Source organism: Variovorax sp. Soil_C_26, from assembly GCF_057657075.1.
Map to the genome: position 1 here is coordinate 1 of NZ_JBDGJC010000014.1, position 54,561 is coordinate 54,561.

The window sequence follows — 54,561 nt, forward strand, 5'->3', positions numbered from 1 at the left end:
GCCGTGGTCGACGTGACCGATCGTGCCCACGTTCACGTGCGGCTTGGTGCGGGTGAATTTACCTTTTGCCATTTTTCAATCCTTGAAAGAGCATTCCCGTGTATTGGTTTTATGTCTGCATCCGATTGCTGGTTCGCCCCGCACGGGAACAGGGCGGCACCGGATCGCAGACAAGTTGGGGACAGAGCAAATTTGCTGCGCAAATCTTCTGTCCCGCAAAGACATTACTTAGCGCGGGCAGCCACGATGGCTTCGGCCACGTTGCGCGGAGCTTCAGCGTAGTGCTTGAACTCCATCGTGTACGTGGCGCGGCCTTGCGACATCGAGCGCAGCGTGGTCGAGTAGCCGAACATTTCCGACAGCGGCACTTCGGCCTTGATGGACTTGCCGCCACCGATCATGTCGTCCATGCCCTGCACCATGCCGCGGCGGGACGACAGGTCGCCCATCACGTTGCCAGCGTAGTCTTCAGGCGTTTCGACTTCCACGGCCATCATTGGCTCCAGGATCACGGGGCTGGCCTTGCGGGCGCCTTCCTTGAAACCGAAGATCGCGGCCATCTTGAACGCCATTTCGTTCGAGTCCACATCGTGGTACGAACCGAAGTGCAGCGTGACCTTGACGTCGACGACGGGGTAGCCCGCCAGCACGCCTTGCGTCAGCGCTTCGACAACGCCCTTTTCCACCGCGGGGATGTATTCGCGAGGAACGACACCACCCTTGATGGCATCGACGAACTCGAAGCCCTTGCCGGCTTCCTGGGGCTCGAGCTTGAGCACCACGTGGCCGTACTGGCCCTTGCCGCCCGACTGGCGAACGAACTTGCCTTCGGCTTCTTCGACGGTCTTGCGGATCGTTTCGCGGTAGGCAACCTGGGGCTTGCCCACGTTGGCGTCCACGCCGAATTCGCGCTTCATGCGGTCCACGATGATTTCAAGGTGGAGTTCGCCCATGCCGGCGATGATGGTCTGGCCCGATTCTTCGTCGGTCTTGACGCGGAACGAAGGATCTTCCTGGGCGAGACGCTGCAGGGCGATGCCCATCTTTTCCTGGTCGGCCTTGGTCTTGGGCTCGACGGCCTGCGAGATCACCGATTCCGGGAACACCATGCGCTCGAGCGTCACGATGGCCGTCGGGTCGCACAGGGTTTCGCCCGTCGTGACTTCCTTCAGGCCCACGCAGGCGGCAATGTCGCCGGCGCGGATTTCGCTGACTTCTTCGCGGTTGTTGGCATGCATCTGCACGATACGGCCGATACGTTCCTTCTTGCCGCGCACCGGGTTGTAGACGCTGTCGCCCTTGCTCAGCACGCCCGAGTAGACGCGCACGAAGGTCAGCTGACCCACGAACGGGTCGGTCATCAGCTTGAATGCGAGGGCCGAGAACTTCTCGCCGTCGTCAGCCTTGCGGACCACGGGGGCTTCGTCTTCGTCCAGGCCGTTGACCGGGGGAATGTCGGTCGGCGCGGGCATGTATTCGACGACGGCGTCGAGCATGGCCTGCACGCCCTTGTTCTTGAAGGCCGAGCCGCACAGCATCGGCTGGATTTCGCCGGCGATGGTGCGCTTGCGAATGGCAGCCTTGATTTCTTCCTCGGTCAGCTCATTGCCTTCGAGGTACTTGTTCATCAGCTCTTCGCTGGCTTCGGCAGCCGCTTCGACGAGCTTTTCGCGGTATTCGTTGCAGACGGCGGTCAGGTTCGCCGGGATCTCGCCGTAGGTGAACGTGATGCCCTTGTCTTCGTCCCAGATGATCGCCTTCATCTTCACGAGGTCGACGATGCCCTGGAAGTGCTCTTCGGCACCGATCGGGATCTGGATCACGACGGGGTTGGCCTTCAGGCGGTCCACCATCATCTGGCGCACGCGCAGAAAGTCGGCGCCGGTGCGGTCCATCTTGTTGACGAACGCGAGGCGCGGAACCTTGTACTTGTTGGCTTGGCGCCAGACGGTTTCCGACTGGGGCTGCACGCCGCCGACGGCGTCGTACACCATCACGGCGCCGTCCAGCACGCGCATCGAGCGCTCGACTTCAATGGTGAAGTCCACGTGGCCGGGGGTGTCGATGATGTTGATGCGGTGTTCTTCGAACTTGCCAGCCATGCCCTTCCAGAAGCAGGTGGTGGCAGCGGACGTGATCGTGATGCCGCGCTCTTGCTCTTGCTCCATCCAGTCCATCGTGGCGGCGCCGTCGTGCACTTCACCGATCTTGTGGTTCACACCGGTGTAGAACAGGATGCGTTCGGTCGTCGTGGTCTTGCCAGCGTCGATGTGCGCGGAGATGCCGATGTTGCGGTAGCGCTCGATGGGGGTCTTGCGGGACATGATTTACTTTCGGGTTGAAATGCGTTGAGCGCTGGGCCCCGAGCTCGGGCACAACGCCCGACACTCGACACCCAACGCCCAAGCGAAGTTTGATTTTTAGAAGCGGAAGTGGCTGAACGCCCGATTGGCTTCTGCCATGCGGTGCACTTCGTCGCGCTTCTTCATGGCACCGCCACGGCCTTCCGTGGCTTCCATCAGCTCGTTGGCCAGGCGCAAGGCCATCGACTTTTCACCACGCTTGCGGGCGGCTTCCTTGATCCAGCGCATCGACAGCGCCAGGCGACGCACCGGGCGCACTTCGACCGGCACCTGGTAGTTGGCACCGCCGACGCGGCGCGACTTCACTTCGACCATCGGCTTCACGTTGTTGATGGCAACGGTGAACGCCTCGACCGGGTCCTTGTCGGGGTTCTTCTTCTCGATGAAGTCGAGTGCACCGTAGATGATGCGCTCGGCAACAGCCTTCTTGCCGCCTTCCATGATCACGTTCATGAATTTGGACAGCTCGACATTGCCGTACTTGGGATCCGGCAGGATTTCACGTTTGGGGACTTCGCGACGACGTGGCATTTTTCTAACCTCTTTGCTTCAGTTGGCATCGTTTCCGACACCGCGAGAGCCATTCCGGACTCTCACTTACTCGACCCGATCCTGGGTCACTACGTCCGATTGGCCCGCCAAGGCCACCGAACACCGCTTGATTGTTTCTGACGACAGGAAGGCTTAGGCCTTCTTGGGACGCTTCGCGCCGTACTTGGAACGCGACTGCTTGCGGTCTTTCACGCCTTGCAGGTCGAGCGAGCCGCGCACGATGTGGTAGCGAACACCGGGCAGGTCCTTGACACGACCGCCGCGGACCAGCACGACGCTGTGTTCCTGGAGGTTGTGGCCTTCGCCGCCGATGTAGGAAATGACTTCGAAGCCATTGGTCAGGCGGACCTTGGCGACCTTGCGGAGTGCCGAGTTCGGCTTCTTTGGCGTCGTGGTGTAGACGCGGGTGCAGACACCGCGGCGTTGCGGCGAGTTCTGCATGGCAGGGCTCTTCGAATTGATCTTCTCGACCGTTCGACCCTGACGCACCAGTTGATTGATGGTTGGCATGAATGAATTAGTCCCAAAACAACCCGGCTCTGGCTCTGAAACCGCCCTGCGCTTGTCGTGACGCAAGACAGGGAAGCCGGGAATAACGAAAACGTGAAACCCTTCGGAAAATTCCGAAAAGCCCACGAGTATAGCAGGCAGGCCTGAAACGGCAAAGTCAACGCCCGAAGGCCCGGGCAGCGGCTCGCGCTGCCCGGCGGACCGGTGCCGCCTTCCTACTTGATCCAGAGCCGCACGGCGTCCCAGGCACGGCCGAACACGCCCGCCTGCTCGACGCCTTCGAGCACCACCAGCGGCACTTCCGCGACCGGCTGGTCGCCCAGCGTCACCTTGAGCGTGCCGACCGGCTGGTATTTGGTGAACGGCGCCACGAGCGGATCGGGGCGCGCCACCTGCGTCTTGATCTTGCTCGCGGTACCCGCCGGCACCGCCACCACGATCGGCTCCGGCCGGCCGAGTTTGAGGGTGTTCGCCTTGCCCTTCCAGACGGCCGGCGTGGCGGCCGGCTGGCCGGCCTCGACCAGGCGGACGGCGTCGTAGGCCGTGTAGCCCCAGTTCAGCAGCTTCTGCGATTCGTTCGCGCGCACGGTTTCACCCGATGTGCCCAGCACGATGGACAGGAGCCTGCGCCCGCCTGTCAGGTTGGGAAAGTCGCGCTTGGCGGTGGCGATCATGCAGTAGCCCGCCGCACTGGTGTAGCCGGTCTTCAAGCCGTCGACCGTCGGATCGCGGAACAGAAGCAGGTTGCGATTGGTGTCGTTGGTCGAGGGCGTGCCCGGATAGCGGTACTTCTTGATCGCGTAGTACTTGGCTTCTTCGGGGAAGTCGCGGACCAGCCGGGTGGCCAGGATGCTGAGGTCGCGCGCCGTGGTGGTATGGCCGGGCTCGGTCAGGCCCTCGGGGTTCTTGTAGGCGGTGTTCTTCATGCCGAGCGCCTTGGCTTGGGCATTCATCATCTCGACGAAGTGCTCCACGGTTCCGCCGACGCCCTCGGCCAGCGCGACGGTGGCGTCGTTGCCCGACTGCACGATGACACCCTTGATCAGGTCCTCGACCGGCACCTGCATCTTCGGATCGATGAACATGCGCGAGCCCGGCATCTTCCAGGCCCGCTCGCTGACCGGAAGGGTCTGGGTCAGCGTGATCTTCTTGGCGCGCAGCGCATCGAACACGACGTACGCGGTCATCAACTTGGTGAGCGAAGCCGGCTCGACCGGGCTGTCGATGTCCTTCTGCGCGAGGATCTGGTTGGCGGTGACGTCGAGCAGCAGGTAGCTGCGCGCGGCAATTTCGGGCGGTGCCGGCACCTGGGCGGCAGCGGCCATGCCGACCGATGCGGCAGCGACGAAGAAGAGCGCACGGAACGCGTCAAGAAAACGATTCATGGAAGAGAAATTGGGAAGAAGACGAAGACAAGCCCGCGGGGCTTTCAGGCGGCGCCCGCACGGAGATGGCGGACGACGAGGCTTTTGAGCAACGGCAATTGTCCGTGAAAGAAATGGCCGCCCCCGGGGACAACCGTGACGGGAAGTGACTGCGGCCGCGCCCAGTCCATGACGGCCGCGAGCGGCACCGTGTCGTCGGCTTCGCCATGGATCACCAGCGTGCGCTCGTGCGCCTCGGCCGGCAGCGTCGCCACCGCGAAGCGCGCCGCGGCCGTGCCGACCAGCACGAGCTGGCGGATCTCGCGCGCGGACCAGAGCTTCTCGGCCGCGCGGCTCGCGACGAAGGCGCCGAACGAGAAGCCGGCGATGGCCAGCGGCCCCTCGGGTGCCAGCTGCGCGATGACCTGCTGCATGTCCTCGCACTCGCCGCGGCCTTCGTCGTGCACGCCCTCGCTCGCACCGACGCCGCGGAAGTTGAAGCGCAAGGCCGTCCAGCCGCAGGCAACGAATGCGCGCGCCAGCGTCTGCACCACCTTGTTGTCCATGGTGCCGCCGAACAGCGGATGCGGATGGGCAATCACCGCGATGCCGCGCGTGGCGCCATCGGGCGGCACGTCGCGCTGCACCTCGATGACGCCGGCGGCGCCTTGAAGGCGGAGTTTTTCGGTCTGTGAATTCATGGTGCAGGAAATGTGGCTGCCGGGCGGCGACCGCCTCGGTGCCCGGTACGAGCGCGAGACCTCGACAAAGTTCAGCGCCCGACGTCCGGCGGCAGCACGAGCCGCTCGACCACCTTGCCGTTCTTCAGGTGCGAATCGACGATCTCGTCGATGTCTTCGGCGTCGACGAAGGTGTACCAGACCGCCTCGGGGTACACCACCGCCACGGGCCCGCCCGCGCAGCGGTCGAGGCAGCCGGCCTTGTTGACACGCACCTTGCCCACCCCGGCAAGCCCCGCTTCCTTGACCTTGGCCTTGCAGCGGTCGAAGCCCGACTGCGCGTTGTGCAGCGCGCAGCTGTCCTCGCCGTTCTTGCGTTCGTTGAGGCAGAAGAAGATGTGGCGCTCGTAGTAGCCCCGCGGCGCGTCGGGAGTGGAACTGGGCATCGGTGGATTTTAGTGACGCATCGTCAGGCGGCCGGTTTCGACCTGCGCGACAGGGTCGCCACCACGTAGGCCAGCACCGCGAACGGCCACAGCCAGCCCAGCCATTGCGCAAGCCCATGGAAGCGGATGAAGCGCCCCTGCTCCCAGGTGGCGAGCGTCTGCGCGAAGTACGCACTCTCGGGCGCCTGGTTGAGCAGGCTCAGCTGCACGACCAGGCTCACGAGCAGCAGCGCTGCGCAGAGCCGGCGGGGCGCTGCGAGCAGCAGCACGCCGGCCACCAGCGCCGCCGCGATGCCGACCTGTACCGGCAGGCCGAGCCAGGCCCATGCATGCGCAGGGCCGTAGCTCAGGGCCGCCGACAGCGCCGAAGCGCCGATGCCCGCGAGCAGCGTCAGCGGCAGCAGCACGGCACGCCGCGCCACCGAGCGCGCGACCAGGAAGGCCAAGAGGCACGGCACCAGCGCGCCAAGCATCACGCAGAGCAACTCGACGGCGGGCACCAGCGGCTCGAGTTCGAACTGGCGCAGCGGCATCCAGTCGATGAACGGCGTGTCGAGCAGCCACTCTGCGATCGCGACCTCGACCCGCTCGAACACCTGGCCCAGCCCGAAGGTCACCGAGGCCGGAAACAGCAGCGCTGGCGGCCACAGCGCGAGCAACACCAGCGCGCCGCGGGCCTCGTCGACGAACCACTGCGAACGCGTCCGGCTCCAGTGCGCCACCCCGCCGACGCGCTCCAGCGCCGCGGCCAACAGCGCCCCCGCCAGTGCGCCCGCGGTGTTGAGGCCCAGGTCCACATTCGACGGGATCCGCGCCGGCAGATAGCTCTGCAACATTTCCATCGCGAACGAGACCACCGCCCCGGCCAGCGCCGCCAGCAGAACCGCACGCCAGACGCTCGCCGCGGGCCGTGTGCGCAGCACCGCGAGCGCCCACAGGAAGCCGAAAGGCACGTAGCCGACCACATTGACCGCGAAGTCGAAGCCGGTCCAGTACTTGGGCCACGGCGCCCACAGGTACTCCCAGGGCGCAATACCCTGATCGCGCCAGTCGGCGAACGGGTACAGGCTCGCGTACGCGATCAGCGCCGCATAGGCCAGCGCCAGCGGCAGCGCAGCGGACTTGTGCGGCTTCTCCACCCTGGCGACCGGCTCAGAAGGGCTTGACCACCACCAGCACCACGATCCCGAGCAGCAGCAGCACCGGCAGTTCGTTGAACCAGCGGTACCACCGGTCGCTGCGCCGGTCGCCACCGGCCACGAAGCGCCGCAGCAGCACGCCGCAGCCGTGGTGATAGCCGATCACCGCGAGCACCAGCGCGAGCTTGGCATGCATCCAGCCGTTGCCGGGCCCGCGTCCGATGCCGTAGCCGAGCCAAAGCCAGAGGCCGAAAACGACGGCCGGCACGGCCAGAAAGGTGGTGAAGCGGAACAGCTTGCGCGCCATCAGGAGCAAGCGCTCACGTTCTGCAACCGACTCGGGCGGGACCATGGCCAGGTTGACGAAGATCCGCGGGAGGTAGAACAACCCCGCGAACCAACTGGCAATGAAGACGATGTGAAGCGATTTAACCCAGAGCATCCGGCCAGTTTAGTGGGATGACACGCGTTTTTCCGCGCGGCCACGGTTGACAAAATGACGGGCAAAAAAAAGCCCGACGTCTTCACGCCGGGCTGGGAAGCCCTTTTGCTGTCACACATCAAGGCACCCGCTCAGGGAGGAAAAGCGGGGAGCGGCAAGCCGCCCGCTCAGAATTTAACAAAGACACAACAAGGTTTCAAGCAATCGGTTGATTTCTTTCACATTTGAGAGCGAAAAATGAGAGCTTTTTAGCTAATCACGATCAAGGTTGTCCGACAACAGATCGCAGTCCACGCCGCCAGAACATGCATCAGGCACAATTTTCCGCCTATGACGTCATCCACCCCCTCCTTTGCCATGTACCCCGCCGGCCGGCCGCGCCGGCTGCGCCGCGACACCTTCACCCGGAACTTGGTGAGAGAGCACGCGTTGACGGCACATGACCTCATTTACCCGGTGTTCGTGCAGGAAGGTGAGAAGAAGCGCGATGCCGTGCCTTCCATGCCGGGCGTCGAACGCCTGAGCCTCGACCTGTTGCTGCCCGTGGCCGAGCAATGCGTCGCGGCTGGCATTCCGGCGATGGCGCTCTTTCCGGTGATCGATGCAAGCCTCAAGACGCCCGACGGCACGGAAGCGTTCAACCCCGACGGGCTGATCCCGCGCGTGGTCGCGGCGCTCAAGTCGCGCTTTCCCGAACTGGGCGTGATGACCGACGTGGCACTCGACCCCTACACCAGCCATGGCCAGGACGGCCTGCTCGACGAGACCGGGTACATCCTGAACGACGCGACCGTCGAAGTGCTCGTGAAGCAGGCGCTCTGCCAGTCGCAGGCCGGCGTCGACATCGTGGCACCGAGCGACATGATGGACGGCCGCATCGGCGCGATCCGGGGCGCACTCGAAGCCCGGGGCGACATCCACACCCGCATCATGGCCTACAGCGCCAAGTACGCGAGCGCCTTCTACGGCCCGTTTCGCGATGCGGTCGGTTCGGCCGCGACGCTCGGCAAGAGCAACAAGAAGGTCTACCAGATGGACCCGGGCAACAGCGACGAAGCACTGCGCGAAGTGGGGCTCGACATCGCGGAAGGCGCCGACATGGTGATGGTGAAGCCCGGCATGCCCTACCTCGACATCGTGCGCCGCGTGAAAGACGCGTTCCGCGTGCCCACCTTCGCCTACCAGGTGAGCGGTGAATACGCGATGCTGAAGGCCGCGGCCCAGAACGGCTGGCTCGACCACGACGCGGTGGTGCTCGAGAGCCTGCTCGCCTTCAAGCGCGCCGGCGCGGATGGCGTGCTCACCTACTTCGCCCTCGACGCCGCGCGCCTGCTGCAGCAGCAGCGCTGACCGCGTCGGTCCCGATGCGCATCTTCGAAATCAACGGCTCGCAGGTCAGCGAGCACCCGGCACTGGCGCCGCTGGCGGTGCCCGGCGCATGCGCGGCGACGGGCTACCTCTGGCTATCGCTCACACGCGACGAATTCCGCGCCTCGCTGGCCGAAGTGCAGCACATTCTGCAGACCCTCTGCCACGCACAGCTGGTCGACCTGCATGTGGCCGACCTGCTCAACGACCAGTTGCCGTCGCACTACGACTACACCTCGCAATACGACGTGCTGGTGTTCCGCCGCCTTGCCACGGGGCCCGGCGCGCAGGCAGCCGCCGGCAACGGGGGCGAGGCGCCGCTTCCCACCGCGCCCTCGCGCCGCGGCCCGCCCGCGCTGCGCCGGGTCGACACCCGCCCGGTGGGCTTCGCGCTGTTCGACCGCGTGCTGCTGTCGGTGCACCCCGAGGACGGTGCCGTGCGCGATGCCTTCGCCGCGCGCCTGCTCGCGGCCGCATCGCCCGACGACCAGGGCGCCCCGGCGCTCGACGTGCGCGCCATCTCGGCACGCGTGCCGACCAGCACCGCCGACCTGATGCTGCGCGTGATCAACCAGATCGTCGACCGCTACCTCGACATGCGCCGCGAACTCACGCGGCAGCTCGACCACTGGCAGACCGAACTGATCGATCCGCGCAGCCGCTTCACCAACTGGAGTGCGCTGATGGAGGCCCGGCAGTCGCTGCACCACCTCGACGAGATCTGCGAGGACCAGCGCGCCGCGATCCAGGACTGGATCGACTCGCTCGAGACACTGCCCACGCCCAAGGGCGAGGCCGAGAAGCGCGAGCGCGAGCTGATCATGGTGCGCAGCCGCGACGTGCTCGAGCACATCCAGCGCGTGGTCCACCACGTGCGCCGGCTCGAGCAGAACGCCGAGACCGCGGTACAGATGCATTTCAGCGTGCAGGGGCACCGCGCCAACGACATCATGCGGGTGCTCACGGCACTGACGGCCGTGTTTCTGCCGCTCAACCTCATCGCCGGGATCTTCGGCATGAACTTCGACTTCATTCCGCTCGTGCACAAGGCCGACGGATTCTGGATCGCGGTGCTCTCGATGCTCGTCATCGCCGCGGTGCTGATCCTCGTGTTCTGGCGCAAGCGCTATCTCGCGCGCACGCGCTGAAGCAAGGCAAAAAAAAGGGCTGCGCCTCGGCGCAGCCCTTTTGTCCTTCAGCCGCGCGCGAGGCGCGGCTTCGCCGGCCTTACTTGGCGACGGCGCCCGAGCCTTGCTGGGCCTGGACGCGGGCGTCCATCGGGTGGGGCATGGTCGAAACGACCTTGCTGTTGACGCGCGAGCCGCCCGTCACGTTCTGGTCAGGCGCGTGGGCCGCACGGATCGCTTCGGCTTCGACGAGCGCGCGGTCCTTCGACACAGCGACCGTTTCCGGGCCGCGCGAACCGCGGGTCACGTTCTGGTTCGGGGCCGAGGCGGCACGCACGGCTTCGGCGTTGACTTCGTCGCGGCTCTTGGTGGAGATGGCGGTGTTCACGCCTTCGTAGGTTTCGGCTTGGGCGCCGGTGGCGGCCAGAACGGCGATGGCAGCGGCGGCGAGGAGGTGCGAGGTCTTCATTTTTCAGTTCCTTGTGTTCGTTGGATGGTTCGTCCACCAGGCTCGCTGGTTCGCTCACCTGTGCGGCGAGTGTCCTGCTGAAATTCGTTAGCAAAACATGCGGAACAGAGACACCGTGTTTCCTCTATTGAAACAATGACGAACCGCGGCGTGGCCCGGCGCAAGGACCGGCCGCTGGCGCATCCCGCCGCCAAAACCCTGGAAAATCGCGCCACCCCGCGGGCCGCGCGGAAAAGAACAAGGGCGCTTCGACATGGACAGTCTCGATCTGATCAAAACCTTCAGGGAGGTCGCTTCGCAGGGCAGCTTCTCGCAGGCGGCCAAGAAGCTGTCGATGTCCAAGGCCACGGTGAGCAAGTACGTGGCCGAACTCGAGACCCGCTTCGGCGTGCGCCTGCTCAACCGGTCCACGCGGTCGGTGAGCCTGACCGACGCCGGGCAGTTGCTGCTCGAGCGCAGCACGCCGGTGCTCGAGATGGTCGAGCTGACCCAGGCCGAACTGCAGGAGCGCGCGCGGCAGCCCGGCGGCCGGCTGCGGATTTCGGCGCCGCACGGCATGGGCAACGGCGAGTTCCCGAGCCTTCTGGCCGACTTCATGCGCTACTACCCCGACGTGAGCATCAGCCTGCAATTGACCAACCGCACGGTGGATCTGGCGGAGGAAGGCATCGACGTCGACATCCGCAGCGGTCCGGTGGAAGACGCCAACCTCATCGTGCGCAAGCTGTTGCAGATGGAGATGGTGGTCTGCGCCTCTCCGGCCTATTGGAAGAAGCACGGCAAGCCGGCGCATCCGGGCGAACTCGCCAATCACGACGCGCTCACGCATTCGCTGCTCGGCACGCAGCCGGTCTGGCGCTTCGACGACGGTGGCGCGCCGCTCGACGTGGCTGTGAGGAGCCGCATGGACTGCACCGAGGGCGCGCCGCTGATCCAGGTTGCGATGCGCGGCTTCGGCGTGATCTACCTGCCGTCGCTCCTGGTCCAGTCGCACATCGACGAAGGCGAGCTGGTGCCCGTGCTGCAGGACCATGCGCGCAAGGACATGTGGCTCTCGGCCGCCTACCTGCAGCGGCGCCACAACAGCGCCGCGCTGCGTGCGCTGCTCGACTTCCTGCAGACGCGCGTCGGCAAGGGCGCCGCGGCCCGCAAGAGCAAGCCTTGATCAGCCCACGTGCTGGCCGAAGAACGCCAGCGTGCGCGAACGCGCGAGCTTGGCCGATTCGGCGTCGTATGCACCGCGCTGGTCGCAGTTGAAGCCGTGGTCCGCCTCGTAGACGTGCACCTCCACGTCGGGGTGTGCCTTGCCGAACGCCTCGACGCTGTCGATCGGGATCCAGTGGTCGCGCTTGCCGAAGTGCGCGAGCACCGGCACCTTCGGCTGGCGCGCGCTTTCGTCGGGCGAGGTCATGCCGCCGCCGTAGTAAGGCACGGCCGCGGCCAGGCCCGGGATCAGGCTCGCGGCGCGCCAGGTCAGCAGGCCGCCCCAGCAGTAGCCGACGATGCCCACCTTGCCGGCCTTGGCCGCATAGGCCACGGCGGCCTCCACGTCCTGCAGCACACCGGGTGCCGGTAGCGCCTCGACCGCGGCCTTGAGCGCCGAGCCGGCTTTCATGTCGTCGGGCCCGTAGCCGATGTCGACACCGGGCTGCACGCGGTGGAAGGTCGATGGCGCCACAGCGAGGTAGCCCTCGGCCGCGTAGCCGTCGGCGACCGAGCGGATGTGCGAATTGACGCCGAAGATCTCCTGCAGCACGACGATCGCGCCGCGCGGCGTGCCCGCGGGTTCGGCCACGTAGGCCGGAAAGGCGAAGCCGTCCTTGGCGGTGAGATCGATGAATTGGCCCATGGTTGTCATGCTCCTGATGGCAAGTGGATGAAGAAGACGGCGGGCGCTGGCGCCGCGGTCACGGGCGCAGCGCGCGCTCGACGAAATCGAGCCGGTCCTGGCCCCAGAAGATCTCGCCGTCGATCACATAGCTCGGTGCGCCGAACACCTGAATGTCGATGGCTTCCTGCGTGTAGGCCTCGTAACGCTCCTGCACGGTCTGGCTCTGCGACTGTTCCGAGCGCTTGGGCGGCAGACCGCATTCCGCGATCAGCGCCTCGAGCACCTTCGGGTCGCCGATGTTGCGCTCCTGCACCCACACCGCCGCGAACACCGCTGCGCACATGCGCATGGCGGCCTCGGTGCCGTCATGCAGGTCGACCGCGATGATGACCCGTGCCGCGTCGTCGCTCGCCACCGGGAAGAACTTGGGCTTGGGGTTGAGCGGCAGCCCGAGGTGCCGCGAGAACCGCGCCAGTTCGACCAGGCGGTAGGCCTGTCGCTGCGGGGCGCGCTTGCCGAGCGGCAGCCCGCCCGAGATCGGAAAGACGCTGCCCAGGTCCACCGGCCGCACCCGCACGGTGGCGCCGGCGGCCGAAGCGATGGCGGCAAAGCGCGCGTGGCCCAGGTAGGTCCAGGGACTCTGCGGCGCAAAGTAATAGTCGACTGTACGGCTCATGCGCTCGCCCTCGGTGATGTAATCCAAGCCAACCGTTTTAACTGACGCGCAGTTTCTGTGCAGGAGGTCGGATTTGGAGCAGGTACTCTTGGTCACCGGTGGCGGCCGCGGCATCGGCGCCGCCACCGCGCTGCTCGCGGCACGGCGCGGTTATGCGGTGGCGGTCAACTACGCGCACAACTCGCTCGCCGCCGACGAAGTGGTGCGCACGGTCCGCGCGGGCGGCGGCACCGCCATCGCAGTGCAGGCCGACGTGGGCGACGAGGCCCAGGTGCTCGCGATGTTCGAGAAGATCGATGCCCGCCTCGGCCGCCTCACGGCGCTGGTCAACAACGCCGGCGTGGTCGACCTGCAGGCCCGCGTCGACGAGATGAGCGTGGCGCGCCTCGAACGCATGTTCCGCATCAACGTGATCGGCAGCTTCGTCTGCGCGCGCGAGGCGGTGCGCCGCATGAGCACGCGCCATGGCGGTGCGGGCGGCGCCATCGTCAACGTATCGAGCGGCGCGGCGCGGCTCGGCTCGCCCGGCCAGTACGTCGACTATGCGGCAAGCAAGGGCGCGATCGACACCTTCACGATCGGCCTCGCGAAGGAAGTGGCGGCCGAGGGCATCCGCGTCAACGCGGTGCGCCCCGGCCTGATCGACACCGACATCCACGCCTCGGGCGGCATGCCCGAACGCGCCGCCGAACTCGCGCCGACCGTGCCGATGCAGCGCACCGGCAGCGCCGAGGAAATTGCCAACGCCATCGTCTGGCTGCTGTCGCCCGAAGCCAGCTACACGACCATGGCGCTGCTCGACGTGACCGGAGGAAGGTAGGCATGAGCACATCGATGGACCTGATCAAGCCGCTGGTCACGCTGGTGGCCATCGTCAATCCGTTGGCCATCGTGCCCTTCTTCATCCACTACACGCAGGGCTACTCCGATGCGCAGCGCCGCCACACGGTGCGCATGTCGGCCTTCAGCGCCTTCGTGGTGATCGCGGTGAGCGCACTGCTCGGGCTGCAGCTGCTGTCGTTCTTCGGCATCTCGATTGCGAGCTTCCAGGTCGGCGGCGGCCTGCTGCTGCTCATGAGCTCGCTGTCGATGCTCAATGCGAAGCCGGCCGAGAGCAAGACCAACGTGGAGGAGTTGCGGGCCACCGAGGTCAAGGCCTCGATGGGCGCGTCGATCGCGGTCGTGCCGCTCACGATTCCGCTGCTCACCGGGCCCGCCGCGATCTCGACGGTCGTGATCTACGCCGACAAAGCGCAGCGCCTGTGGGAGCTCGCGCTGCTCGTAGGCTACGGCGTGGTGGTGGCGCTCGCGACGGCGCTGGCCTTCTCGCTCGCGCAGCCGATCGCGCGCGTGCTCGGCAAGACCGGCATCAACATCATGACCCGGCTCATGGGCCTGATCCTCGCGGCGCTCGCGGTCGAGGTGATGGCGGACGGGCTCGGCAAGCTGTTTCCCATCCTCCAGCGCGCGGCCTGATTCAGGCCAGCATCTTTTCGACGATGCGCCAGTGCGCCGGCTCCACCGGCGTGATCGACAGCCGGTTGCCCTTGCGCAGCACCACCATGTCGGCGAGTTCGGGCTTCGCGCGCAGTTCGGGCAGCGACAGCAGCCGCGTCTTGCGCACGGCCTGCACGTCGACCAGCAGCCAGCGCGGTGCGTCGGGCTTCGAGGCCGCGTCGTAGTACGGCGACTTCGGGTCGAACTGCGTGGGGTCGGGCTTCACGCCCGAGGCCACGCGCGCAAGGCCTGCGATGCCGGGCTCGGGGCAGCTCGAGTGATAGAACAGCACGCCGTCGCCGACCTGCATGCCATCGCGCATGAAGTTGCGTGCCTGGTAATTGCGCACGCCGGTCCACGCGACGGTGGCATCGGGCGCGGCGAGCGCATCGTCGATCGACACCTCGTCGGGCTCGGATTTCATCAGCCAGTAGTTGGGCATGGCGCCACCTCAGGAGCTCGGGTTGCCGGATTCGAATGCGCGTCGCAGTTCCGCGCAGCACAGCGCGACGGCGGTGTTCGCCTCGTCGAGCACCTTGCCCATGGTGATGAAGCCATGGATCTGGCGCTCGAAGCAGACGTACGCCGCGCGGTTGCCGGCCGCGGTGAGCGCCTCGGCATAGGCCATGCCTTCGTCGCGCAGCGGGTCGAAGCCGGCGGTGAGCACCAGCGCCGGCGGCAGGCGCGAGAGGTCGGGGTGCAGCAGCGGCGACGCGCGCCAGTCGGTGTCGTGCCGGGCGTCGTCGATGTAGTGGTCGTGGTAGTAGCGCATCGAATCGGTCGTGAGCAGGTAGCCCTGCCCGTTCGCCTGGTGCGACGGATGGCCGCGGCGCATGTCGGTGGCCGGGTAGACCAGCAGCTGGAATGCAAGCGGCAGGTCGCCGGCATCGCGCGCGGCGATCGCCACCACCGCCGCGAGGTTGCCGCCCGCGCTGTCGCCGCCGACCGCAAGGCGAGCGGCATCGAGGCCGAGCGAGGCCGCCTGGCCGTGCACCCAGCGCGTGGCCGCGATGGCGTCGTCCACGGCGGCCGGAAAGCGGTGCTCGGGCCCGAGGCGGTAGTCGACCGACAGCACCGCGCAGCCTGCGCCGTTCGCCAGCGAGCGGCACAGCACGTCGTGCGTGTCCAGGTCGCCGATGACCCAGCCGCCACCATGCAGGTACACCAGCGCCGGCAGCGCCGTGTCGGCAGCGGCACCGAGCGGGCGGTAGAGCCGCATCGGGATCGCGCCATGCGGCCCCTGGGCCGCGAGCGCGCGGACCTCGGCGACCGGCGGCGGTGCCGGCTGCGTGGCGGCACGGCGCTCGAGATAGACGGCCCGCGCCTCGGCGGGCGAGAGCGTGTGCGTCGGCGGAACGCCGCGCGCCGCGATCAAATCGAGCAGCGCGCGGGCCTGGGGATGCAGCATGGCAAGCTCCGATCGGGCAGCGGTTGTTGTTCAGGCCTTGCGCGGCTTCACGCGCGAGGCGGCTTCCTTGGCGTTGGCGCGTGCCGTCTGCACGTCGGCCGCGTGCGCCAGCGCCACGCCCATGCGGCGCTTCGCGAAGCTCTCGGGCTTGCCGAACAGCCGCACATCGCTGCCGGGCACCTGCAGCGCCTCGGCCACGCCGTCGAACGCGATGCCCGCGGCATCGACGCCGCCATAGATCACCGCGCTCGCGCCCGGGCTCTTGAGCGTGGTGTCCACCGGAAGTCCGAGGATCGCGCGCGCATGCAGCTCGAATTCGTTCTGCCACTGGGTGGCCATGGTGACCATGCCGGTGTCGTGCGGACGCGGGCTCACCTCGCTGAACCAGACTTCGTCGCCCTTCACGAACAGCTCGACGCCGAACAGCCCCTGGCCGCCCAGGTCGGCCGTGACGGCCTGGGCGATCTGCTGTGCCTTCCGCAGCGCGGCTGGCGCCATCGGATGCGGCTGCCAGCTCTCGACGTAGTCGCCGCTGACCTGCACATGGCCGATCGGTTCGCAGAACTGCGTCTGCACCGCGCCGGCCGCGTCCTTGGCGCGCACGGTGAGCAGCGTGATCTCGTAGTCGAAGTCGATGAAGCCCTCGACGATCACCCGGCCATGGCTGACGCGGCCGCCGGCCATGGCGTAGTCCCAGGCCTTCTTCACGTCGGCCGGGCCGTCGATCTTGCTCTGGCCCTTGCCCGAGCTGCTCATCACGGGCTTCACGATGCAGGGGTAACCGATGCCCTCGTCGATCGCCGCCTGCAGCTCGGCCAGCGAATCGCAGAACTTGTAGGGACTGGTCGGCACGCCCAGCGTCTCGGCGGCCAGGCGGCGGATGCCTTCGCGGTCCATCGTGAGGCGCGCGGCGCGCGCCGTGGGGATCACGCGCACCACACCCGCGTCCTCGAGCTGCTGCAGCATCGGCGTGGCGATGGCCTCGATCTCGGGCACCACGAGATGCGGCTTCTCGGCCTCGATCAGCGCCTTGAGCTGATCGGGGTCGCTCATCGTGATGGTGCGCGAATGGTGCGCCACCTGGTGGCCCGGCGCGTTGTCGTAGCGGTCGACCGCGATGGTCTCGACGCCGAGGCGCTGCAGGGCGATCAGCACCTCCTTGCCGAGCTCGCCCGAGCCGAGCAGCATCACGCGGGTGGCCGAGGGGGAAAGAGGGGTGCCGAGGGTGGTCATGGGCGGTTCGAAGAGGGACAAAAAAGCGAAGAAAAAGAGACGACCGCCGCACTGTAAGCCACCCGCGCCGGCCGTGTCACACGCGGCAACGGCTCCGCCGGGGTGCTGCTTCACAATGGAAGGCTTGGCGCGGCCGCAGCCGCGCACCCCCCTTTTCTCTCTGTTTTTCGTCTTTCCTGAAGGAGTTCTCTCATGGCTATCCAGACTGTCGGCATCATCGGCGCCGGAACGATGGGCAACGGCATCGCGCAGGCCTGCGCCGTGTCGGGCGTCAACGTGGTGATGGTCGACATCGCCCAGGCGGCGGTCGACAAGGGCCTGGCCACGATCTCGGGCAGCCTCGACCGGCTGATCAAGAAGGAAAAGCTCACGGCCGGGCAGAAGGCGACCGCGCTCGCGCTGGTGAAGGGCTCGACGAACTACGAAGACCTGAAGGGCGCGCAGCTCGTGATCGAGGCCGCCACCGAGAACCACGCGCTCAAGCTCAAGATCCTCCAGCAGGTCGACCAGATGCTGGCGCCAGAGGTGATCATCGCGTCGAACACCTCGTCGATCTCGATCACGCAGCTCGCGGCCGCCACCTCGCGCGCCGACCGCTTCATCGGCATGCACTTCTTCAACCCGGTGCCGATGATGGCGCTGGTGGAGCTGATCCGCGGCTACCTCACGAGCGACGCCACGCACGACACGGTCAAGGCGCTCGCCGAGCGCCTGGGCAAGTCGCCGATCACGGTGAAGAACGCGCCCGGCTTCGTGGTCAACCGCATCCTGGTGCCGATGATCAACGAGGCCTTCTTTGTGCTGTCCGAAGGCATCGCGACCGCCGAAGACATCGACGCCGGCATGAAGCTCGGCTGCAACCAGCCCATCGGGCCGCTCGCGCTGGCCGACATGATCGGCCTCGACGTCTGCCTGGCCGTGATGGAGGTCTACCTCGAACAGTTCGGCGATTCGAAATACCGCCCCTGCCCGCTGTTGAAGGAAATGGTGGCCGCGGGCCAGCTGGGCCGCAAGACCGGTCGCGGCGTCTACACGTACTGAGCGAACACGGAGGCACCGCACCATGACCATCGCTCCCACCACCCCGCCCGCCGAAGGCTGCATCGACACCCAGGTGATCGGCCACGTGCTGCTGATCGGCATCAACCGTCCCGCCAAGCGCAATGGCTGGACGCCGCCGATGTTCCGGCAGCTGGCCGAGGCCTACACCCGGCTCGACGACGACCCCGAACTGCGCGTGGGCGTGCTGCATGCGTTCGGCGACCATTTCACGGCCGGCCTCGACCTGCCGGCGGTCACCGAATACATGAAGCGCGGCGAGAAGGCGATTCCGCAGGGCCTGGTCGAGCCGCACGATTTCGGGCTCGCGGGCTACCGCCGCCGCACCAAGCCGATGGTGGTCGCGGTCAAGGGCATCTGCTTCACGGTCGGCATCGAGCTGATGCTCGGCGCCGACATCGTGGTGGCGGCCGACAACTGCCGCTTCTCGCAGATGGAAGTGCAGCGCGGCATCATGGCCACCGGCGGCGCCACGCTGCGCATGGCCGAGCGCGCGGGCCTGGGCAATGCGATGCTGCACCTGCTCACGGCCGACGAGTTCGACAGCGCCGAGGCCTATCGCCTCCACTTCGTGCAGAAGGTGGTGCCCGCGGGCCAGGAGCTCGACGCGGCGCTGGCGATCGCCGAGCGCATTGCTGCGCAGGCACCGCTCGCGGTGGTCGCGACGCGGCTCAATGCGATCAAGGCGGTCGAGCAGGGGCCCCTCGCGGCCGTGGCGGAATTCATTGAGACGCAGAAGCGCCTCTCCAACAGCGAGGATGCGGCCGAAGGCGTGCGCTCCTTCGTCGAGCGCCGGCCCGCGCGCTTCAGCGGCCGCTGAGGTCCGGGGTCGTCAGATGTTGTCGCGCTCGCGCGCGATGACCAGCAGCCCGTCCATGATGAGGCTGTCGACGAGTTCGAAATGCCCGTTCATCGCGGGCGCCATCTTCCAGCCCGCGCCACCCGTCATGTAGCAGGCGGGCTCGGCGCCGCAGTGCGAGCGCACATGCTGCACCATGCGTTCGACGGCGCCGGCGATCGCATAGGTGCCGCCACTGGTCAGCGCGTCGCTGGTGTTGGTGGGGAACTCGCGCACTTCGCCGGTCGGCACGTGCAGGCCGGCGGTGCCCGACTCGAGCGCGCGCAGCATGATGCCGTGGCCCGGCAGGATCAACCCGCCCAGGAACCTGCCGCTCGCGTCCACCGCCTCGACCGTGACCGCGGTGCCGATCAGCACCACCACCATCGGCCGGGCCGGCCCCGCGGCCAGCGTGCGGTGGCGCGCGCCGATCATCGCCACCCAGCGATCGGCGCCGAGCCGGGTCGGATGGTCGTAGCCGTTGACGATGCCGGCCTCGGCCGCGCTCGCGACCACCCAGCGCGGCACGCAGTCGAAAAAACGTTCGGTTACCTGCTCCTCGGCGCGGCGGCGCACCGCATCGCCGGCCACCACGCAGCCGAGCATCGCGCCCGGCGCGGGCAGTTCGGCCCAGGGGCCGTCGGCCAGCCGCTCGATGTGGTCGAGGAACTCAGCGCCATGTGCGAGCAGTGCAGCGCCCGGAAGCGCGGCATCGTAGAGCGCCCATTTCAGGCGGGTGTTGCCGATGTCGATCGCGAGGAAAGGGGAGGCCATGCGCGGCATTATTGCGACTTTGTTGTTAGTCCAGCTGGCCTGACAGTCCCATACGCGGCACGGGCCTACTCGCGGCTGCCACGTTTCACCGGTACATTCGCGATTCCATCCAACCAGGCCGCAAGGAGAAAATCATGGGTTTGCTGAGTTTCATCAAGGAAGCCGGGGAAAAGCTGTTCGGAGGATCGTCGGCACATGCCGCCGCACCCGAGGGCCCCGACGCCAACCAGGCCGCCGCTGCCGCCATCAAGACCTACATCGAGACGCAGAACCTCGGCCTCAGCGAACTCGCAGTGACCTACACCGCGAGCAGCGGCGTGGTCACCCTTGCAGGCAAGGCGCCTTCGCAGGAAGCCAGCGAGAAGGCCGCGCTCGCCGCGGGCAACGTGGCCAACGTCACGAGCGTCGAGAACAACCTCGCCGCGCCGCCCGCCCCGCCGGCCCAGTACCACGACGTGGTCAAGGGCGACACGCTCTCGGCCATCTCGAAGAAGTACTACGGCGATGCCAACAAGTACAACCAGATCTTCGAGGCCAACAAGCCGATGCTGAGCCATCCCGACAAGATCTATCCGGGCCAGAAGCTGCGCATTCCGCCGCTCGCCTGAGCTTCTCTCAGTTGCTTCTCCCAGGAAGGCCCGCGGCATGCCGTGGGCCTTCTTGTTTTCGCCGCGAGTTCGAGCTGCATACCCTTGGCAGCACTTGCCGATCGTCGCTTTTTAGCAACAATCGTCGCCTGATGAGCAACGATTCCTCCCTCATGGACCTTCTGTTCCCCGCAGCGCGGCAGCGCGGCAGCGCGGCAGCGCGCGCTGGCGGTGCTGCTGCTGCAGCCTGGGTCGACCTTTCATCTGCGGCAACTTGCGCGCATGACCGGCAGCCATGCGGGCACGCTCGCGCGCGAGGTGGACAAGCTGGTGCGCACCGGCCTGCTGCTGCGCAGCGAGCAGGGCAACCAGGTTCGCTACAACGCCAACACGCGCCATCCTCTGTTCGACGATCTGGCGGCGCTGTTTCGCAAGACGCACGGGGTGGTACCCGCCGTGCGCGAAGCGCTGGCGCCGCTCGATGCGCAAATCCAGTTGGCGCTGGTGTTCGGCTCGGTGGCGCGCGGCACGCCTTCGCCGGGCAGCGACGTGGACCTGCTGGTGTTGGGCAGCGTAAATTTCATGACGCTGGCCCAGGCGGTGTTTCCGCTGCACGCAGCGCTAGGCCGCGAAGTGAACACGGTGCTCTACACGCCCGAGGAGCTTGCGCAACGCGCGCGCAGTGGCGATGCATTTGCGCGCGACATACTCGCCAAGCCACAGTTGTTTGTGAAGGGAGGAGCCGATGAGCTTGCAAAACTTGCTGGTGATCGGGCGGTTGCAGGCCCACCAGCCTGACGGCGCGGGCATCGCCAGCTGCTTTAGGCGGCGCGGCGGAACCTGGCCGACGCGCATGTTGCGCAGGTCAGCACCGACAACCGATTCGATGCGGCCTACAAATGCATCATGCAATGCGCGATGCTGGGCCTGTGGGCCAACGGCTACCGCACGTCCACGAGCCAGCCGGGTCACCACCAGACGGCCATTCAGAGCCTGGGAGCAGGCCGCGCAATTGCTGGCCGGAGCCGAAGACTGGCTCCATGCCCACCGCCCCGCGCTCCTGCCTCGACCATGAGCGCTCGGTGGGCGCAGAGACAAGCCCTTCGGCCTCATCGCGCTCGCGAGTTCAGTTCTGCCGCCACGGCAGCCCGCGCATACGCCAGCCGCCCAGATGCCCGCGATGTCCGTTCTCGTCGGGATTGCCCTCGAATCCCTCGAGGATGTTGTAGGCCTCCAGCCCCAGTTCGGTAGCGCGCTTCGCAGCGGCGACCGAGCGCACGCCGCTGCGGCACAGAAGCACGAGCCACTTGCCGCCCTCGGCCGCGGCGCGCACGCCGTCGTCGAACCCCGGGTTCATCGCCATACCCGGCCATTGCTTCCAGGCCACCGGCATCGCGCCGGGGACGAAGCCGACCCATTCGCGCTCGGCGTCGCTGCGCACGTCGACCATCACGGCCTCGCCGCTCGCCATCCATTGCGCCGCCTGCGCGGGCGTGACGTCGCCCGCATAGCCCTCGGCGGGCTTCGCCGCGCGCTTTTCCCCATTCGGTTCACTCATTTCTGCATCCTTTCGTTCGGCAGGGGTTACCCGCAGCGTGGTCCCCTCAATTGCTCACCCGTTCGTGAAAACCCTGTTTGTCTCGCTTACATGTCACACAAAAGATGGGGGTCTGGATTTTCCAGAACGAATCTACATGGAGACAACCACATGACAGACAGCAAATCGCCTCGCCGCCGCAATCTTCTCAAGGGCGCGGCCGTGGCCGCGGGCGCGATGTCGGCGCCGATGGTCAGCATGGCGCAGACCACCTCGCTGCGTTTCCAGAGCACCTGGCCCGCGAAGGACATCTTCCACGAATATGCGCAGGACTTCGCCAAGAAGGTCAACGACATGGCCGGCAACCGGCTGAAGATCGAGGTCCTGCCTGCCGGCTCGGTGGTGCCCGCGTTCCAATTGCTCGACGCGGTGGCCAAGGGCACGCTCGACGGCGGCCATGGCGTGGTGGCCTACTGGTACGGCAAGAACTCGGCGCTCGCGCTCTGGGGATCGGGACCGACCTATGGCATGGACGCCAACATGATCCTGGCCTGGCACAACTACGGCGGCGGCAAGGCGCTGATCGATGAGATCTACAAGAGCCTGAACCTCGACGTGGTGTCGTACCTGTACGGCCCCATGCCAACACAGCCGCTCGGCTGGTTCAAGAAGCCAGTGGCGCGCGCCGAGGACATGAAGGGTCTGAAGTTCCGCACCGTCGGCCTGGCGGTGGATGTGTTCACCGACATGGGCACCGCCGTCAACCCGCTGCCGGGCGGTGAGATCGTGCCGGCGCTCGACCGCGGCCTGATCGATGCGGCCGAGTTCAACAACGCCTCGAGCGACCGCGTGCTGGGCTTTCCCGACGTGGCGAAGAACTGCATGCTGCAAAGCTTCCACCAGTCGGGCGAGCAGTTCGAGATCCTGTTCAACAAGGGCAAGCTCGCGGCGCTGCCGGCCGAGCTCAAGTCGATGATCGACTACGCGGTGCAGGCGGCGAGCGCCGACATGAGCTGGAAGGCCATCCAGCGCAATTCGCAGGACTACATCGAACTCAAGAAGGCCGGCGTCAAGTTCTACAAGACGCCCGATTCCATCCTGCGCGCGCAGCTCGCCTCGTGGGACAAGACCATCGCCAAGAAGGCCGAGGAGAACCCGATGTTCAAGAAGGTGCTCGACTCGCAGAAAGCCTTCGCGGAACGCGCCGGCCAGTGGCAGAACGACTACACGGTCGATTTCAAGATGGCCTACAACCACTACTTCGGCGCCAAGGCGAAAAAATCCTGAACGCGATCCGTCGTTGACCCCGAGGGCACCGCACGGTGCCCTCCCTGTTTCATGCACATCCATGCTGCGCCGGCCGCAGCCAGGAGTTCTTCTCGATGCAATCTTTCCTGTTGGCCGTCGATCGCTTCTCGACCTGGGTCGGCAAGACCTTCGCCTGGTGTGCGCTGCTGCTCACGCTCCTGATCAGCTGGGAGGTGTTCTCGCGCTACGTGCTGAACCATCCGCATGCCTGGGTGCTCGACATGCAGATCATGCTGTACGGCACCATGTTCATGACCGCGGGCGCCTACACGCTGTCGAAGAACGGCCATGTGCGCGGCGACGTGCTCTACGGCTTCTTTCGCCCCCGCACGCAGGCGCTGTTCGACCTGGTGCTCTACATCGTTTTCTTCCTGCCCGGCATCGTGGCGCTGACCTGGGCCGGCTGGATCTACGCGGGCGAGTCGCTCGCCATCCGCGAGCAGACCTTCTCGGCCGACCCGCTGCCGCTCTATCCATTCAAGTTCGTCATTCCGCTCGCAGGCTTCACGCTGCTGCTGCAGGGGCTGGTCGAGATCATCCGCTGCGTGCTGTGCCTGCAGACCGGCGCCTGGCCCTCGCGTGAGGCCGACGTTGAAGAGGTCGACGTCGACAAGCTCAAACAGATGGTGCACGTGAAGGACGAGGACATCGCCGCGCTCGACCGCGTGGTGGCGGCCAGGGAGGGTGCGCGATGACGATCCGCCGCGAACTCTGGTTCGGCCTCTCCTTCATGGCGCTGATCGTCGCCGGCGCGGCCGCGATGCTGCTGAGCGCCGACACCATCACCAACGGCCACCTGGGCCTCTTGATGCTCTCGCTCGTGGTGGTGGCGATCATGCTGGGCTTTCCCACCGCCTTCACGCTGATGGGCATGGGCATGCTCTTCACCTGGCTGGCCTATGACCGCGACTGGCACCGCACGCTCGACCTGATGGTGCAGTCGGCCTACAAGACCATGGCCAACGACGTGCTGATCGCGGTGCCGCTGTTCGTCTTCATGGGCTACCTGGTCGAGCGCGCCAACCTCATCGAGTCGCTTTTCAAGAGCCTGCACCTCGCGCTCGTGCGGCTGCCGGGTGCGCTTGCGGTGGCGACGCTGATCACCTGCACCATCTTCGCCACGGCGACGGGCATCGTCGGCGCGGTGGTCACGCTGATGGGCCTGCTGGCGCTGCCATCGATGCTGCGCGCGGGCTACAGTGTGCCGCTGGCCGCGGGCGCCATCACTGCGGGCGGCTGCCTCGGCATCCTGATCCCTCCGTCGGTGCTGCTGATCGTCTACGGCGCAACGGCCGGCGTCTCGGTGGTGCAGCTCTATGCCGGTGCATTCTTTCCGGGGCTGATGCTCGCGACGCTCTACGTGCTGTACGTGATTCTCATCGCGCGGCTCAAGCCGCAGTGGGCGCCACCGCTGTCGATGGCGGAACGCGCGGTGCCTCTGCCACCGCTCTCGCAGCGCCTGGCCGACAGCCCCGCCGCCCATGCGGTGGTCGGGCTGCTGAAGGGCCGGCGCAATGCCGAGGTGCCGTTCTCGCACATCCTGCGGCAGCTCTGCATCGTCGCGCTGCCCGGCGTGGTGTTCCTGCTGCTTGCAGGGTTCAGCTACAAGGCCGTGACCACGGTCGAAGCCGAGGAGCGCTACGAGATCCAGGAGATCGGCGCCACGCGCGGCAGCAATGCGCCGGAAGAGGCGACCGCGGGCGGGCTGCAGGAGCCGCCCACGGACGGCGGCCTCCAGGAACCGCCGGCAGAGGGTGGGCTGCAGGAGCCGCCTTCGGCCGAGGCACCCGCAGCCTCGGCGCCGCTCGCGGAGCCGCCCGGTGCCGCTGCGCCGCCGCCGGCACCCGCCGCTGCGGCCGCGGCCGAAGCGCAGCCGGCCGAGGGCGCCTCGGTGCGCCCCGCGCCCACCTGGTGGTGGGCCATGTTCGCCATCTTCGGCGCGCTCACCACGCTGTTCTACCTGTTCCTGAGCTTCGCGCGGCTCGAGATCTTCAAGATGCTGCTGGGCTCGTTCTTCCCGCTGGTGCTGCTGATCCTCTCGGTGCTCGGCTCGATCGTGCTCGGCCTTGCCACGCCCACAGAGGCGGCAGCGATGGGCGCGCTCGGCGGCATGCTGCTGGCCGCAGCCTACCGGCGGCTCAACCTTGCGGTGCTCAAGGAATCGGTGTTCCTCACGGCCAAGACCTCGGCCATGGTGTGTTGGCTGTTCGTCGGCTCGGCGATCTTCTCGGCCGCGTTCGCGCTGCTCGGCGGACAGGCGCTGGTCGAGGAATGGGTGCTCGGCATGAACCTCACGAAGGTGCAGTTCCTGATCCTGAGCCAGGTCATCATCTTCCTGCTCGGCTGGCCGCTCGAATGGACCGAGATCATCGTGATCTTCATGCCCATCTTCATCCCGCTGCTCGACAACTTCGGCGTCGATCCGCTGTTCTTCGGCCTCTTGGTGGCGATGAACCTGCAGACCGCGTTCCTGTCACCGCCAGTGGCGATGGCGGCCTTCTACCTCAAGGGCGTGAGCCCGCCGCATGTCACGCTGAACCAGATCTTTTTGGGCATGCTGCCCTTCATGGGTATCCAGATCCTTGCGATCGTGCTGCTCTACATCTGGCCGCAGATCGGGCTCTGGCTGCCGCAGCTGCTGTACAAGTAAGCAGGCCATTCGGTGGTCCGCATTACATGCGGTTGCCGAATGTACCTGCGCTTCACCAAGCAGTCGGCTTGCGCTGACGGCGCCGGCGGATTCTCGCGCGTTGCAACAGAATCCGCCGGTGCCCGTCCGGCCCACCAGAGACATCCCAATGAACCGCTCCGGCTGCTCCCCTCTTCCCCTTCTTTCTCAACGCCCGCTGCACCGATGGCTGCTCGGCCTTGCGCTGCTGTGCCTCGGCGCGGCCGCCACCGCGCAGCAAGACCCGCCAGGCCGCGTGGCGCGCCTCACCCAGCAGCAAGGCAGCGTGAGCTTCGCGCCGGCCGGCGACGAGCGCTGGTACGACGCGCAGCCGAACCGCCCCCTGACCACCGGCGACCGAATCTGGACCGACCGTGCCGCGCGCGCCGAGGTCCACATCGGCTCGACGGCGCTGCGCATGGACGGCCAGTCGCACGTGGAATTCTCCGAGCTCGACGACGACACCGTGCGCCTGACCGCGAACCAGGGCGAGCTGCAGCTGCGCGTGCGCGACGACATCGCCGGCCAGCGCTTCGAGATCGACACCGGCAACCTCGCGGTGGTGATCGACGCGCCGGGCGAGTACCGCATCTCGGCCAACCCCAACGCCGACAGCACCTGGATCGCGGTCGCCTCGGGCCGCGCCACGCTCTACGGAGAGAACGGCGAATCGCAACGGCTCGACGCACGCCAGCAACTCACCGTCTCGGGCCGCAACCTCCAGACCAGCGGCGCACCGCCCCCGAACGCCAGCTTCGACGCATGGGTGGCCGAGCGCAACCGCTTGGAAGACCAGTCGGTCTCGGCGCGCTATGTATCGCGCGAGGTGGTCGGCTACCAGCAGCTCGACGCCTACGGCGACTGGCAGAACGACCCCGGCCACGGCGCCGTCTGGTTCCCGCGCAGTGTCGATGCCGACTGGGCGCCCTATCGCGACGGACAGTGGGTCAACATCGCACCCTGGGGCCTGACCTGGGTCGATGCGGCGCCCTGGGGTTTCGCGCCGTTCCACTACGGCCGCTGGACCCGCGTCGGTCCGCGCTGGGGCTGGGTGCCGGGCCGCTCCACGGCGCGGCCCGTGTATTCGCCCGCGCTGGTCGGCTTCGTCGACGGCCGCAGCGACGTGGGCTGGTTCCCGCTCGCGCCCGGCGAGGCCTGGCGTCCCGGCTACCGCGCGAGCCCCAACTACCTCGACCGCGTGAACCGCATGGCGGCCTCGCGCGACCGGCAGGCCGAGCTGCGCAGCGGCCTCTATGCCAACCAGCAGATGCCGGGCGCTGTCAGCGTGCTGCCGGCCGAGCGCTTCGGCCGCGGCGCCTTCGGCCGGCGCGACCTGGTGCGGCAGCCCGACGACCGCTTCATGCGCGGACCGGTGGTGCCGATGCCCGGCGTGCCGCTGCACAACTTCGGCGCCGGCTTCGGCCGGCCGGCCGCGGTGGCGCCGCCCTCGCAGCTCATGCAGCGCGAGCAGCAGGAGCGGCGCTTCGAGCAGGCGCGGCGGGCCCGGCAGATGCAGCAGTCCCAGCAGTTGCAGGTGCAGCAGCAGCCGCTCCCGCAGCAGCAGCAGCAGCAACAACAGGTGCAGGCTCAGCGGCAGCAACAGCAGCAGGTGCTGCAGCAGCAACAGCGCGCCGCGCAGCAGCAGGCGCTGGCGCAACAGCAGATGCAACGCCAGCAGCAGCAGGCGCAGCAGCGCGCGGTGCAGGCGCAGCAGCAGCTCCAGGCACAGCAACAAGCCCAGCAGAACGCGATGCGCCAGGCGCAGGAAGCCCAGGTTCGCGCGATGCAGCAGCAGCGCGGCTTCATCGCACCCGGGGTACAGCCACCGCAGCCGCAACCGGTGGCACCGGGCCGAAGCAGCGACGAGCGCCGCCGTCTCATGACCTCGCCCGACCGCTGAGTTCGCAGCCCCGCGCGACCGACGCCCCCAGCCGCCGGCTACAGTCGGCAGCAAGGAGCGTCTTTCCATGGCCACATTCGACTTCGATCTTTTCGTCATCGGCGGCGGCAGCGGCGGTGTCCGCGCCGCGCGCATGGCCGCGCAGCTGGGTGCGCGCGTCGCACTGGCCGAGGCCGCCGCGCTCGGCGGCACCTGCGTCAACGTGGGCTGCATCCCGAAGAAGCTCTACAGCTACGCGGCCGGCTACGCCGAGTCGTTCGAGGAAGCCGAAGGCTATGGCTGGACGCTGCCGGCGGCGCCGCGCTTCGACTGGGGACACCTGAAGGCGCAGCGTGCCGGCGAGATCACCCGGCTCAACGGCGTGTATGCCGCGCTGCTGAAGAACGCGGGCGTGCGCCTCATCACCGGCTGGGCGCAACTCGTCGACCCCCACACGGTCGAGGTCGACGGCCGGCGCCACACCGCACGCCACCTGCTGGTGGCCACCGGCGGCACGCCCTTCGTGCCCGACATCCCGGGCCGCGCGCTGGCCGCCACCTCCGACGACATGTTCGACCTCGAGCCTTTTCCGAAGCGGCTGCTGGTGGTCGGCGGCGGCTACATCGCGTGCGAATTCGCCTCGATCTTCAACGGCCTCGGCGCCCAGGTCACGCAGTTGCACCGGCGCGCGCACCTGCTCACCGGTTTCGACGACGACGTGCGCCAGTTCGTCGCGCAAGAGATGGGCAAGGCCGGCGTGGACGTGCGCCTGAACAGCGAGGCCGCCTCGATCGCGCGGGCACCGGATGGCGGCGTCGTCGTCACGCTGGCGCGCGGCCAGGAGATCGAGGCCGACACCGTGCTCTTCGCCACGGGCCGCGTGCCGAACACCCAGGCGCTCGGGCTCGAAGCCGCTGGCGTGGCGCTCGGCGAACACGGCGCGATCGAGGTCGATGCGCACTACCGCAGCTCGGTTCCGTCGATCTACGCGGTCGGCGACGTCTCCACGCGCGTGCCGCTCACGCCGGTGGCACTCGCCGAGGCCATGGTGGTGGTCGATGCGCTGTTCGGTCAGGGGCGGCGCAAACTCGACTACGACTACATCCCGACCGCCGTGTTCACCCATCCGAACATCGGCATCTGCGGCTACACCGAGGCTGGCGCGCGCGTGAAGTTCGGCGAGGTCACCGTTTTCTCGAGCGAGTTCAAGTCGCTGCGCCACACGCTCTCGGGCCGCAGCGAGCGCACCTTCATGAAGCTGGTAGTCGACAAGGCGAGCGACCGCGTGGTCGGCCTGCACATGGTGGGTGCCGATGCCGGCGAGATCGTGCAGGGCTTCGCAGTGGCCATGCGCGCGGGTGCCACCAAGGCGATGTTCGACAGCACGATCGGCATCCACCCGACCGCGGCCGAAGAGTTCGTGACGATGCGCGAGCCGATGCCGGGTTAGCTGTCGGCGCGCGCGGGCGAAGCCTGACGCCTCAGGCTTGCGCTCCGCGCGATTTCACGCCCTCCGCCATCAGCCACTCGCGAAATGCCGCGAAGGCCGGCAGGTCGAGGCGGTCCGGTCGATAGCAGAGGTAGTGCCCCTGGTCGACGCGCACCGGCGTGCCGCAGGGGCTCACCAGCGATCCCTCGGCCAGCTCCTCCTGCACCAGCAGCTTCGGCACCAAGCCGATGCCCAATCCCTTGAGCGCCGCCTGGATCAGCGCCGAATACTGCGCGAAGCGCGGGCCGGCCACGGTCTGCACCTCGGGCACGCCGTGCTGCGCGGCCCACTCGCGCCAGGCGGTGGGCGCCCCTTCGTGGTGCAGCAGCGTGTGAGCGACGACGTCGGCCGGCTGCGCGCTGCGCTGGCGCTCCTCGACCAGCGCGCGCGCCGCGATCAGCACGAACTCGCGCCCCGCGATGTATTCGGAGACCACGCCGGGCCAGCCGTCGGGGCCGTAGCGGATCGCGGCATCGACGCCGGCCGGAATGCCGTCGCTCGGCTCCAGGTGGCGGCTGAAGCTCAGCATCACGTGGCGGCTCTTCTGGCTGAAGGCCGGCAGGCGCGGGATGAGCCACTTGGTGAGAAAGGTCGGCACGCTCGCGAGCGTGAGCAGGCCCGCGCCGGCATCGCCCGAGCGCGCCTCGAAGGTCGCGGTCTCGATGGCACGCAGGCCGCCCGAGATCTTCTGCCAGTACACGCGCCCCTGCGGCGTGAGCTGCACGCCGCGCCCGTTCTTCTGCAGCAGCTCGCGGCCGAGGAAGGCCTCGAGCCCCGCGATCTGCTTGCTGACCGCGCTGACCGTGATGCACAGGGCGCCGGAAGCGAGCGTGATGCTCTGGTGCCGTGCCACGGCGTCGAAGGCCAGCAGTTCCTGGATGGTGGGGCAGTCGCGCTTCATTCATGGCTCCGGTTGATGAAAGTTTCGTGAAAAACACTTTCCGAATGCTCAAGCGTCATCATCCAACTTTCACCCATAAGTACGCAACCGCTTTCTAGAATTCGGTGAAGCGCGGCGTCTGGCCGCGCGCCAAAACTAGCGCATTCGGAAAGTATGCCGTCTGCGCAAGACATCGGAGGCACATTGGTTCGCGGCATCTCGCTCATCTACGGCCTGTACCTGCTGCTGCCGATCGCCCTGCTGCTGGTCGGCAGCTTCGGCGGCAACTGGACCAACACGCTGCTGCCGACGGGCGTCACCGGCCAGTGGTACCTCGATCTCTGGCTGGACAGCTCGTTCCGCAAGGCGTTCGTGAGCAGCCTGGTGGTGGCGATGAGCGCCTGCGCGATCAACACGGTGCTGGCGTTGCCGCTGGCCTATGCGCTGTACCACGGGGCCCAGCGCGGCAGCAGCATCGCAGCGCGCATCGTGAGCGCCACGCCCATCGCGGTGCCCACCATCACCTTGGCATTCGGCTACATGATTGTCTTCAACACCGACCTCGCACCGTGGCTCGGCTCGATGCCACTCCTGATCGCCGCGCATGCGATCCTCACGCTGCCCTATCTCACCAACACGCTGCTGACCGACCTGCGCCACCTGGACCTGGGCCGGCTCGAGCAGGCGGCCGCCACGCTGGGAGCCTCGGGCTGGCAGCAGTTCACCGGCATCGTCCTGCCGAGCCTGCGGCAGAGCCTGATCAGCGGGCTGGTGATGGTGGCAGCGATCTCGGTGGGCGAGTTCGGGTTGTCGAACCTGCTCACGAGCTTCCAGAACCGCACCTATCCGGTCGTGCTGCTGCAGGCGTTCTACGGTGCGACGGGCTTCGCCTGCGCGGCCACCGTCATTCTCCTGCTGCTGGCGAGCGCGTCGGCGCTTCTCTCTTCCTCTTTGGTGAAGCAACGCGCATGAGCCTTCTTCTCGACAACGTCAGCTATAACTATCCGGGCAGCACGCACGGCCTGCACGACGTCTCGCTCGACGTACGCACCGGCGAACTCGTGGCGGTGATCGGGCCGAGCGGCTCGGGCAAGTCGACGCTGCTCAAGCTGGTGTCGGGCCTGGAGACAGGCCACACCGGCCGCATCGCGCTCGACGGCGAAGACATGTCGCGCACACCGGTGCACCAGCGCAAGATCGGCATGGTGTTTCAGAGTTATGCGCTGTTCCCGCACCTGAGCGTGCTCGACAACGTGGCCTACGGGCTCAAGCTGCGCAAGGTCGCCACCGCCGAGCGCCGCCGGCGCGCGCAGGACCTGCTCGACCTCGTCGGGCTCGGCGAGTACGCGCAGCGCGCCGTGGCGCAGCTCTCCGGCGGTCAGCAGCAGCGCGTGGCCCTGGCCCGCGCACTCGCCATCGACCCGCGCGCGCTGCTGCTCGACGAGCCGCTCTCGGCGCTGGACGCCAGCGTGCGCGGCCACCTGCGCGACCAGATCCGGTCGATCCAGCAGCGCTTCAACGCGACCACGCTGCTGGTCACGCACGACCAGGAGGAAGCCCTGGTCATGGCCGACCGCGTGGCCATGCTCAAGGACGGCCGCCTGCTGCAGATCGCCACGCCGCGCGACATCTACCAACACCCCGCGAATCGCGCGGTGGCGGAGTTTGTCGGGCTATCGACGATCCTGCCCGCCACGGTGGCTTCGCCGGGCCGGCTCGACATGGGTTTTGCCGAACTCTTCGCCGAGACCGGCGCCCGCCCGCCCGGCAGCGCGGTGCACGTGCTGGTGCGCCCCGAACACATCCAGCCCGACCCGGCACCCGGCAGCCCGAACCGGCTCGCGGGCCGCACCGGCGCCGCGCGCTACCTGGGCGCGCTTACACGCTACGACTTCGAGGTGGCGGGGGCGGGCAAGCCCTTCCTTGCCGAATCGGCCGCGCCGGCGACGCAAGCCATCGCGATCGCACCCGAACACCTCCGCCTGCTCGACCACTGACCCCATCCCTTCAAGGAGCCACCATGCAACGCAGACATCTGATCCAGGCCGCCGGCGCACTGCCCATGCTGTCATTGGCCCGCACCGCTTTCGCCTTCGACGGGCCGGAGCTCTATGCCGGCGAGAAGGCGCTGTATGCCGAGGCGCAGAAGGAAGGCCTGTGCGTCTCCTTCGACACCGGCCCCGAATGGGCCAACTGGAAGGCGCTGTTCCGCGACTTCAAGAAGCGCTATCCCGAGATCGAGCTGACCTACAACGACATCGGCTCCGCCGCCACGGTGGTTGCGCTCGAGAAGACCAAACGCCGCCCCCAGGCCGACACCGCCTACTACTTCGCCGCCTCGGCCGTCGACGCCGCGAAGAAGGACGTGGTCGCGCCCTTCAAGCCCGTCAACTTCGACAAGCTGCCGGCCGTGTTCCGCGAAGCCGAGGGCCGCTGGTTCACCATCCACACGCTCAACATCGCCTTCCTGGTCAACAAGAAGCTCGTGAAGAGCATCCCCACCGGCTGGGCCGACCTGCTCAAGCCCGAGTTCAAGAACGCGGTGGTGTACCTCGATCCGCGCTCCACCGGCATCGGCCAGGTGCTGACCTTCGCCGCGGCCTATGCCAACGGCGGCAGCGTGGACGACGTGAAGCCCGGCACCGACTATCTCGGCAAACTGCACGCGGCCGGCAATGTCATGCGCGTGGAAGGCACCACGCCCTACGCCAAGTTCCTCAAGGGCGAGATCCCGGTGTGGATCAGCTACGAGAACGACGGCCTCAAGGCCAAGCACGTCGACGGCATGGGCGACGCCGTCGAGGTGGTGATCCCGAAGGAGGCCAGCGTGGCCGCGCCCTATGCCATCAGCCTCGTGAAGAACGGCCCGAACCCCAACGCCGGCAAGCTGTGGCTCAACTTCATCATGAGCGAAGCCGGCCAGTCGCTGTTCGCGCAGGGCTTCGTGCGCCCCGCCGTGCCGGGCACGGCGCTCTCTGCCGACGTGGCGGCCAAGATGCCGCCGGCGCCGCAGGTCCGTCCGCTCGACGTGGTGAAGGCATCGCAGCGCAAGGCCGAGGTCGACAAGCTCTGGGCGCAGGCCGCGCTGGGCAGATAGCCGCCATGCGACGCTTTGGCGCCTGGCCGGCCTGGGCCTTCATGGCGCTGTTCTTCGCGGTGCCGCTGGCTGCGCTGCTGCCGGAGGCCTTCGGCGATGGCGGAAGTGCCTTCGGGCGGCTGCTCGGCAACCCGCTGTTCCCGGGCGCGCTGCGCAACACGCTGGGCCTGGGGCTCGCGGCGGGCGCGATCTCGGCGCTGGTGGGCACCTGCATCGCCATCGAACTCGCGCGCCAACCCGAGCGCCGGCGCCAGTGGATGATGACCCTGCTCGGCCTGCCGCTGGCCTTCTCGGGCCTGGTGATCGCCTACGGCTTCATTCTGGCCTTCGGCCGCGCGGGCTTCGTGACGCAGCTGGTGGCCGGGCTGGGCGCCGACCCGGCCGTCATCGGCAGCTGGATCTACAGCGTCTCGGGCCTCGGCTTCGCCTACGCCTACTACCTGATCCCACGCGTGGCGCTCTCGCTCTATCCCGTGTTCGCCAACCTCGACCTGCGCCCGGCGCAGGCGGCGCGCACGCTGGGCGCATCGCGCGCCCGCGCCTTCTGGGACACGGTGGTGCCCGAGGTGATGCCCTCGGTGCTTTCGAACGCCTGCATGGTGGCGGCGATCGCCATGGGCACGTACGGCACGGCGCTGGCGCTGGTGGGCACTCAGCTCAACATCCTGCCGCTGATGCTGTTCGCGCAGGTGGGCGACGGTGGTTCGGATTTCGCGGTGGCAGCAGCCTTGTCGCTGGTGCTGATGGTGGTGTGTGTGATCGTGATGGGAGTGGGCGATGTCCTTACGCGAAGGCGCGAGCGTGGTGCTGTCGGCGCCGGTCATTGAGGCGCTGGCGCGCCTCGCGCAGAAACAGTCGGGGCCGGCGCGCCACCGCCAGCCGGTGGCCGTGCTCGGCCCGGGCGACGGCGGACCGGTCGAATGCGAGGCCGCCTACGCCGTGGCGCATGCGCTGGCCGGTGCCGGCATGGCCGTGATCTGCGGCGGCCGAGGCGGCGTGATGGCCGCGGCCTCCCGCGGCGCCGCCGAGGCCGGCGGCATCGCCGTGGGCATCCTGCCCGAGGACGACGACCGCAACGCCAACGAATGGCTCGGCGTGGCCATCCCCACCGGCATGGGCGAAATGCGCAACGCGATCATCGCGCGCAGCGGCGTCTGCCTGGTCGCGATCGGCGGCAACATGGGCACGCTGTCGGAAATGGCCATGGGGCTCAAGTGGGGCAAGCCGGTGTTCGTGATGCATGGCGACATCGAACTGCCTGGCGCGGTGCAGGCGGCCGATGTGGACGACATGCTGGCCAAGGTATTGGCCTGCCTGCTGGCCTGAGCCTGCCCCTGGGGACGGCGCCCGTCGCGCGCGCATTGCACAATGCCGCCATGCCCTACATGCCCACTTTCGTCGCCCCCGCCCGCTTCACCGACGCCGCCGCCGCCCTCGAACAGGTCAAGGCCATCTACCAGGGCGGACTCGCGCACCTGCGCGAGTCGATGCTGCGCTTCGTGGCCGGCGAGGCGCTGCCGGGCCGGGTGCGGGCCTGCTACCCGTATGTGCGGGTACACACGCACACCGTGACGCGGCACACGCCGCCGGCCAACGCGGGGCTGAGCTACGGCTTCGTCGCCGGCCCGGGCCGCTACGAGACCACGCTGACGCGCCCCGACCTTTTCTCGCGCTACTACCTCGACCAGTTCCGGCTGCTGCTCGAGAACCACCAGGTCGAGCTCGAGGTCGGCACCAGCACCCAGCCGATCCCGATCCATTTCTCGTTCGCCGAGAACGACCACATCGAAGGCACGATGAGCGACGAGCGCCGCGCGCTGATGCGCGACGTGTTCGACCTGCCCGACCTCGGCGTGATGGACGACGGCATCGCCAACGGCACCTACGAGGCGCAGCCCGGCGAGGCGCAGCCGCTGTCGCTGTTCACGGCGGCGCGGGTCGACTATTCGCTGCACCGGCTGCGCCACTACACGGGCACCGCGCCCGAGTGGTTCCAGAACTTCGTGCTGTTCACCAACTACCAGTTCTACATCGACGAGTTCGTGCGCCTCGGCCACGAGGCCATGGCCGACGAGAAGAGCGAGTACGTCGCCTTCATCGAGCCCGGCAACGTGGTCACGCGGCGCCGCGGCCTGGCCGCGGGCGCCAGCGCCAACTACGCCGCGCTGCTCGACGGCAGCCAGGGCACCGCGCCGGCGCGGCTGCCGCAGATGCCGGCCTACCACCTGGTGCGCGAGGACCGCAGCGGCATCAGCATGGTGAACATCGGCGTCGGCCCGGCCAATGCCAAGACCATCACCGACCACATCGCGGTGCTGCGTCCGCACGCCTGGATGATGCTCGGCCACTGCGCGGGCCTGCGCAATGCGCAGCAGCTCGGCGACTACGTGCTCGCGCATGCCTACGTGCGCGAGGACCACGTGCTCGACGAGGAACTGCCGCTGTGGGTGCCTATCCCGGCGCTCTCCGAGATCCAGCTGGCGCTCGAGAAGGCGGTGGCCGACGTCACGCGCTACGAAGGCCCCGACCTGAAGAAGATCATGCGCACCGGCACCGTCGCGAGCACCGACAACCGCAACTGGGAACTGCTGCCCGGGAACCAGCCGCAGCGTCGCTTCAGCCAGAGCCGGGCGGTGGCGCTCGACATGGAAAGCGCCACCATCGCGGCCAACGGCTTCCGCTTTCGCGTGCCCTACGGCACCCTGCTGTGCGTGAGCGACAAGCCGCTGCACGGCGAGATCAAGCTGCCGGGCATGGCCAACCACTTCTATCGCGAGCGCGTGGAGCAGCACCTGCGCATCGGCATGCGGGCCATCGACATCCTGCGCCAGCAGGGCTCGACCCGGCTGCACAGCCGCAAGCTGCGCAGCTTCGCCGAGGTCGCGTTCCAGTAAGCCGAAGGCATCAGCCGAACAGCTCGGGCATCTCGCGCTGCGCCTTCGCGGTCAGCGTGAGCGCGCGGCCGTCGAGCGCCTGGCGCACCCAGCCGCGGCGCAGCGACAGCTGAAGCCAGGCCGCGCCGAGCGCGCCGCCCAGGTGCGGGCGGCGCTCGCTCCAGTCGAGGCAGGCGCAGGCAAAGCGGCGCCGCGAGCGCCGCACGGCATCGACTTCCAGGCCCAGGCTCTCGAGCGCGACCGCGCCTTCGGTCGTGAGTTCGTACGACCCGCTCGCCAACCCGCTGAGCCAGCCCTGCGCATGCAGCCGGTCGTGCAGCGCCACGCCCGCGGAGCCGGCCATGTGGTCGTAGCAGGTGCGCGCGGCGCGCAGGCGGTTCGGCGTGCTCGGCGTGAATACGGCAGATGGCCCGGCATACGGCGCGCCGGCCAGCACCATGAGGCTTTCGAGCGCCGCGGCCACGGGCTCGCCCGCCAGGCGGAAGTAGCGGTGCCTGCCCTGCACCAGCAGTTCGACCAGCCGCTCGTCGCGCAGCCGCGCCAGGTGCGCGCTCGCGGTGGAGGCCGCCACCTCGGCCACGGCCGCGAGTTCGGTCGCGGTGCGCGCATGGCCGTCCATCAGGCAGCCCAGCATGCGGGCGCGCGCGGGCTCGGCGATGGCGCCGGCAAGGCGGGCGAGCTGCAGGTCCGCGCTCTCGGACGGGTCTGCGGCAGTGGACGAGGTGGCGGATGAGGCGGTGACGGGAGTCTTGCGCATGCCCGCATCCTAAGGCGCCGCTGCATGCACGCTTCGTTCACGGCCGAAGTGTCGCGGCGGCCCCGCACGCACACTGCGGTGATGACGCCCCACCCTGCTTCTTCACTCGGCATCCAGATCGATCCCGTCGCGGCGGTCACGCATGCCGATCCGTACCCGTACTACGCACAACTTCGCGCCGGGCCGCCGCTCGCATGGCATGCACCGTTGCGGCTCTGGGTCGCGAGCCGGGCCGAGGTTGTCGAATCGCTGCTGCTCGCGCACGACGCGCTGCGCGTGCGCCCTGAAGGCGAGCCCGTGCCGCGCGCGATCGCCGGCAGCTCGGCGGGCGAAGTGTTCGGGCATCTGGTGCGCATGAACGACGGCGCCGCGCACACTGCACACAAGCCGGCGCTGCAGCGCGCGCTGGCGGGGCTGGACCTCCGGGCCGCGCATGCGGCGGCGCTCGATGTGGCCCGCCGTGTGCCCGAGCGCCCGCTCGCGGAACTGCTGTTCGCGATGCCGGTCCAGACGGTGGCGCATCTGCTGGGCTTCGCGCCGGCAGCGCTGCCGCAGGTCGAGGCGTGGATGCGTGATTTCGTCGCCTGCCTGTCGCCCTTGTCCAGCGCGCCGCAACTGGCGCGGGCCAGCGACGCGGCCGCCGCGCTGATGTCGCGTTTCGAGGCGCTGTGCGCCAGCACACCACCGCGCGAGGCGACGCTGCTGGCAGCTGTGCGCGCCGAAGCCGCAGCGCACGGGAACATGCCCCGCGCGCTGCTGGCCAATCTCGTCGGGCTGCTGTCGCAGACCTGCGACGCCACGGCCGGGCTGCTGGGCAACAGCCTCGCGGCCCTTGCGTGCGAGCCGGGCGCGAGGGAGGCCGCGCGCACCCGCAATGGTCTAAAAGACGTCGTCGAGGAAACCGCCCGGCACGACGCGCCGGTGCAGAACACGCGGCGTTTCGTCGTGGCGCCGGTGCGCATCGCGGGCGTGCCGCTGGCCGCGGATGATGCGGTGCTGCTCGTGCTGGGCGCAGCGAACCGCGATCCGGCGCTCAACCCCGACCCCGACCGCTTCATGCCGCTGCGCCCCGCGCGGCGCATGCTGGGCTTTGGGCACGGCGCGCACGCCTGCCCGGGCCAGGCACTCGCCTGCACGCTCGCCGCCGCGGGGCTCGAGGCCCTGCTTGCGCGCGGGGTCGACCTCGATGCGCTGCACGCGCGCGGCTGGCACTACCGTCCTTCGGCGAATGCGCGGATTCCGGTCTTCGATTGAGTCAGGCCGCAGCCCACTGGCCGGTGTGCGCCAGGTGCGGCGACAGTTCCGCTGCGCCCCAGCGAAGGGGCAGCGCACCGGGGCGGCGCAGCAGCGTGTCGACGCGCAGGCGCAGCAGCCGCTCGGCGCCCTCGAAGGCCGCGACCTCGGGTCCGTCCCAGACGATCTCGGCGCAGGCCGCGAGGTGCAGCAGTTCACCTGTCTCGAAATCGATGAACAACAACCCCGCGCGCGGATGCACCGCCAGATTGCCGAGCGTGTTGAAGAAGCGGTTGCCGACGAAGTCGGGCACCGTGAGCGTGCCGCCGGCATCGACGCGCACGAAGCCCGGACGCCCGCCGCGGTGCGACACGTCCACGCCCTGCGCCGCGGGCGACGCCGCGTCGTCGTCCCAGGCCTGCGGCGGCAACGCCGAAGCGATGAACAGCGTGTCGGCGCGGGCGATCAGCCGCCGTGCCGCCGCATCGAGGCTGTCGCGCCGCTCGGCGGGTGCAGCGGCGGTGCCACCGTCCTGCACGAACAGCGGCTCGCGCGCCTGGATGTACTTGGGGCAGTTGCCAAAGCTCTGCTGTACCGCCACCGTGAAGCCGGTGCTGTCCGCCGCCTCGACGACGCCGTTCATGCGGTTGCGCCGCCGCGTGTGCGGCTCGATTCCGAGCAGGCCGAGCGACGCACCGGGTGCCAGCTGGCCGGCCAGCGGATCGCCGGGCGCCGGCAGCGCATCGATGCGAAGGTGCGCGGGATCGGGCGAATGCGCAAAGCCGGGCGGCGCCGCGAGCGCGCTGGCCCAGGGCTGACCTTCGGCGTCGAGGCTGCCGACCAGCAGGAACGGCAGTTGCGCGAAGAACGCGCGGTGCTGCTCGGGCATGAAGTCGCGGATCACGCGCGGTCCGGCCGCCGCCATGAGCTCGCGCGCGCCGGCACGCGCCTGCAGCGCGCGCTCGCCGGCATGGAACGGCGCGGCGATCATGCGGCGGTGGCCGCCGCGGCCAGTCCGACGGGCGTGCGCACCATCGGCACGAAGCCCGGCAGCGCCTCGATGCGCGCCAGCCATTCGCGCAGGCGCGGGTACTGGTCGAGCGACACGCTGCCTTCGGGCGCATGCGCCACATAGGCGTAGTTCGCCAGGTCCGCGAGCGTGGCCGAGGCGCCGGCCAGGAAGGGCTCGCGCTCGAGGTGCATTTCCATCACGGCCAGCAGCAGGTGCGAGCGCGACACGGTCTCGGCCGGATCGGCGGGCAGGTTGAACAGCGCCATCACGCGCGCCGCGGCCGGGCCGTAGGCCAGTGGGCCGGCGGCCACCGAGAACCAGCGCTGCACACGCGCCGCGCCGAGCGGATCGCGCGGCATCCAGCGCGCCGGATCGCTGGCATAGCGCTCGTTGAGGTACACCAGGATCGCATTCGAATCCGCGAGCGTGAGCTCGCCGTCCTCGATCACCGGCACCTGGCCGAAGGGATTGCGCGCCAGGAACTCGGGCGTGCGGTGGGCTTTCTGGCGCAGGTCGACCGCGACGAACTCGAACGGCAGGCCGAGCATCGACAGGAAGAGCTGCACCCGATGCACATGGCCCGAGATCGGGGTGCCGAAGAGCTTGATCGGCTGGGCGGGGTGACGGGCAGTGGCGCCGGGGGTGGTCATGGCGGAATCCTTGGGAGTGCTGTGGGTTGCCCGCATTCTTCGTTACTCCGCCGAATGAATGAATCCCCATTGCCGGATTTCACTGCTGCGTTTTCCGGTCTAATCACGCAATGGACCGCCTCAAAGCCATGCAGGCCTTCGTGCAGATCGCCGACCAGGGCAGCCTCACGCGCGCCGCCGAGTCGCTCGGCAGCTCGCTGCCCGCGGTGGTGCGCGCGCTGGCCGCGCTCGAGGCGCACCTCGGCGTGCGCCTGTTCCACCGCACCACGCGCCGCCTGTCGCTCACCGACGAAGGGCGCCGCTACCTCGCGAGCGCGCGCGAGGTGCTGCTGGCCGCCGATGCCGCCGACCGGGCGCTCACCACCGAGGCGCGCGAACTGGCAGGGCACCTCACGATCGCGGCGCCCGTGCTGTTCGGCCACATGTACGTGGCGCCGGCCATCACGCGCTTCATGCAGCGCCACGAGAAGGTGCGCTGCAGCGTTCTGCTGCACGACCGCACCGTGAACATGCTCGAGGAAGGCGTCGACGTGGCGATCCGCATCAGCCCGCTCGACGATTCGTCGCTGGTGGCGCAGCCGCTCGGCACCATCCGACGCGTGGTGGCGGCAAGCCCTGCCTTCCTCGCACGCCACGGTGTGCCGCGGCATCCGCGCGACCTTGCGGGTGCGCCCTGCGTGCGCGGGCGCATCGACGCACCGCCGCAATGGACCTTTCACGACGGCGGCCGGCGCATCGGTGTCACGCTCGAGCACAGGCTCGAGTTCAACCATCTCGCGCCCGCCGTCGAGGCCTGCGCCGCGGGCATGGGCTTCGGCACTTTCTTCTCCTACCAGGTGCTGCCGCACGTCGCCCAGGGCCGGCTGCAGCTGGTGCTCGAAGACTACGAGCCGCCGCCGCGGCCGGTGAGCGTGATCTACCCGAATGCGCGCCTGCTCCCGGCCCGCACGCGGGCGTTCATCGACTGGATGAAGGCGGGGTTCGAAGGCTTTCGACTTTAGGGGGCTTGGGCCCCTGGCGTCCCCGCCCTGCCGCATGGCTGCGTCAGAATGTTCGGGTGCCGACGTCATCACCCCCCACCTTCCCGCCCTTCCTGTTCAAGGCCAGCCAGCTGCAAAAACGCTATGGCGGCACCACGGTCGTGGACGATCTCTCGTTCGAGATCGCGCCCGGCGAATGCCTCGGCGTGATCGGCCCGAACGGTGCCGGCAAGACCACCACCATCCGCATGTGCCTGGGCCTCACCGAGCCCGACGGCGGCAGCATCGAGGCGCTGGGGCTGCAGATGCCGCGCGACGCGCTCGCCATCAAGGCGCAGCTTGGCGTGGTGACGCAGTTCGACACGCTCGACCCCGACTTCAGCTGCGCCGAGAACCTCGTGGTCTACGGCCGCTACTTCGGCTACAGCAAGGCCGAGGTCCGCGCGCGGGTGCCGCAGCTGCTGGAGTTCGCGGCGCTGGCGCACAAGGCCGATGCCAAGCCCGGCGAGCTGTCGGGCGGCATGCGGCGGCGCCTCTCGCTGGCGCGCGCATTGGTCAACGACCCGAAGCTGCTGATGCTCGACGAGCCCACCACCGGGCTCGACCCGCAGGCGCGCCACCTGATGTGGGAGCGCCTGCAGGTGCTGCTGCAGCAGGGCAAGTCGATCCTGCTGACCACCCATTTCATGGACGAGGCCGAGCGCTTGTGCTCGCGGCTGCTGGTGCTCGACCACGGCCGCAAGATCGCCGAAGGCCGTCCGCGCGACCTGATCGAGGCGCACCTCGAGCCCGACGTGGTCGAGGTGTACGGCAACGGTGCGCTGCCGCTGGCCGAGGCGCCCGAGCTCAAGGCGCTCGCGGCGCGCATCGAGGTGAGCGGCGAGACCGTGTTCTTCTACACCCAGGATGCACGCCGCCTGCTGGACGCGCTCACGCAGCACGGCGGCCTGCGCACCTTCCACCGCCCGGCCAACCTCGAAGACCTGTTCCTCAAGCTCACGGGCCGCCAGATCCGTGAAGACGGCTGAGAAAGAAAGAAATGCCCGGCATGACGACGACGACAACAACCACGACGACCACCGCTGCGGCACCCGCCAGCCCCTCGGCCTGGCGCCCGCCCGAACTCTCGCTGCGCTGGTGGCCGGTGTTCCTGCGCAACCTGCTCGTGTGGCGCAAGCTCGCGATCCCGAGCCTGATCGGCAACATCGCCGAACCGCTGATCTGGCTCGTGGCCTTCGGCTACGGCATGGGCGCGCTCGTGGGGCAGGTGACGGTCGACGGCACCCCTGTGCCGTACATCCTCTTTCTCGCGAGCGGCTCGATCTGCATGAGCGCCATGAACGCCGCGAGCTTCGAAGCGCTGTATTCGGCCTTCTCACGCATGCACGTGCAGAAGACCTGGGACGGCATCATGAATGCGCCGGTGGGGCTCGACGACATCGTGCTGGCCGAGATGCTCTGGGCTGCGTTCAAGTCGATCTTCACCGTGACCGCGATCCTGCTCGTGATGCTCGGCCTCGGCATCAGCCACAGTCCCAAGCTCGTGGTGGCCTGGATGGTGCTCGCCGGTGCGGGCATCACCTTCTCGTCGATCGCGCTGATCTTCAATGCGCTGGCGAAGGGGTACGACTTCTTCACCTATTACTTCACGCTGTTCATGACGCCGATGATGTTTCTGAGTGGCGTGTTCTTTCCGCTCGAGCAGTTGCCATCGGCGGTGCGGGCCGTGGCGGCATGGCTGCCGCTGACCAATGCGGTGGCGCTCGTGCGGCCGCTGTTCATGGACCGGTGGCCCGAGGGCTGGATGCTGCATGCGGCCGTGCTGGTGGTCTATGCGGTGGTGTCGTTCTGGGTGGCGCTGGCGCTCACGCGCAGGCGCTTCGCGCGATAAGCGAACCCGTGTGGCTCGCTGTCGAAACGAGGCCTAAACAATTACATTGCACACAATTGAATTGCACACTACAATTCAGCCCATGCCCTCCCCGCAAGCCACGACCGACGACATGCTCAAGCTGGACAACCAGCTCTGCTTCGCCGTCTATTCCGCCTCGTTGGCCATGACGCGGCTCTACAAGCCGGTGCTCGAGAAGCTGCAGCTCACCTACCCGCAGTACCTCGTCATGCTCGCGCTCTGGGAGCACGACGGGCCCATGGTGTCCGAGCTCGGCGAGCGGCTCTCGCTCGATTCGGGCACGCTCACGCCGCTGCTCAAGCGCCTCGAGGCGAACGGCTACGTCGCACGGCTGCGCGACGCGGCCGACGAGCGCCGCGTGCGCATCACGCTGACGGCGGCGGGCCGCAAGCTCAAGGCCCGCGCTGCGAACGTGCCGGGCTGCCTCATGGCCGCCGCGCAGTGCTCGGTGCCCGAACTCATCGCGCTCACGCAACAGATCCAGTCCCTGCGCGACCGCATCCGCAAGGCCGCTTGAGCGATCGCAGGCAGGCCTTCCAAACTTTTCGTCCCCTTCCCTTCAACCAACTCAAGGAATCACCATGACCACCAAGCTCGACAAGGTTCTCTACACCGCCGAAGCCCACACCGTCGGCGGCCGCGAAGGCGCGGGCAAGTCCAGCGACGGCGCCATCGACGTCAAGCTCAGCGCGCCCGGCTCGGGCAAGCCTGGCACCAACCCCGAGCAGCTGTTCGCGGTGGGCTATGCCGCCTGCTTCATCGGCGCGATGAAGGCCGTGGGCCCGAAGATCGGCGTGAAGGTGCCCGACGACGTAGCGATCGACTCGAGCGTCTCGCTCGGCCCGACGAACGGCGGCGCCGCCTACGGCATCGCGGTGAAGCTCGCGATCACGCTGCCGGGCCTCGATGCGGAAGCCAAGCAGAAGCTGGTCGACACGGCGCACCAGGTCTGCCCGTACTCGAACGCCACGCGCGGCAACATCGACGTCGAGCTGACGATCGCCTGATCCCCGGCGCACTGCGCGCGAAAAAAAGCGTCCCGGCATCGCGCCGGGGCGCTTTTCCTTTTTGCGGACTCGCCGGCCTCCTCCGATGTCCCGCGCGCGACGCGCCAGGCCGCGGCGCGATGGCGCGTTTCATCAAGCTTGGCTAATGTGGCCGTCGGTTCCGCCCATCCCAACTTCGTGTGGAGACAGACACCATGAGCACCACCAGCAGCCTGCTGATCCAGAAGGACGAACTCTCGTCCACGCGCCTGCACACCGCCGTCGACCAGCCGCTCGCCGACGGCGAGGTGCGCGTGCGCATCGATGCGTTTGCGCTCACCTCGAACAACATCACCTATGCCGCGTTCGGCGATGCGATGAACTACTGGCAGTTCTTCCCGACCGGCGAAGACGCCTGGGGCTGCATCCCGGTGTGGGGCTTCGCGCGCGTGGTGCAGTCGCTGCATCCGGGCGTGGCCGTGGGCGAGCGGCTCTACGGCTACTGGCCGATGGCGACGGGCGCGGTGCTGAGGCCCGAGCGTCTCTCGGCCGAGCGTTTCACCGATGGTGCCGCACACCGCGCCGCGCTGCCCGCGGTCTACAACCAGTACTTCCGCTGCAACGCCGACCCGCTCTACACGGCCGAGACCGAAGACATCCAGGCGCTGCTGCGCCCGCTCTACATCACCTCGTGGCTGATCGACGACTTCATGGCCGACAACGCCTTCTTCGGCGCCAAGACCCTGCTGCTGTCGAGCGCATCGAGCAAGACCGCCTACGGCACCGCATTCCAGCTGCACCAGCGCGAGGGCATCGAGGTGATCGGCATCACTTCGCCGGGCAACGTGGCCTTCTGCGAGAGCCTGGGCTGCTACCACCGCGTGCTCACCTACGACGCGCTCGACACGCTCGCGGCCGACACCGAACTGGTCTACGTCGACTTCGCGGGCGACGGGCCGCTGCGCAGCGCAGTCCACGAACGCTTTGCGAACCTGAAGTACAGCTGCTCGATCGGCGGCACGCACCTGGAGCAGCTCGCGGCAAAGGGCGCGGGCAAGAACCTCTCGGGGCCGCGCGCCACGCTGTTCTTCGCACCGGCGCAGATCAAGAAGCGCACCGGCGAATGGGGTGCCGACGAATTCGGCCGCCGCCTCGTGGCCGCCTGGCAGGCCTTCATCGCCACAGTGGGCGATGCGAGGAATCCGTGGCTGCGCGTGTCGCACCACGTCGGCGCCGAGGCCGTGCAAGCGGCCTACGCACAGGTGCTGGCCGGAAAGGGCGACCCGCGCAGCGGACACATCCTGTCGTTGCAGGAGCCCGCGGGCAGACACTGAGCCTGCCGGCAACGCGGGGTAGCGACAATCGCCGCATGACCCCTTCTTCTTCCGACGCGCCCGCCAACACCCATCCCTACGAGAACCTCACGCCCGACGTGGTGCTCGACGCGCTGGCAACGCTCGGCCTGCACGGCGACGGGCGGCTCACCACGCTCAACTCCTACGAGAACCGGGTCTACCAGGTGTTCCTGGAACAGCCGGCCGCGCATCCGGCCGTGGTGGTCAAGTTCTACCGCCCCGAGCGCTGGAGCGAGGCCGAGATCCTCGAGGAGCACGCCTTCTCGCTCGAACTGGCCGCGGCCGAGGTGCCCGCGGTGGCGCCATTGGCCTTCGACGGCACCACGCTGCACCGCCACGGCGGCTTTGCCTTCAGCGTGAGCCCCTACCGCGGCGGGCGCTCGCCCGAGCTCGACGACTTCGAGGTGCTCGAATGGGTCGGGCGCTTCCTCGCGCGCATCCATACCGTGGGGAGCGCCACGCCCTTCGCGGCGCGGCCTGCGCTCGACCTGCAGACCTTCGGCACCGCCTCGCGCGACTGGCTGCTCGGCAACGACAAGATCCCGCTCGACGTGCAGCGCGACTGGGAAAAGGCCTGCAACGACGCGCTTGACATGATCGCGGCCACGCCGCTCGCCACGGGCAGCAGCGCCGGGGCGGACGGGTTCCAACCGCGCAAGCTGCGGCTGCACGGCGACGTGCATCCCGGCAACATCCTCTGGACACCCACCGACCGGCCCGGAGGCGGGCCGCATTTCGTCGACCTCGACGATGCGCGCACCGGCTTTGCCGTGCAGGACCTGTGGATGCTGCTGTCCGGCGAGCGCGCGCAGCGCACGGCGCAGCTGTCGGGCCTGCTCGACGGCTACGAACAGTTCCGCGAATTCGACCGCCGTGAACTCGCGCTGATTGAACCGCTGCGCACGCTGCGGCTCATTCACTACAGCGCCTGGCTCGCGCGCCGCTGGGAAGACCCGATCTTCCCCATCAACTTTCCGTGGTTCGGCTCGAGCGACTACTGGAAAGGCCAGATTCTCGTTCTGCAGGAGCAGTGCGAGCAAATGGCAGAAGAGCCCCTTTACGCCTGATCCGGCACGGCCTCGGCCACGCCCTCCAGCAGCCGCTCGGCCAGCAGGTTGACCGGCCCGCTGCGCCAGACGCCGTAGGCCTCCGACTGCGCGACCGCCCGGTCGAGCGGGCGGAACACCGCGCCGCGCAGCGCCGAATGCCGCATCGCCTGCGGCACCAGCGCCACGCCCAGGCCCTGCGACACCAGCGACACCACCGCGAGCCAGTGGCGCACCTCGTGCCGCACCTCGGGCTGGAAGCCGGCCTCGGCGCAGATCGACAGGATGCGCTCGTGGTAGTCGGGCGAGACCTCGCGCGAGAACAGCACGAAGGGCTGGTCGCGCAGGTCGGACGGCGCCAGCACGCGCTTGCGCGCCAGCGCGTGGCCCGAAGGCAGGCAGCAGACGAAAGGCTCGGCCAGCAGCAGCCGGTGCTGCAGTTCGGGCGGCATGCGGCTGGTGTGGACGAAGCCGAGGTCGAGCCGATCGTGCAGCAGCTCCGAGATCTGCATGCCCGAGTTGAGCTCTGCCAGCGTGATGCGCACCGCCGGATGCCGCGCCTGGAACGCGCGCAGCGCCTGCGGCAGGCCACGGTAGAGCATCGCGCCGACGAAGCCGATGCGCAGCCGCCCGGCAGAACCCGCGGCCACGTCGCGCGCCTCGAGCGCGGCCTCCTCGGCCTGGCGCAGCAGCCGCCGCGCCGAGGCGCGCAGCGCATCGCCCGCGGGCGTGAGGCGCACCTCCTTGCTGTTGCGCTCGAACAGCCGCGCACCCACCGACGCTTCGAGCTGGCGGATCGCCACCGACAGCGGCGGCTGCGAAATCGCCAGCCGGCGCGCGGCGCGCCCGAAGTGCAGCTCTTCGGCAAGCACGGAAAAGTAGCGCAGGTGGCGGAGTTCCATGAATAGGCAGATCGAATCGAACAAGACCAATTCGATATTAGACACGGATCGTCGCGGCGCCAACAATGCGGCGAAACAGGAGACACGACGCATGGTCCAGAACGACGACACCGCCGCCGCCGCCCACCCGATCCCCGACCGCCACGGCCAGAACCTCTTCAGCACCGACACCGAGCTGCATGGGCTGCTCGCGCTGTATCTGCCGCCCGACCTACTTGCGCACATGCGCCCGCATTTCGAGCGCCTCGGTGGCCTCGCAGGCGGCAAGCTCGACGAGCTGGCCGGCACCGCCGACCGCAACCCGCCCACGCTGAAGCAGCGCACGCGCACCGGGCTCGACGAGCAGGCCATCGTCAAGCATCCGGCCTACGTCGAGATGGAGCGCCTTGCGCTGAGCGAATTCGGCCTGGCCGCGATCTCGCACCGCGACGACACGCTGGGCTGGAAAGGCAAGATGCCGCCGCTCGTCAAGTACGCGCTGACCTACCTGTTCGTGCAGGCTGAGTTCGGCCTGTGCTGCCCGGTCTCGATGACCGACTCGCTCACGCGCACGCTGAAGAAGTTCGGCGAGCCCTCGCTGGTGGCGCGGTACCTGCCGCGCCTCACCTCGCTCGACTTCGACGAACTCGCGCAGGGCGCGATGTTCATGACCGAGCAGGCCGCGGGCTCCGACATCGCGGCCACCGCCACGGTGGCGCGCCGCACGGGCGACGGCAGCTGGCGCCTCACGGGCGACAAGTGGTTCTGTTCGAACCCCGACGCCGACTTCGCGATGGTGCTCGCACGCGCCGAAGACGGCGCGCCCGGCATGAAAGGCGTGTCGCTGTTCCTCTTGCCGCGCCGGCTCGACGACGGCCGCCTCAACCACTACCGCATCATCCGCCTGAAGGACAAGCTCGGCACGCGCTCGATGGCGAGCGGCGAGATCCGGCTCGAGGGCGCGGTCGCGTACCTGGTGGGCGAAGAAGGCCGCGGCTTCGTGCAGATGGCCGACATGGTCAACAACTCGCGGCTGTCGAACGGCGTGCGCGCCGCGGGCCTGATGCGCCGTGCGGTGGCCGAGGCCGAGTACATCGCCGCCGAGCGCCGCGCCTTCGGCCGCACGCTCGCGCAGATGCCGTTGATGCAGCGCCAACTCGACAAGCTGCGCGTGCCTGCCGAACAGGCACGCACCATGGTGTGCCAGACCGCGCAGGCGCTCGCGCGCTCCGACGCCGGCGAGCCCGACGCCTACGCGCTGCTGCGCATCCTCACGCCGCTCATCAAGTTCCGCGCCTGCCGCGATGCGCGCAAGGTCACGGGCGATGCGATGGAAGTGCGCGGCGGCTGCGGCTACATCGAGGAATGGAGCGATCCGCGGCTGCTGCGCGATGCGCACCTGGGCTCGATCTGGGAAGGCACGAGCAACATCGTGGCGCTCGACGTGATCCGCGCCGTCAAGCGCGAGGGCTCGCTGCCGGTGCTGCGCGCGCACTGCGAGTCGCTGCTCGCCGATGCGGCGCTCGCGCCCGCCTTCGCCGAGGCGCTGCGCGATGCGCTCGCGCGCGCCGCCGCACTCGCCGAGACCGCCGCACGCGAAGAAGGCGGCGAGGCGCTGGCCCGCCAGGCGGCCTCGGCGCTCTATCACTGCACCAGCGTCACCGCGATGGCCTGGGAGGCCGCCCGCACCGGTTCGGCCGACCGCCTGCGCTGGGCACAGCTCGCGCTGCTGCACCGCGTGCTGCCGCGCGACCCGCTCGCGCCCGATGCGGTGCCGGCGGGCTGGAACGCCTGAACAACGCACGCAACAGAACACATCAAACTCAACGGAGACCACCTTGCGCCCCCTCTTTCCCCTTCTCTTTTCCGCCGCGGCCTGCACGCTGATGCTGGCCGCCGCGCCGGCCGCCGCCCAGTCCGGCGACGCCTTTCCGTCCAAGCCTGTCACGCTGGTGGTGCCTTTCCCGCCCGGCGGCCCGACCGATGCCATGGCACGCACGCTCGCGGCCGAGATGAAGGACCGCCTGGGCCAGCCGATGATCGTGGAGAACCGCGCCGGTGCCGGCGGCAACATCGGCGCCGACCACGTGGCGCGCGCCGAGCCCGACGGCCAGACGCTGCTGTTCGGCACCTCGGGGCCGCTTGCGATCAATTCGAGCCTGTACCGCAAGATCAGCTACGACCCGATCAAGAGCTTCGCGCCGGTGATCCAGGTCGGCCACCTGCCGAACATCCTGGTAGTGCACCCGAGCGTGCCCGCGAAGAACGTGCAGGAACTCGTGGCGTACGCCAAAGCCAACCCCGCCAAGCTCAGCTACGCCTCGTCGGGCAACGGTGCGTCGTCGCACCTCGCGGGCGTGCTGTTCAACTCGGTGGCCGGCACCGACCTGCTGCACGTGCCGTACAAGGGCACCGGCCCGGCGCTCAACGACCTGCTCGGCGGCCAGGTGCAGATGACCTTCACCGACATCCTCACCGCGCTGCCGTACGTGAAGACCGGCAAGCTGCGCGCGTTGGGCGTGGCCACGGCCGCGCGTTCGCAGGCACTGCCCGACGTGCCGACGATCGCCGAGCAGGGCTACAAGGGCTATGACGTGAGCGTGTTCTTCGGCATCGTCGCGCCGGCCGGCACGCCCGCGGACCGCGTCACCAAGCTCAACCAGGCGTTCGCCGAGGTGCTGAACTCGCCCAAGGTCAAGCAGATGTTCGCGGCGCAGGGGCTCGAGCCGGCACCGGACACCTCGCCGCAGCAGCTGGCCCGCTTCATTGCGAGCGAGTCGGTGAAGTGGAAGGGTGTGGTGAAGCAGTCGGGGGCGCAGCTGGATTGATTTGACCGTTGCGGTTCAGGGCGCGATGTCGCCGACGGTGGGCGCCCGGCGTGCGGAGGGAGTACCCGGTGGCCTGCGCACGCACCCCGAACAGCAGCCTGAAAGACAGCAATCACAAGACATGGAGCAAACAATGACCCCGCCTCCCGGCGCCCTCACCGGCATCCGCGTCCTCGACATCTCGCGCATCCTCGGCGGCCCCTACTGCGGCCAGATCCTGGGCGACCATGGCGCCGACGTGCTCAAGATCGAGCCCCCGCAGGGCGACGACACGCGCACCTGGGGCCCGCCCTTCAAGGACGGCGTGGCGTCGTACTACCACGGCCTCAACCGCAACAAGCGCGTGCAGCACTTGGACCTTTCCACCGACGAAGGCCGCGAGGCGCTGCTCGCGCTCGTGGCCGAGGCCGACGTGCTGATCGAGAACTTCAAGGCCGGCACCATGGAGCGTTGGGGCATCGGCTTCGACACGCTCTCGCATCGTTTCCCGCGCCTCGTGTGGTGCCGCGTCTCGGGCTTCGGCACCGACGGCCCGCTCGGCGCGCTGCCGGGCTACGACGCCGCCGTGCAGGCCATGACCGGCATCATGAGCATCAACGGCGAGGCCGAGGGCGGCCCATTGCGCGTCGGGCTGCCGGTGGTCGACATGGTCACCGGGCTCAATGCCGTGATCGGCGTGCTGCTCGCGCTGCAGGAGCGCCAGCGCAGCGGCCGCGGGCAGCTGGTGGAGGCGGCGCTCTACGACAGCGGCCTCTCGCTGCTGCATCCGCATGCGGCCAACTGGTTCATGGACGGCACCGCCCCGCGGCGCACCGGCAATGCGCATCCGAACATCTATCCCTACGACGCGCTCGCCACCGGCACCGACCCGGTGTTCGTGGCCGTGGGCAACGACCGGCAGTTCGCGAGCCTGTGCCGCTGCATCGGCCTGCCCGCACTGGCCGACGATCCGCTCTACAGCACGGCCGGCGCGCGCTCGGTGCACCGCGACGGGCTCAAGCAGCAGCTCGAGGCGGCCATGGTCGCCTTCGACGGCCGCGTGCTGGTCGACCAGCTCATGGCCGCCGGCGTGCCCGCCGCGCCCGTGCTGCCGGTGGACGCCGCGCTCACGCATCCGCACACGGCGCATCGCGGCATGGTGGTGGAGATGGAAGGCGGCTACCGCGGCATCGGGGCGCCCGTGAAGCTCGGCCGCACGCCGGCCAGCTACCGCCACGCGCCGCTCACGCCGGGCGAGCGGTTCTTGCCGAAAACTGAAGAAGACGCTTAGTCAGCCGTCAGGGCGCGACCGGGTTGCCGGGGGTGGCGGCATTCCAGACCGGCGCGGCACCGGTCGATACGCGCCGCACCACCACCGGCTGCACTGGCGCCGCCGCGCGGGGTGCGGTGTACGGGTTGTGCAGCACCACGCTCTTGCCAACGCCCACGCCGGTACCGACCGGCCCGACGCCGACCCCCACGCCGGCACTGGCCGAGCCGGTCACGGCGCCGTTGTCGTGCAGCGCCACACCCGCGCCGAGCGGGCCCCAGCCGGTGTTGAGCCCGACCGAGAAGTTGCCGTCCTTGGTGGCGCCAAGGCCCAGCGAGAGCCCGGGCACCAGCGGAATGCCGAGGCTGTAGTGCGAACAGCCGCCCACCAGGAGCAATGGCATCAGCGCCGCCGCGAAGGCAGCGGCTGCACGCCCGCCGGTGCGCGGCCGGGGCGTCACACCAGAAGCGCGTTGACGCGCCGCACGTAGGCGGCCGGGTCGGCCGGGAGCCCGCCTTCGGCCAGCAGCGCCTGGTCGAACAGGATGTGGGCCAGGTCGTCGAAGTGCGCCGAGCCTTCGAGCTTCTTCACCAGCGCATGGTCGGCGTTGACTTCGAGCACGGGCTTCAGGTCGGGCGCGGGCTGGCCGGCCTGCTTAAGCATGCGCGCGAGCTGCGTGCTCATGCCGCCGTCCTGCACCACCAGGCAGGCCGGCGAGTCGACCAGGCGCGTGGTCACGCGCACATCTTCGGCCTTGTCCTTGAGCGCTTCCTTGAGCTTCTCGAGCATCGGCTTGAACGATTCGGCCGCTTCCTCGGCGGCCTTCTTCTCGGTCTCGTCCTGCAGCTTGCCGAGGTCGACCGCGCCCTTGGCCACGCTCTGCAACGGCGTGCCGTCGAATTCGGTCAGGTAGTTCAGCGCCCACTCGTCGACGCGGTCGGTCATCAGCAGCACCTCGATGCCCTTCTTCTTGAAGACCTCGAGCTGCGGGCTGTTCTTGGCGGCGGCCAGGTTGTCGGCCGTGATGTAGTAGATCGCGTCCTGGCCTTCCTTCATGCGCGCCTTGTAGTCGGCAAAGCTCACGGTCACCCCATCGGTGGTGGTCGAGGCAAAGCGCAGCAGCTTGGCGATGCGGTCGCGGTTGGCGAAGTCTTCGCCCAGGCCTTCCTTCAGCACCGAGCCGAACTCGGCATAGAAGCTGGCGTACTTGCCCGCTGCCTTGGCGTACTCGACGGCGGCTTCGGCGGCCGGCGTGGCGTTCTTGTCGACCACGTCGCTGACATCGTTCAGCCCCTCCGTCGGCTCGGGCGCGGGCACCGATTCGCCCGAGCCCACGTCGATCTTGCCCTCGGCGGCTTCAGGACTGGTCTCCTGCTTCTTGGCCAGGTCTTCGAGCATGCCCAGCACGCGCTTGGTGCTGCCTTCGCGGATCGCCTTCACGTCGCGGCTTTCCTGCAGCAGCTCGCGGCTCACGTTGAGCGGCAGGTCGGACGAGTCGATCACGCCCTTCACGAAGCGCAGGTAGCTCGGCATCAGCGCCTCGGCGTCGTCCATGATGAAGACGCGCTTCACGTAGAGCTTGACGCCCGCGCCCTTGTCGCGGTTCCACAGGTCGAACGGGGCCTTCGAGGGGATGTAGAGCAGCTGCGTGTACTCGGTGCTGCCCTCGACGCGGTTGTGGCTCCAGGCGAGCGGCGGCTCGAAGTCGTGGCTGATGGTCTTGTAGAACTCTTCGTACTGCTCGGGCGTGATGTCCTTCTTGGCGCGGCTCCACAGCGCGTTGGCCTTGTTGACCGTTTCCCATTCGCCGGTCTTGACCATGTCGCCGGGCTGGTCGTTCTCGCCTTCCTTCCACTCCTCTTTCTCCATGAGGATGGGCAGCGAGATGTGGTCGGAGTACTTGCCGACGATCTGCTTGAGCTTCCAGGCGTTGAGGTATTCGTCGGCGTCTTCGCGCAGGTGCAGCGTGATGCTGGTGCCGCGCTCGGCGCGCGTGATGTCGTCGACCTCGAAGTCGCCCGCGCCGCCGCTCGTCCAGCGCACGCCCTGCTCGGGCGGGAGGCCCGCGCGGCGCGACTCGACCGTGATCTTGTCGGCCACGATGAAGCCCGAATAGAAGCCCACGCCGAACTGGCCGATGAGCTGTGCGTCGGCCTTCTGGTCGCCGCTGAGCTTGCTCACGAAGTCCTTGGTGCCGCTCTTGGCGATGGTGCCGAGGTTGTCGATGGCCTCCTGGCGCGACAGGCCGATGCCGCGGTCGGCGATGGTGATGGTGCGCGCGGCCTTGTCGAACGAAAGGCGCACGTCGAGCTGGGGCTGGTCTTCGTACAGGTCAGGCTGGTCGATGGCCTCGAAGCGCAGCTTGTCGCAGGCGTCCGATGCATTCGAGATCAGCTCGCGCAGGAAGATTTCCTTGTTGGAGTACAGCGCATGCGTCACGAGGTGCAGCAGTTGCGCGACTTCAGCCTGGAATGGGAGTTTTGTATGGGAGGAATCAGCCATGGAAGTGATGAGTGTCGAAGCCAAAAAATTCTAAGCCGTGCGGCGTCCGTGCCGCCCGGCCTGCCAACTCTGCGAGTTGGGGCCGGTGCATCGGATCACAAGGGCTGCGCCGCATGCCAACTGGTCGTCAGTTCATCGAAAAACCGTCGAATTGTGAACATATTCCGTTCACTGCAAAAAGATTTAACACCTGTCGTCTCCCCTCCCTAGAATCCGCCCGCGCCCGGAGGGGACGCAGGCATTCATCAACATTCGAGGAGAAGAAAAACGTGGAACATAGCACCTACAAAAAGTGGTCGGCGGAGTTCATAGGTACTTTCTGGCTCACGCTCGGCGGCTGCGGCAGCGCGGTGCTGGCGGCGGGTTTTCCGGAACTGGGCATCGGGTTCCTCGGCGTCTCGCTCGCGTTCGGCCTCACGGTGGTGACCGGTGCCTACGCGCTCGGGCCGATCTCGGGCGCGCACTTCAACCCTGCGGTGTCGATCGGCCTCGCAGCCGCGGGGCGCTTCCAGGCCTCGCAGCTCGCGGGCTACATCGTGGCGCAGGTGCTCGGTGCCATCGCGGCCGCGGGCGTGCTGTACCTGATCGCCACCGGCAAGCCCGGCGCCGAGATCGGCGGCTTCGCGACCAACGGCTTCGGCGAGCACTCGCCCGGCAAGTACGGCATGACCGCCGCGCTGGTCTGCGAAGTGGTGCTGACCGCGGTGTTCCTGATCGTGATCCTCGGCGCCACGGCCAAGCGCGCGGCCGGTGGCTTCGCGGGCCTGGCCATCGGCCTGTGCCTGACGCTGATCCACCTGATCTCGATCCCCGTGACCAACACCTCGGTCAACCCGGCGCGCAGCACCGGCCCGGCGCTGTTCGGGCCGTCGTATGCGGTGTCGGAGCTGTGGCTGTTCTGGGTCGCGCCGATCGCCGGCGCGGTCATCGGCGCGGTGATCTACCGCGCGCTGTTCGCCAGCCAGGACGACTGACCGACCGGCCCCGGGCTGGGCCGGGGCTCAGAACTTCTCGTGCGGTGCAAGGTAGCGCCACTGCCCCACGGGCAGGTTGCC

General features: G+C 68.3%; 57 protein-coding genes and 1 pseudogene (1 of these 58 only partly in view). 33 read left to right on the forward strand and 25 right to left on the reverse strand.

Going from position 1 to position 54,561, the window contains the following annotated elements; genetic code table 11:
* The 9 genes and pseudogenes from AC3A6G_RS25115 to AC3A6G_RS25155 all read right to left on the reverse strand — a co-directional run.
* A pseudogene (locus AC3A6G_RS25115) lies at positions 1-72 on the reverse strand (GTP-binding protein); the annotation flags it as partial.
* 152 nt (positions 73-224) lie between these two features.
* Positions 225-2,324 carry an elongation factor G gene (fusA, locus tag AC3A6G_RS25120; protein WP_487861085.1) on the reverse strand — a complete coding sequence of 700 codons (2,100 nt, stop codon included), beginning with the start codon at positions 2,322-2,324 and terminating at the stop codon, positions 225-227.
* A gap of 96 nt (positions 2,325-2,420) precedes the next feature.
* On the reverse strand, positions 2,421-2,894 hold the full coding sequence (gene rpsG, locus AC3A6G_RS25125) for a 30S ribosomal protein S7 (RefSeq protein ID WP_435512657.1): 474 nt from the start codon (positions 2,892-2,894) through the stop codon (positions 2,421-2,423).
* Positions 2,895-3,047: 153 nt separating this feature from the next.
* Positions 3,048-3,425 (reverse strand): 30S ribosomal protein S12, encoded by a 378-nt coding sequence (gene rpsL / locus AC3A6G_RS25130; protein WP_013543948.1) that lies wholly within the window; start codon positions 3,423-3,425, stop codon positions 3,048-3,050.
* A gap of 215 nt (positions 3,426-3,640) precedes the next feature.
* On the reverse strand, positions 3,641-4,810 hold the full coding sequence (locus AC3A6G_RS25135; protein WP_487864677.1) for a D-alanyl-D-alanine carboxypeptidase family protein: 1,170 nt from the start codon (positions 4,808-4,810) through the stop codon (positions 3,641-3,643).
* Positions 4,811-4,854: 44 nt separating this feature from the next.
* Positions 4,855-5,490, reverse strand: coding sequence for an alpha/beta hydrolase (locus AC3A6G_RS25140; protein ID WP_487861083.1), 636 nt, complete (start codon positions 5,488-5,490; stop codon positions 4,855-4,857).
* Positions 5,491-5,561: 71 nt separating this feature from the next.
* On the reverse strand, positions 5,562-5,915 hold the full coding sequence (locus AC3A6G_RS25145; protein WP_487861082.1) for a (2Fe-2S) ferredoxin domain-containing protein: 354 nt from the start codon (positions 5,913-5,915) through the stop codon (positions 5,562-5,564).
* Between the two features lie 23 nt (positions 5,916-5,938).
* Positions 5,939-7,054: a VanZ family protein gene (locus AC3A6G_RS25150; RefSeq protein WP_487874827.1), complete on the reverse strand. Its 1,116-nt coding sequence runs from the start codon at positions 7,052-7,054 to the stop codon at positions 5,939-5,941.
* Between the two features lie 13 nt (positions 7,055-7,067).
* Complete coding sequence (locus AC3A6G_RS25155; RefSeq protein ID WP_487861080.1) at positions 7,068-7,496, reverse strand: CopD family protein; 429 nt, start codon at positions 7,494-7,496, stop codon at positions 7,068-7,070.
* Between the two features lie 54 nt (positions 7,497-7,550).
* Between AC3A6G_RS25155 and AC3A6G_RS25160 the strand changes: the two genes are divergently transcribed.
* The 3 genes from AC3A6G_RS25160 (at position 7,551) to AC3A6G_RS25170 (ending at position 10,012) form a co-directional block, all read left to right on the forward strand.
* Positions 7,551-7,724 (forward strand): hypothetical protein, encoded by a 174-nt coding sequence (locus AC3A6G_RS25160; protein ID WP_487861079.1) that lies wholly within the window; start codon positions 7,551-7,553, stop codon positions 7,722-7,724.
* A gap of 129 nt (positions 7,725-7,853) precedes the next feature.
* On the forward strand, positions 7,854-8,846 hold the full coding sequence (gene hemB, locus AC3A6G_RS25165) for a porphobilinogen synthase (protein WP_487861098.1): 993 nt from the start codon (positions 7,854-7,856) through the stop codon (positions 8,844-8,846).
* Between the two features lie 14 nt (positions 8,847-8,860).
* Complete coding sequence (locus tag AC3A6G_RS25170) at positions 8,861-10,012, forward strand: magnesium transporter CorA family protein (RefSeq protein WP_487861078.1); 1,152 nt, start codon at positions 8,861-8,863, stop codon at positions 10,010-10,012.
* 79 nt (positions 10,013-10,091) lie between these two features.
* On the opposite strand, the gene AC3A6G_RS25175 is transcribed toward AC3A6G_RS25170, so the two are convergent.
* Positions 10,092-10,460: a DUF4148 domain-containing protein gene (locus AC3A6G_RS25175; RefSeq protein WP_487861077.1), complete on the reverse strand. Its 369-nt coding sequence runs from the start codon at positions 10,458-10,460 to the stop codon at positions 10,092-10,094.
* A 253-nt stretch (positions 10,461-10,713) separates the two neighbouring features.
* On the opposite strand from AC3A6G_RS25175, the gene AC3A6G_RS25180 reads away from it, so the two are divergent.
* Complete coding sequence (locus AC3A6G_RS25180; protein WP_487874828.1) at positions 10,714-11,625, forward strand: LysR family transcriptional regulator; 912 nt, start codon at positions 10,714-10,716, stop codon at positions 11,623-11,625.
* Here AC3A6G_RS25180 and AC3A6G_RS25185 read toward each other — a convergent pair whose 3' ends face one another.
* Both AC3A6G_RS25185 and AC3A6G_RS25190 read right to left on the reverse strand, forming a co-directional pair.
* Positions 11,626-12,309: a dienelactone hydrolase family protein gene (locus AC3A6G_RS25185; protein ID WP_487861075.1), complete on the reverse strand. Its 684-nt coding sequence runs from the start codon at positions 12,307-12,309 to the stop codon at positions 11,626-11,628. It abuts the gene before it with no gap.
* 58 nt (positions 12,310-12,367) lie between these two features.
* The gene (locus AC3A6G_RS25190; RefSeq protein ID WP_487864673.1) at positions 12,368-12,967 is read right to left on the reverse strand and encodes a DsbA family protein; all 600 of its coding nucleotides are present in this window, start codon (positions 12,965-12,967) and stop codon (positions 12,368-12,370) included.
* 73 nt (positions 12,968-13,040) lie between these two features.
* On the opposite strand from AC3A6G_RS25190, the gene AC3A6G_RS25195 reads away from it, so the two are divergent.
* Both AC3A6G_RS25195 and AC3A6G_RS25200 read left to right on the forward strand, forming a co-directional pair.
* Entirely contained in the window at positions 13,041-13,787 is a 747-nt protein-coding gene (locus AC3A6G_RS25195) for an SDR family oxidoreductase (RefSeq protein WP_487874829.1), read from the forward strand.
* 2 nt (positions 13,788-13,789) lie between these two features.
* Positions 13,790-14,443 carry a MarC family protein gene (locus AC3A6G_RS25200; RefSeq protein ID WP_487874830.1) on the forward strand — a complete coding sequence of 218 codons (654 nt, stop codon included), beginning with the start codon at positions 13,790-13,792 and terminating at the stop codon, positions 14,441-14,443.
* Position 14,444: 1 nt separating this feature from the next.
* Here the strand turns inward: AC3A6G_RS25200 and AC3A6G_RS25205 are convergent, their stop codons facing one another.
* The 3 genes from AC3A6G_RS25205 to purT are packed head-to-tail and all read right to left on the reverse strand — an operon-like array spanning position 14,445 to position 17,105.
* Positions 14,445-14,906, reverse strand: a complete 462-nt coding sequence (locus AC3A6G_RS25205; RefSeq protein ID WP_487864670.1) for an EVE domain-containing protein — start codon at positions 14,904-14,906, stop codon at positions 14,445-14,447.
* A gap of 9 nt (positions 14,907-14,915) precedes the next feature.
* The gene (locus AC3A6G_RS25210) at positions 14,916-15,872 is read right to left on the reverse strand and encodes an alpha/beta hydrolase (protein WP_487874831.1); all 957 of its coding nucleotides are present in this window, start codon (positions 15,870-15,872) and stop codon (positions 14,916-14,918) included.
* Positions 15,873-15,902: 30 nt separating this feature from the next.
* Positions 15,903-17,105 (reverse strand): formate-dependent phosphoribosylglycinamide formyltransferase, encoded by a 1,203-nt coding sequence (gene purT / locus AC3A6G_RS25215; RefSeq protein ID WP_487874832.1) that lies wholly within the window; start codon positions 17,103-17,105, stop codon positions 15,903-15,905.
* A 192-nt stretch (positions 17,106-17,297) separates the two neighbouring features.
* On the opposite strand from purT, the gene AC3A6G_RS25220 reads away from it, so the two are divergent.
* Positions 17,298-18,146 (forward strand): 3-hydroxybutyryl-CoA dehydrogenase, encoded by an 849-nt coding sequence (locus AC3A6G_RS25220; RefSeq protein WP_487874833.1) that lies wholly within the window; start codon positions 17,298-17,300, stop codon positions 18,144-18,146.
* A gap of 22 nt (positions 18,147-18,168) precedes the next feature.
* Complete coding sequence (locus AC3A6G_RS25225) at positions 18,169-18,984, forward strand: crotonase/enoyl-CoA hydratase family protein (protein WP_487861067.1); 816 nt, start codon at positions 18,169-18,171, stop codon at positions 18,982-18,984.
* Between the two features lie 12 nt (positions 18,985-18,996).
* On the opposite strand, the gene AC3A6G_RS25230 is transcribed toward AC3A6G_RS25225, so the two are convergent.
* The gene (locus AC3A6G_RS25230) at positions 18,997-19,776 is read right to left on the reverse strand and encodes a type III pantothenate kinase (protein WP_487874834.1); all 780 of its coding nucleotides are present in this window, start codon (positions 19,774-19,776) and stop codon (positions 18,997-18,999) included.
* A gap of 134 nt (positions 19,777-19,910) precedes the next feature.
* On the opposite strand from AC3A6G_RS25230, the gene lysM reads away from it, so the two are divergent.
* Together lysM and AC3A6G_RS25240 are read left to right on the forward strand one after the other, a co-directional pair.
* A complete protein-coding gene (lysM, locus tag AC3A6G_RS25235) occupies positions 19,911-20,384 on the forward strand; it encodes a peptidoglycan-binding protein LysM (RefSeq protein WP_487861065.1) in 474 nt (157 codons plus the stop codon).
* A 261-nt stretch (positions 20,385-20,645) separates the two neighbouring features.
* Positions 20,646-21,161 carry a nucleotidyltransferase domain-containing protein gene (locus tag AC3A6G_RS25240; protein ID WP_487874835.1) on the forward strand — a complete coding sequence of 172 codons (516 nt, stop codon included), beginning with the start codon at positions 20,646-20,648 and terminating at the stop codon, positions 21,159-21,161.
* A gap of 328 nt (positions 21,162-21,489) precedes the next feature.
* Here the strand turns inward: AC3A6G_RS25240 and AC3A6G_RS25245 are convergent, their stop codons facing one another.
* Positions 21,490-21,921: a rhodanese-like domain-containing protein gene (locus AC3A6G_RS25245; protein ID WP_487874836.1), complete on the reverse strand. Its 432-nt coding sequence runs from the start codon at positions 21,919-21,921 to the stop codon at positions 21,490-21,492.
* A gap of 150 nt (positions 21,922-22,071) precedes the next feature.
* Here AC3A6G_RS25245 and AC3A6G_RS25250 point away from each other — a divergent pair, with 150 nt between their 5' ends.
* The 5 genes from AC3A6G_RS25250 to gorA all read left to right on the forward strand — a co-directional run bounded on the left by AC3A6G_RS25250 (position 22,072) and on the right by gorA (position 29,205).
* Positions 22,072-23,187 carry a TRAP transporter substrate-binding protein gene (locus AC3A6G_RS25250; protein ID WP_487874837.1) on the forward strand — a complete coding sequence of 372 codons (1,116 nt, stop codon included), beginning with the start codon at positions 22,072-22,074 and terminating at the stop codon, positions 23,185-23,187.
* A 95-nt stretch (positions 23,188-23,282) separates the two neighbouring features.
* The gene (locus AC3A6G_RS25255; RefSeq protein ID WP_487861061.1) at positions 23,283-23,903 is read left to right on the forward strand and encodes a TRAP transporter small permease subunit; all 621 of its coding nucleotides are present in this window, start codon (positions 23,283-23,285) and stop codon (positions 23,901-23,903) included.
* The gene (locus AC3A6G_RS25260; RefSeq protein ID WP_487861060.1) at positions 23,900-25,858 is read left to right on the forward strand and encodes a TRAP transporter large permease; all 1,959 of its coding nucleotides are present in this window, start codon (positions 23,900-23,902) and stop codon (positions 25,856-25,858) included. The genes AC3A6G_RS25255 and AC3A6G_RS25260 overlap by 4 nt, the downstream gene beginning before the upstream one ends.
* A 148-nt stretch (positions 25,859-26,006) precedes the next feature.
* Positions 26,007-27,776 carry a DUF6600 domain-containing protein gene (locus tag AC3A6G_RS25265; protein WP_487874838.1) on the forward strand — a complete coding sequence of 590 codons (1,770 nt, stop codon included), beginning with the start codon at positions 26,007-26,009 and terminating at the stop codon, positions 27,774-27,776.
* Positions 27,777-27,843: 67 nt separating this feature from the next.
* Entirely contained in the window at positions 27,844-29,205 is a 1,362-nt protein-coding gene (gorA, locus tag AC3A6G_RS25270; protein WP_487861058.1) for a glutathione-disulfide reductase, read from the forward strand.
* A 31-nt stretch (positions 29,206-29,236) separates the two neighbouring features.
* Here gorA and AC3A6G_RS25275 read toward each other — a convergent pair whose 3' ends face one another.
* Positions 29,237-30,145 carry a LysR substrate-binding domain-containing protein gene (locus AC3A6G_RS25275; protein WP_487861057.1) on the reverse strand — a complete coding sequence of 303 codons (909 nt, stop codon included), beginning with the start codon at positions 30,143-30,145 and terminating at the stop codon, positions 29,237-29,239.
* A gap of 153 nt (positions 30,146-30,298) precedes the next feature.
* Between AC3A6G_RS25275 and AC3A6G_RS25280 the strand changes: the two genes are divergently transcribed.
* From AC3A6G_RS25280 to AC3A6G_RS25305, 6 genes are all read left to right on the forward strand, one after another.
* On the forward strand, positions 30,299-31,096 hold the full coding sequence (locus tag AC3A6G_RS25280) for an ABC transporter permease (protein WP_487874839.1): 798 nt from the start codon (positions 30,299-30,301) through the stop codon (positions 31,094-31,096).
* On the forward strand, positions 31,093-32,121 hold the full coding sequence (locus AC3A6G_RS25285; RefSeq protein WP_487861055.1) for an ABC transporter ATP-binding protein: 1,029 nt from the start codon (positions 31,093-31,095) through the stop codon (positions 32,119-32,121). The genes AC3A6G_RS25280 and AC3A6G_RS25285 overlap by 4 nt, the downstream gene beginning before the upstream one ends.
* 65 nt (positions 32,122-32,186) lie before the next feature.
* Complete coding sequence (locus AC3A6G_RS25290; RefSeq protein WP_487861097.1) at positions 32,187-33,221, forward strand: extracellular solute-binding protein; 1,035 nt, start codon at positions 32,187-32,189, stop codon at positions 33,219-33,221.
* A gap of 5 nt (positions 33,222-33,226) precedes the next feature.
* Entirely contained in the window at positions 33,227-34,048 is an 822-nt protein-coding gene (locus AC3A6G_RS25295) for an ABC transporter permease (RefSeq protein WP_487861054.1), read from the forward strand.
* Entirely contained in the window at positions 33,999-34,547 is a 549-nt protein-coding gene (locus AC3A6G_RS25300; protein WP_487861053.1) for a TIGR00725 family protein, read from the forward strand. The genes AC3A6G_RS25295 and AC3A6G_RS25300 overlap by 50 nt, the downstream gene beginning before the upstream one ends.
* Before the next feature lie 50 nt (positions 34,548-34,597).
* Positions 34,598-36,115, forward strand: a complete 1,518-nt coding sequence (locus tag AC3A6G_RS25305) for an AMP nucleosidase (RefSeq protein ID WP_487861052.1) — start codon at positions 34,598-34,600, stop codon at positions 36,113-36,115.
* Between the two features lie 10 nt (positions 36,116-36,125).
* Here AC3A6G_RS25305 and AC3A6G_RS25310 read toward each other — a convergent pair whose 3' ends face one another.
* Positions 36,126-36,872: an ArsR/SmtB family transcription factor gene (locus tag AC3A6G_RS25310; protein ID WP_487874840.1), complete on the reverse strand. Its 747-nt coding sequence runs from the start codon at positions 36,870-36,872 to the stop codon at positions 36,126-36,128.
* A 111-nt stretch (positions 36,873-36,983) separates the two neighbouring features.
* On the opposite strand from AC3A6G_RS25310, the gene AC3A6G_RS25315 reads away from it, so the two are divergent.
* On the forward strand, positions 36,984-38,126 hold the full coding sequence (locus AC3A6G_RS25315) for a cytochrome P450 (protein WP_487874867.1): 1,143 nt from the start codon (positions 36,984-36,986) through the stop codon (positions 38,124-38,126).
* A 1-nt stretch (position 38,127) separates the two neighbouring features.
* Here the strand turns inward: AC3A6G_RS25315 and AC3A6G_RS25320 are convergent, their stop codons facing one another.
* Positions 38,128-39,096, reverse strand: coding sequence for a flavin-nucleotide-binding protein (locus AC3A6G_RS25320; protein WP_487874841.1), 969 nt, complete (start codon positions 39,094-39,096; stop codon positions 38,128-38,130).
* Positions 39,093-39,767, reverse strand: a complete 675-nt coding sequence (locus AC3A6G_RS25325; protein WP_487874842.1) for a glutathione S-transferase family protein — start codon at positions 39,765-39,767, stop codon at positions 39,093-39,095. The genes AC3A6G_RS25320 and AC3A6G_RS25325 overlap by 4 nt, the downstream gene beginning before the upstream one ends.
* Before the next feature lie 110 nt (positions 39,768-39,877).
* Between AC3A6G_RS25325 and AC3A6G_RS25330 the strand changes: the two genes are divergently transcribed.
* From AC3A6G_RS25330 to AC3A6G_RS25360, 7 genes are all read left to right on the forward strand, one after another.
* The gene (locus AC3A6G_RS25330) at positions 39,878-40,768 is read left to right on the forward strand and encodes a LysR family transcriptional regulator (RefSeq protein WP_487874843.1); all 891 of its coding nucleotides are present in this window, start codon (positions 39,878-39,880) and stop codon (positions 40,766-40,768) included.
* 56 nt (positions 40,769-40,824) lie between these two features.
* Positions 40,825-41,775 (forward strand): ATP-binding cassette domain-containing protein, encoded by a 951-nt coding sequence (locus AC3A6G_RS25335; RefSeq protein ID WP_487861047.1) that lies wholly within the window; start codon positions 40,825-40,827, stop codon positions 41,773-41,775.
* A gap of 20 nt (positions 41,776-41,795) precedes the next feature.
* Entirely contained in the window at positions 41,796-42,638 is an 843-nt protein-coding gene (locus AC3A6G_RS25340; protein ID WP_487864655.1) for an ABC transporter permease, read from the forward strand.
* Positions 42,639-42,720: 82 nt separating this feature from the next.
* The gene (locus AC3A6G_RS25345; RefSeq protein WP_487874844.1) at positions 42,721-43,176 is read left to right on the forward strand and encodes a MarR family winged helix-turn-helix transcriptional regulator; all 456 of its coding nucleotides are present in this window, start codon (positions 42,721-42,723) and stop codon (positions 43,174-43,176) included.
* Positions 43,177-43,240: 64 nt separating this feature from the next.
* Positions 43,241-43,666 (forward strand): organic hydroperoxide resistance protein, encoded by a 426-nt coding sequence (locus tag AC3A6G_RS25350; protein WP_487861044.1) that lies wholly within the window; start codon positions 43,241-43,243, stop codon positions 43,664-43,666.
* A 194-nt stretch (positions 43,667-43,860) separates the two neighbouring features.
* Positions 43,861-44,979, forward strand: a complete 1,119-nt coding sequence (locus tag AC3A6G_RS25355; protein WP_487874845.1) for a DUF2855 family protein — start codon at positions 43,861-43,863, stop codon at positions 44,977-44,979.
* A gap of 35 nt (positions 44,980-45,014) precedes the next feature.
* Positions 45,015-46,067, forward strand: coding sequence for a serine/threonine protein kinase (locus tag AC3A6G_RS25360; protein ID WP_487861042.1), 1,053 nt, complete (start codon positions 45,015-45,017; stop codon positions 46,065-46,067).
* Here the strand turns inward: AC3A6G_RS25360 and AC3A6G_RS25365 are convergent.
* The gene (locus AC3A6G_RS25365) at positions 46,058-46,948 is read right to left on the reverse strand and encodes a LysR family transcriptional regulator (RefSeq protein ID WP_487861041.1); all 891 of its coding nucleotides are present in this window, start codon (positions 46,946-46,948) and stop codon (positions 46,058-46,060) included. The two genes, AC3A6G_RS25360 and AC3A6G_RS25365, sit on opposite strands and share 10 nt — an antisense overlap.
* A 91-nt stretch (positions 46,949-47,039) precedes the next feature.
* On the opposite strand from AC3A6G_RS25365, the gene AC3A6G_RS25370 reads away from it, so the two are divergent.
* From AC3A6G_RS25370 to AC3A6G_RS25380, 3 genes are all read left to right on the forward strand, one after another.
* The gene (locus AC3A6G_RS25370; RefSeq protein WP_487874846.1) at positions 47,040-48,722 is read left to right on the forward strand and encodes an acyl-CoA dehydrogenase family protein; all 1,683 of its coding nucleotides are present in this window, start codon (positions 47,040-47,042) and stop codon (positions 48,720-48,722) included.
* Between the two features lie 91 nt (positions 48,723-48,813).
* Complete coding sequence (locus AC3A6G_RS25375) at positions 48,814-49,755, forward strand: Bug family tripartite tricarboxylate transporter substrate binding protein (RefSeq protein ID WP_487861095.1); 942 nt, start codon at positions 48,814-48,816, stop codon at positions 49,753-49,755.
* Positions 49,756-49,888: 133 nt separating this feature from the next.
* Positions 49,889-51,025 (forward strand): CaiB/BaiF CoA transferase family protein, encoded by a 1,137-nt coding sequence (locus AC3A6G_RS25380; RefSeq protein WP_487874847.1) that lies wholly within the window; start codon positions 49,889-49,891, stop codon positions 51,023-51,025.
* 7 nt (positions 51,026-51,032) lie between these two features.
* Here AC3A6G_RS25380 and AC3A6G_RS25385 read toward each other — a convergent pair whose 3' ends face one another.
* Positions 51,033-51,407, reverse strand: a complete 375-nt coding sequence (locus tag AC3A6G_RS25385; protein ID WP_487874848.1) for a hypothetical protein — start codon at positions 51,405-51,407, stop codon at positions 51,033-51,035.
* Between the two features lie 53 nt (positions 51,408-51,460).
* Positions 51,461-53,506: a molecular chaperone HtpG gene (gene htpG, locus AC3A6G_RS25390; RefSeq protein ID WP_487874849.1), complete on the reverse strand. Its 2,046-nt coding sequence runs from the start codon at positions 53,504-53,506 to the stop codon at positions 51,461-51,463.
* 269 nt (positions 53,507-53,775) lie between these two features.
* Here htpG and aqpZ point away from each other — a divergent pair, with 269 nt between their 5' ends.
* Positions 53,776-54,480, forward strand: coding sequence for an aquaporin Z (gene aqpZ, locus AC3A6G_RS25395; RefSeq protein WP_487861036.1), 705 nt, complete (start codon positions 53,776-53,778; stop codon positions 54,478-54,480).
* 27 nt (positions 54,481-54,507) lie between these two features.
* Here aqpZ and AC3A6G_RS25400 read toward each other — a convergent pair whose 3' ends face one another.
* A protein-coding gene (locus AC3A6G_RS25400; protein ID WP_487874850.1) for a pseudouridine synthase crosses the window boundary here: on the reverse strand, positions 54,508-54,561 show its 3' portion. 771 nt of this gene lie beyond the right edge of the window; 54 of the gene's 825 nt are visible here — the last part of the coding sequence; the start codon falls outside the window, past its right edge; its stop codon occupies positions 54,508-54,510.

Coding starts and splice junctions, on each gene's coding strand:
- fusA (WP_487861085.1), bottom strand. CDS start 2,324: ATGTCCCGCAAGACCCCCATCGAGCGCTACCGCAACATCGGCATCTCC.
- rpsG (WP_435512657.1), bottom strand. CDS start 2,894: ATGCCACGTCGTCGCGAAGTCCCCAAACGTGAAATCCTGCCGGATCCC.
- rpsL (WP_013543948.1), bottom strand. CDS start 3,425: ATGCCAACCATCAATCAACTGGTGCGTCAGGGTCGAACGGTCGAGAAG.
- AC3A6G_RS25135 (WP_487864677.1), bottom strand. CDS start 4,810: ATGAATCGTTTTCTTGACGCGTTCCGTGCGCTCTTCTTCGTCGCTGCC.
- AC3A6G_RS25140 (WP_487861083.1), bottom strand. CDS start 5,490: ATGAATTCACAGACCGAAAAACTCCGCCTTCAAGGCGCCGCCGGCGTC.
- AC3A6G_RS25145 (WP_487861082.1), bottom strand. CDS start 5,915: ATGCCCAGTTCCACTCCCGACGCGCCGCGGGGCTACTACGAGCGCCAC.
- AC3A6G_RS25155 (WP_487861080.1), bottom strand. CDS start 7,496: ATGCTCTGGGTTAAATCGCTTCACATCGTCTTCATTGCCAGTTGGTTC.
- AC3A6G_RS25160 (WP_487861079.1), top strand. CDS start 7,551: ATGACGGGCAAAAAAAAGCCCGACGTCTTCACGCCGGGCTGGGAAGCC.
- hemB (WP_487861098.1), top strand. CDS start 7,854: ATGTACCCCGCCGGCCGGCCGCGCCGGCTGCGCCGCGACACCTTCACC.
- AC3A6G_RS25170 (WP_487861078.1), top strand. CDS start 8,861: ATGCGCATCTTCGAAATCAACGGCTCGCAGGTCAGCGAGCACCCGGCA.
- AC3A6G_RS25175 (WP_487861077.1), bottom strand. CDS start 10,460: ATGAAGACCTCGCACCTCCTCGCCGCCGCTGCCATCGCCGTTCTGGCC.
- AC3A6G_RS25180 (WP_487874828.1), top strand. CDS start 10,714: ATGGACAGTCTCGATCTGATCAAAACCTTCAGGGAGGTCGCTTCGCAG.
- AC3A6G_RS25185 (WP_487861075.1), bottom strand. CDS start 12,309: ATGGGCCAATTCATCGATCTCACCGCCAAGGACGGCTTCGCCTTTCCG.
- AC3A6G_RS25190 (WP_487864673.1), bottom strand. CDS start 12,967: ATGAGCCGTACAGTCGACTATTACTTTGCGCCGCAGAGTCCCTGGACC.
- AC3A6G_RS25200 (WP_487874830.1), top strand. CDS start 13,790: ATGAGCACATCGATGGACCTGATCAAGCCGCTGGTCACGCTGGTGGCC.
- AC3A6G_RS25205 (WP_487864670.1), bottom strand. CDS start 14,906: ATGCCCAACTACTGGCTGATGAAATCCGAGCCCGACGAGGTGTCGATC.
- AC3A6G_RS25210 (WP_487874831.1), bottom strand. CDS start 15,872: ATGCTGCATCCCCAGGCCCGCGCGCTGCTCGATTTGATCGCGGCGCGC.
- purT (WP_487874832.1), bottom strand. CDS start 17,105: ATGACCACCCTCGGCACCCCTCTTTCCCCCTCGGCCACCCGCGTGATG.
- AC3A6G_RS25220 (WP_487874833.1), top strand. CDS start 17,298: ATGGCTATCCAGACTGTCGGCATCATCGGCGCCGGAACGATGGGCAAC.
- AC3A6G_RS25225 (WP_487861067.1), top strand. CDS start 18,169: ATGACCATCGCTCCCACCACCCCGCCCGCCGAAGGCTGCATCGACACC.
- AC3A6G_RS25230 (WP_487874834.1), bottom strand. CDS start 19,776: ATGGCCTCCCCTTTCCTCGCGATCGACATCGGCAACACCCGCCTGAAA.
- lysM (WP_487861065.1), top strand. CDS start 19,911: ATGGGTTTGCTGAGTTTCATCAAGGAAGCCGGGGAAAAGCTGTTCGGA.
- AC3A6G_RS25240 (WP_487874835.1), top strand. CDS start 20,646: ATGACCGGCAGCCATGCGGGCACGCTCGCGCGCGAGGTGGACAAGCTG.
- AC3A6G_RS25245 (WP_487874836.1), bottom strand. CDS start 21,921: ATGAGTGAACCGAATGGGGAAAAGCGCGCGGCGAAGCCCGCCGAGGGC.
- AC3A6G_RS25250 (WP_487874837.1), top strand. CDS start 22,072: ATGACAGACAGCAAATCGCCTCGCCGCCGCAATCTTCTCAAGGGCGCG.
- AC3A6G_RS25255 (WP_487861061.1), top strand. CDS start 23,283: ATGCAATCTTTCCTGTTGGCCGTCGATCGCTTCTCGACCTGGGTCGGC.
- AC3A6G_RS25260 (WP_487861060.1), top strand. CDS start 23,900: ATGACGATCCGCCGCGAACTCTGGTTCGGCCTCTCCTTCATGGCGCTG.
- AC3A6G_RS25265 (WP_487874838.1), top strand. CDS start 26,007: ATGAACCGCTCCGGCTGCTCCCCTCTTCCCCTTCTTTCTCAACGCCCG.
- gorA (WP_487861058.1), top strand. CDS start 27,844: ATGGCCACATTCGACTTCGATCTTTTCGTCATCGGCGGCGGCAGCGGC.
- AC3A6G_RS25275 (WP_487861057.1), bottom strand. CDS start 30,145: ATGAAGCGCGACTGCCCCACCATCCAGGAACTGCTGGCCTTCGACGCC.
- AC3A6G_RS25280 (WP_487874839.1), top strand. CDS start 30,299: ATGCCGTCTGCGCAAGACATCGGAGGCACATTGGTTCGCGGCATCTCG.
- AC3A6G_RS25285 (WP_487861055.1), top strand. CDS start 31,093: ATGAGCCTTCTTCTCGACAACGTCAGCTATAACTATCCGGGCAGCACG.
- AC3A6G_RS25290 (WP_487861097.1), top strand. CDS start 32,187: ATGCTGTCATTGGCCCGCACCGCTTTCGCCTTCGACGGGCCGGAGCTC.
- AC3A6G_RS25295 (WP_487861054.1), top strand. CDS start 33,227: ATGCGACGCTTTGGCGCCTGGCCGGCCTGGGCCTTCATGGCGCTGTTC.
- AC3A6G_RS25300 (WP_487861053.1), top strand. CDS start 33,999: ATGTCCTTACGCGAAGGCGCGAGCGTGGTGCTGTCGGCGCCGGTCATT.
- AC3A6G_RS25305 (WP_487861052.1), top strand. CDS start 34,598: ATGCCCTACATGCCCACTTTCGTCGCCCCCGCCCGCTTCACCGACGCC.
- AC3A6G_RS25310 (WP_487874840.1), bottom strand. CDS start 36,872: ATGCGCAAGACTCCCGTCACCGCCTCATCCGCCACCTCGTCCACTGCC.
- AC3A6G_RS25320 (WP_487874841.1), bottom strand. CDS start 39,096: ATGATCGCCGCGCCGTTCCATGCCGGCGAGCGCGCGCTGCAGGCGCGT.
- AC3A6G_RS25325 (WP_487874842.1), bottom strand. CDS start 39,767: ATGACCACCCCCGGCGCCACTGCCCGTCACCCCGCCCAGCCGATCAAG.
- AC3A6G_RS25330 (WP_487874843.1), top strand. CDS start 39,878: ATGGACCGCCTCAAAGCCATGCAGGCCTTCGTGCAGATCGCCGACCAG.
- AC3A6G_RS25340 (WP_487864655.1), top strand. CDS start 41,796: ATGACGACGACGACAACAACCACGACGACCACCGCTGCGGCACCCGCC.
- AC3A6G_RS25345 (WP_487874844.1), top strand. CDS start 42,721: ATGCCCTCCCCGCAAGCCACGACCGACGACATGCTCAAGCTGGACAAC.
- AC3A6G_RS25350 (WP_487861044.1), top strand. CDS start 43,241: ATGACCACCAAGCTCGACAAGGTTCTCTACACCGCCGAAGCCCACACC.
- AC3A6G_RS25355 (WP_487874845.1), top strand. CDS start 43,861: ATGAGCACCACCAGCAGCCTGCTGATCCAGAAGGACGAACTCTCGTCC.
- AC3A6G_RS25360 (WP_487861042.1), top strand. CDS start 45,015: ATGACCCCTTCTTCTTCCGACGCGCCCGCCAACACCCATCCCTACGAG.
- AC3A6G_RS25365 (WP_487861041.1), bottom strand. CDS start 46,948: ATGGAACTCCGCCACCTGCGCTACTTTTCCGTGCTTGCCGAAGAGCTG.
- AC3A6G_RS25370 (WP_487874846.1), top strand. CDS start 47,040: ATGGTCCAGAACGACGACACCGCCGCCGCCGCCCACCCGATCCCCGAC.
- AC3A6G_RS25375 (WP_487861095.1), top strand. CDS start 48,814: ATGCTGGCCGCCGCGCCGGCCGCCGCCCAGTCCGGCGACGCCTTTCCG.
- AC3A6G_RS25380 (WP_487874847.1), top strand. CDS start 49,889: ATGACCCCGCCTCCCGGCGCCCTCACCGGCATCCGCGTCCTCGACATC.
- AC3A6G_RS25385 (WP_487874848.1), bottom strand. CDS start 51,407: ATGCCATTGCTCCTGGTGGGCGGCTGTTCGCACTACAGCCTCGGCATT.
- htpG (WP_487874849.1), bottom strand. CDS start 53,506: ATGGCTGATTCCTCCCATACAAAACTCCCATTCCAGGCTGAAGTCGCG.